The sequence below is a fragment of the Pseudonocardia xinjiangensis genome (assembly GCF_012911925.1).
GTDB lineage: Bacteria > Actinomycetota > Actinomycetes > Mycobacteriales > Pseudonocardiaceae > Pseudonocardia > Pseudonocardia xinjiangensis.
In genome coordinates this window covers 1-57671 of the sequence record NZ_JAAXKY010000006.1, presented here as the reverse complement: position 1 = coordinate 57671, position 57671 = coordinate 1, and the positions used below count along the sequence as shown (strand labels likewise).

Below are 57671 nucleotides of genomic sequence, written 5' to 3'. Positions count from 1 at the left end.
TCGAGCAACTGGCCCGGTCCTACGCCACCGAGATTCAGGAATGGGGACGGCGCCTCGCCGCCGGCGAGCACCCGCGGACGGCGCTCGTCCAGCTCGCCGCCGACTACCTGGCCGATCGCGCACGAGCGATCGTCGAGATCGAGCTCTACGTGGCGGCGGCCCGGGAGCCCGCGCTGCGCCCGCCCGCGGAGATGTGGATCGCTCAGCTCCAGGAGATCCTGGAACCGGTCACCGGCCCGGTCCGGGCACGGGCGGTCAGCATGCTCCTCGACGGCGCGATGCTCCGCGCCGTGGTGAGCGGTGCGGAGCTCGACGTCGAGGCGCTCGACCATGCGCTGCGGTCCGTGCTGGAGCCGGCGTAGCGCGGCACCGCACCAGAAAAGGAACTCCCGAATCGGCAGATGTCCACATCGTGTCGATGAATCCGTTATCGGTGTGAGCTGTCACCAGATCTTCGCGCGATCGGCCCCCGCGCGGCACGATGGGCCGGAATGAACCTGGGAGACGGGCCCACCGTCGTCGACGACGCCGTTCATCGCGACGTCGCGGTGCGACTGGACGGGGTATCGAAGGTATTCGCCGGCCGCCGGGAGGTGGTTCACGCCCTGAGCGATGTCGATCTGTCCGTTCCCACCGGACAGTTCCTGTCGGTCGTCGGCCCTTCCGGATGCGGCAAGTCGACGTTGCTGCGGATCATCGGGGGCCTGGAGGAAGCCACCTCGGGTTCGGTCCGCCTCGGCTCGTCGGCCGCTGAGCAGCACCAGGCGCGGGTGGCCTTCGTGTTCCAGGACAACGGGCTGTTCCCGTGGCTCACGGCGACACAGAATGTGCAGTTCGGGTTGCGAATGGCGGGAGTCGGCAAGAAGGAACGCGCCGAACGGGCCGCGCACTGGCTCAGTCGCGTCGGCCTGCACGCCTTCGCCGACTCGTACCCGGACCGGCTCTCCGGTGGCATGCGGCAGCGTCTTTCGCTCGCCCGCGCTTTCGTCACCGAGCCCGACATCCTGCTGATGGACGAGCCGATGGGCGCGCTCGATGCGCAGACCCGGTCGCTCATCCAGGAGGATCTGATCCAGTTGTGGGAGCAGAACCGCAGGACGGTTGTCATGGTCACCCACTCCATCGACGAGGCGCTCCTGCTCGGCGACCGGGTGCTGGTGATGAGCAGGCGACCGGCGGAAATCACGTCGGACATCACGGTCGATCTCGATCGCCCACGCGGCATGGCCACCACGGCGTCACCGCGGTTCGTCGAACTCAAGCTCTCCCTGTGGGAGTCCCTGCGCAACGAGGTTGCGGCGAGCATGCAGGACCCGGTGTGAGCGATACCCGCTCCCTACCCCCCGTGAGCGCGACATCCGGACCCGCGCAGCGCCGGCGTGCGACCGGCACGAACGAGACGGCGGAGATCGCCCGGATCGCCCGCCGCGACCGGCGCAAGCGTGGCCGGGACGTACTTCTCGGCATCGCGACGCCGGTGGTGCTCGTCCTGGCCTGGCAACTGACGACGTCTCTCGGCCTGGTTGATCCGGTGATCTTCACGCCGCCCACCCAGATCATGTCGGCCGCGGGCGACCTGCTCGCCGACGGCACTCTCGAACAGGACGTCATGGCCACCCTGGTCCGCCTCGGGGTCGGTTACCTGGTCGGCGCCGCCGGCGGCATCGTCGTCGGTCTCGCGCTGGGCCTGTCCCGTCCGCTGCGGGCGGCGTTCTCGCCGTTGTTCGCGGCCCTGTACGCCATTCCTCAGATCGCCCTGCTGCCGCTGCTCCTGGTGATCTTCGGAATCGGCGAGCTGCCGAAGATCCTGACGGTGGTCGCCGTCACCTTCTTCGTCATGGAGATCAACACGATCTCCGGGATCCGCGACCTGGACCCGCGGCTGCTCGAGGCCGGCCGGGCCTACGGCGCCACCGGCTGGCGCCAACTGGTCCACGTCCTGCTGCCCGGATGTCTCCCGTCGGTGTTCACCGGGCTGCGGGTGGCCATCGCATTGGCACTGGTGGCGATCACCGCCACCGAGATGGTGGCCTCGGACGACGGGCTCGGGTATCTGGTCTGGAACTCCTGGCAGTTGTTCCAGCCGCCCAACATGTATGTCGGGCTGGTGGCCATCGCGCTGCTCGGCGCCGTGTCCACCGGTGTCGTCCTCCTGGCCGAACGCGTGGCACTGCCGTGGTCGACCCGCCACTGAGGCGGCCCCCTCTCATCCGACACAAGGACACAAGGACACAAAACCGCAGGAGAAGGAGCTCATCCGTGCGTGTTCGTCATCCACTGCTCACCGGCGGGATCATCGCCATCGCTGCCGCGGCGCTGGTGGCCTGCGGCAGCAGCGCTCCGTCCGCCTCGGCCCCCGCGCAACCGAGCGACACGACGGTCGACGTGGCCTACGTGCCCGCGTCGCTGTTCGCGCCGCTGTACGTGGCGATGAGCAAGGGTTACTTCACGCAGCGCCACATCGACGTCCACCTGACGACGGTGGCGGCGGGGCAGGACGCCATCGCGCTCGCGGCGAGCAACAAGGTGCAGGCGGTGCTCGCGGGCTTCTCCGCGGGCATGTTCAACGGCATCAACTCGGGGCTGGACGTCAAGGTGGTCGGCTCGATGGCCGGCGAACCGAGCGGGCAGGCCGCCGACGGTCTCGTGGTCTCCTCGCAGATGGCGGGCACGGTGAAGACCCCCGCCGATCTCCGGGGCAAGAAGATCGGGGTCAGCGGCGGACCGGGTGCCGCAGGCGGCTATCTGCTGGCCGAGGCGCTGGCGCCCTACCACCTGACGCTCAAGGACGTCACGCCGGTGAACCTCCCGCTGCCGGAGCAGGCGGCCGCACTCAAGTCCGGAGGGGTCGCGGCGGCTCTGATGTCCAGCCCGTTCCTGTCCGACGCGGTCAGCTCCGGAACCGGCAAGCTGATCGCGAGCGCCCAGCCGGGCACCTCCGTGACCGGCGTCATCTACGGGGACGCCTTCGCCAAGTCCCCCGCCGCACAACCGTTCTTCGACGCTCTCGCCCAGGGCGCGCAGGACCTGCAGGGTGCCCAGGCCAAGGCGACCCCCAACCTGGAGATCGAGGCGAAGGCCATCGGACAGAAGCTGAGCGTGCTGCAGCAGCAGCCCGCTGACGTGTTCGATCCCCGCCTCGCCCCGCCCGTCGCCACGCTCGACTCGATGCAGCAGGTGTTCCAGCAGGCGGGCCTGCTGAACTACAGCACGCCGCTGCCGAGCTCCCGCTACGTCGACAACACCTACTCGGCCAACGTCCCCAAGACCTGACGACCGAAGCCCGCACCGCCGACGTCAGCGAGCCCGGAGCCGGCGGTGCAGGCGCAGTTCGGCCCGGCAGCCGCGACGTGGACACATGTCGCTGTCGGATGCGCTTCAAATCCGCGATATGTGTCCATGTCGCGGGGTAGCGTCCCCCGGGTGCGGCGTGCAGACGGTAGTGCCGGCGATGTCGACTATCACGTGATCGGCTCCGGCTACAGCGACTACCGCCGCCCGGATCCGGAGATCGCCGCAGTCCTGCACGACGCGCTCGGAGCGGCGACCACGGTGCTGAACGTGGGCGCCGGCGCCGGTTCCTACGAGCCCACCGATCGGCAGGTCACCGCCGTCGAGCCGGCGGCATCGATGCGTGCCCAGCGCCCGGCCGACCGTCCGCCGGCGCTGGATGCGACGGCCGAGGATCTGCCGTTCGCCGACGGCGCCTTCGACGCGGCGATGGCGGTCCAGACCGTGCACCAGTGGACCGACCTGGCCCGGGGCCTGGCCGAGCTCCGACGGGTCACCCGCGGCCCCGTTGCCGTGCTGACCTCGGATCCGGTCCTGCTGCCCCGGTTCTGGCTGAACCGTTACGCACCCGAGGCGATCGACGTCGAGGCCCGACGCGACCCGCCGCTCGACGCCATCACCGCCGGTCTCGGCGGGCGGTGCACCGTCACCCCGGTCCCGATTCCGCTGCACTGCGTCGACGGGTTCTGCGAGGCCTACTACGGCCGTCCGGAACGACTGCTCGACCCGGGAGCGCGGCGGGCCATGTCGACCTGGACCTTCGTACCGCCCGCGGTCCACGAGCGGTTCGAGCACGACCTGGGGCGGGACCTGGCCGAGGGTCGCTGGGACGCCGATCACGGGCACCTGCGCACCCAGGCCCACTTCCTCGGCTCACTCGTCATGGTCGTCTCCCACCGGCCCTGACTACGGGGCTGTGGCGTCGAGCGCGGCAGGGTCGGCGCCACCTTGCAGCCAGCGGCGGAGCAGTTCCTTGCGGACCTTCCCCATGGAGTTGCGCGGCAGTGCGGGCACGGCTTCGACCCGGCTGGGTTGGTACCACTCGGTCATGCCCAGCTCGTCGAGGTACTTCCGCAGATCGGCGATGGAGGGCGGCGCGGCGCGGGTGACGATGACGGCGCAGGCCAGCTCGCCGCCGCCGCCGTCCGGATAACCGACGAGCGCCACGTCGTCGATGTCCGGGTGTCCCAGCAGCGCCGTCTCGACATCGTTGACGGGGATCATGAACGCGCCCCCGATCCGGTCGGCGGCCCGCCCGAGCAGCTGGATTCCGCCACGACCGTCCGGGACGGCCAGGTCGCCCGTGTCGTACCAGCCGTCGTCGTGCTCGGCGATGACGGTCACCTCGCCGCTGTCCCGGCCCACGGTGGCCAGGCACACTGGGGCTCCCCGGATGAACAGCCGCGCGGCCTGCTCTGCGGTGGCGCTGCCCTCGTGCCGCAGGTCGAGCTCCACTCCGGGAATCGGTCGGCCGACGCTGTGGGCGATCCAGTCGGCGGGATCATCGCGCCGGATGAACGTACAAGATCCAGCCGTCTCGGTCATTCCCCACGCCGTTCGCAGGGGCAGCCCGAAAACCGACTGCACGTCCTCGATCAGAGGGCCCGGGGTCAGCGTCCCGAAGGACACGACCGTGCCGAGGGCCGGCAACGGCGTGGGCCGGCTGCGCAACTCCGCGATCAGCGCGGACAGCGTGACCGGCACTCCGCCCAGCAGGCTGACCGCGTTCTCCGTCATCAGATCCACTGCCGTTTCCGGCTCCCACGTGTCCAGTAGGACCGTGCGCCCGCCCACGAGCAGGGGCACCAGGATGGAGAGACCGGTGCCTGCGATATGGGTCAGTGCGCCCGAACTGAGGAACACATCCGCCGACCCGTATCCGTCCTCGGACGTCGGGGCGGAGTAGGCGGCGTACAGGGTGTTCAGGGTGTGCAGCGCCGCTTTCGGCTCCCCCGTGGTGCCGGAGGTGAACAGCACCAGGCCGACCCGGTCCGGATCCGCGGACAACCCGCCGAGAGCTGTGGCGTGAGTGCGTTCCCACGGAATGTTCTGAAAGTGCTCGACGAAATCAATCTCGTCGTCCGAGGCATCACCGAGCACCACCCGATGGCGCAGGTCAGGCAGCCGTGGCGCGAACTCGGCCAGCGCCGACGCGTGCTCGAAGCCGTCCCACCGGTCGATGCTGATGAAGACGCCGGCCTGCAGCCGGCGCAGTACCCGCTCCAGCTCGCGCGGGCGAATGCTCGTGATGATCGGCGCGAACACGGCCCCGATCCGGGCGCACGCCAACAGGAGCACGTTCACCTGCCAGCGGTTGGGCAGTTGGAGCGCGACCACCTGCCCCGGGCGGATCCCCAGTTCGTACAAGGCACCGGCGAACCGTTCGACGTGGTCGGCGTACTGCCGGTACGTCAGCCGCTCGACGCCGGTACCCATCTGTTGAGCAACGATGGCGATCGCCTCGGGGGACTCGTCCCGCCACCGCGTCAGGTCGTCGAGAACAGTGCCCTCCCGCCAGACCTGCGACTCGCGGAACCGGCGGACCGTCGAATCCGGCGGCCGCAACGTCAAGGCCTCCCGGAAACCGGCCTCGTTCACCACGCTCGGCACGTCATTCACCCGTGGTTCATTCATATCCGACTCACACCTCTCACCTCTTCGCAGGCGCCTCATTCAACCATGATCAGCATTGCTACCACAGTTTCACAATTCGGCGAAAAGCGAGAAAGTAGACAATCAATACTCAGCATCCGGGCCGTGCCGCCGGCGCTCCTCGGGGCACCGTCAAGTGTGTTGCCGCGTGGCGGTGCAGGTGCTGAGATGCACGGGTGATGTCGTCTGCGCAGCTCCGGTGGTGGTCGCCTACCGGGCGACCGTGAGCTTGCGCTGTTCTCGGCTGCCGTAGGGGCCGAGGACTGACGTATCCCTCCCGGATCTTCGGATCCCGGCCCGAGGCGGCTGGTGTCCCGAAACCGGAAGGACCACCTGATGTTCCGCTCTACGTCGCTCCCACCACTGGATTCGCCTGCCGCTCGGGCGGCCTCGGGTCTGTGGCCGACCGTGCTCGCCGCGCTGCTCCGCGGCGAGGATCTGCCGGCGCTGCGCGCGGAACAGGTGATGGACGAGATCATCGCGGGCACGGCCACCCCCGCCCAGATCGCCGCGTTCGCCGTGCTGCTGCGGGCGAAGGGAGAAACCGCCGACGAGATCGCCGGGTTGACGACCTCCCTGATGCGCAACGCCACCCCGGTTCGTCTCGAGGGGACGGCCGTGGACGTCGTGGGCACCGGGGGCGAGGAGCCGACACGGTGAACATCTCGACGATGGCAGCCCTGGTGGTGGCAGGCACGGGCCGGCGCGTGGTCAAACACGGCGGCCGCGGCGCGTCGTCGACATGCGGCACCGCCGATGTCCTCGAAGAGCTCGGGATACGCATCGGACTGCGAGCGGACGGCGTCGCGCGCACGGTCACGACCAGCGGGATCGGGTTCTGCTTCGCGCCCGTCTTCCAGCCCGGCCTCGCCCACACCTCCGCACCGCGCCGTCAGATCGGTGTGCCCACCGTGTTCAACCTGCTCGGGCCCCTCGTCAACCCGGCGCGACCGGTCGCCTCCCTGATCGGCTGCGCCGACAGCACCAAGGCTCCGTTGCTGGCCCGGGTGTTCGCCGACCGTGGCGTCACCGCACTGGTCGTCCGCGGCGACGACGGCCTCGACGAGCTCACCACGACGACGACCTCGACGATGTGGGTCGCCGGCGGTTCACAGGTCGCCCGCGTGCGGATCGACCCGTCGGCTCTCGGGATACCGGCCGCGCCCGCCGGTGCCCTGCGCGGGGGCGACCGCGTCCACAACGCCGGGGTCGTCCGCGACGTCCTGGCGGGCAAACCCGGCCCGGTCCGGGATGCGGTGCTGCTCAACGCCGCCGCCGCGATCGTGGCCCATGACGTCGCCGACGGTCGTCATCTCCCCGACGCCGTTCGCGGTGCGCTCCCAGCGGCACTCGACGCCGCAGCACGGTCCGTCGACTCCGGCGCCGCAACCCGCACCCTCGGGCACTGGGCGGCCACCAGCAACGCCGACGAGGCCGGCGATGATCAACGATCTACGCTCGGGACGTGATTCTGCGTGCGCCTGCGGACCGTGAGGGCGCCGTGGTCGAGACGCTGCTGCCGGGCGTCAGCCTCGACGGTGCCGCGGTCGTTCACAGCGGTTCCCACGACGTCGTTCTGCTCCCCGGCGTCGCGGCCGTGCGGATAGCCAGGAGCGCACCGGCTGTCGAGTACCTTCCCCGCCGAACAGCCCTGCTCGGAGAGCTCGCCAAGACCGGGCTCCCGTTCGACACCCCGGTTCCGCTCGGTCCGGTCGTCTCCACGCCGGACTGGACCGCCGTCGCCGTGTCGTGGGTCCCCGGCCGGCACGCACCGCCCGGCACCGGTGATCCCGCGACCCTTCGGGATGTTCTCGACGCACTTGCCGCGGTCGACCTCGAACCGCTGGTCGAGCTTCTCGACGTCCCCCACGCCTATGCCGGCCGGGAACGGTGGGAGGAACTGATACTCGCCGAAGCCGTCCCGCGGCTGCCACCGCGCTTGCGCGCCTCCGCAGTGCGGCGCGTCGAGGCGGTGCTGGCACTCGACCCCGTTCCGCCCCGGCTCGTCCACGGCGACCTCTGTGGCGAGAACATGCACTGGTCGCCCGACGGCCACGTCATCGGCGTCATCGACTGGGACCTCGCCCATGCCTTCGACCCCGCCATCGACGTCGCCTGCCTGGCCCACTCGCACGGCTGGCCAACCCTTGCGAAGACGGTCGATGACGCCACGTACGCCAGGGCCCGAACCTGGTACGGCACCTTTGCACTGGAGCAGATCGTCAAGTACCTCCTCGACGACGCCGACCCCGTAGCGATGACCGAGTGCACCGGGCGCGTCGTCCGCTGGATGGACTCCGACGGCCCGGGCTGAGGACGGTCCCGGACAGCCGGTCAATCCGGGTTGACCCGGACTTGTGGAGCGCGAACCGGGGAACGTCCGGATTCCGGGGGTGGGGATGCCCACCGACACTGGCCGCCGTGATCGAAGCGGGGGCGCGGGTCCGGGCGGGACCAGCGGTGCGGGCGGCAGTGGTGTTCGTCGGTGCGGTCGTCGTGGGCGGGGTGGCCGGGTACGCGCTCGTCGAACTGACCGGGGTGGGCAGCGTGCGCTGGGCCAGCACGCAGCTCGCCGACCTCGCCTCCGCCGCCGGGGCGCTGGGTGCAGGTCTGCTGGCCGGATGCCTGCTGCTCCCCCGCGACGGCTCGGCGTTCCTGGTCCGCGTGCCGGACGGTCCCGGCGCCGGGTGGCCTGGTCCGCGGTCCGGCGCGGCGACGCTCGTCGCGGCGCCACTGCTGCTGCTCGTCGCAGAGGCGGTCCGGTCGGGGCACTACTACTTCTTCCCGGCACAGCTGTCGGGCATGGTCACCGATCCAGGCATCCTGCTCACCTCGTACGCGCTGTACACGGCCGGACTGGTGCTGATGGTCCCGGCATCGCTCGCGCTGGCCGGGCTGATCGGCCGGGAGCAGCCGGGCTGGGCGTTCTGGGGCGCCACCACCGCGGTCGTGGGCTGCTGCGTCCGCATCTTCCAGGAGGGAATCAGCTTCCTCGCGCTGCAACTCGTCGGCGTGCAGGGGCTGGGGGCCGCGACCGCCGCTGTCGCTGACACCTACGGCGCCTGGTACGTGCTCGTCCCCCTCAACGGCACCGACAACGTCGCGTGGGGCGTGCTGGCGATCGGCGCCTACCGGGCCCGGGTGCTCGGCTGGGTGCCCGCGCTCGCCGTGGCGTTCATGCTGACCCACTACAGCGGGGTGCTGAAGGGCACCGACCTCAACTCGCTGACCGGCGCGGTCCTCCTGGCCGCCGCACTCGTCCCGGTGGGCGTGGCGCTGTGGCGCAACGCCCCGCCGGTCTCCCGGTGGGTGTGGTGGGGCGGTATCGCGTCGGTGGTGCTCCTCGCCGCGCAGTATCTCTTTGCCGTGCTCAGCGGGTTCCAGACTCTCGGCTGAGCGGGGGCGAGAATTCTTGCCCGGGTTGTGTTCGGCGAAACCGCCCACCCGAGAATATCCGACCAAAGAATGATTCCCGTCCTGGTCCGGGCCCGTACGGTCGCGTGCGAGCTCCGGGGGGAACATGCCGCAACAGCGAGTGAGCCGGACGGTGACGTGGGGACTGTTCGTCGCCTGGGCGATCCACGACGCGGAGGAGCTCATAGCGATCCCCCGCTGGGTCGCGGGCGCGCATCCCCGGCTGAAGCAGAGGCTTCCCGCTGTGCCGGACCACGTGTGGCGACGCCTGTCCGGGAGCCAGGCCCACACGGCGCTGGCCATCGGCCTCATGGGCGGTCTCATCGCGGCGGCATCGGTGGCGGGCGACCGCAGCAACGGTCGCAGCCCCTTCTTCCAGGCCGTACTGACCGGCTTCGGCGCCCACGCCGTCCCGCACCTCACCTCAGCGGTGGTGACCGGCGGATACACCCCAGGACTCCTCACCACGCCGACCGTCGTCGTGCCCTTCTCCTGGTGGGCGTGGCGCGAGCTGCGCAAGGCCGGCGTGGAGAAGGCCGAGATCCCGACGGCCGCTCTCGCGTTCGTCCCGCTGTCGATCGGGGCTGCGCACGCCGTCGCGTCCGGTGCCCTCGCTCTCGGCCGGAGACTGCGCCCCCTCCGGCTCAGCTGACGCCCGTCGTTCCGCGCGCTGGCCAGGGGCCTCGCAGGGCCCGTGGGCACTGCGAGGCCCACAACGGGCGCGCGTCGCGATCGGCCCCGCTGGTCTGCCGATGAGTTGAGCTCGGGGCCGTGGTCTATCTCAGCGACCGCGACGGGTATCGCCGTCGCACCCTCCGGCCCCAAGGGAGACGATCCAGTGATCGCGAACCAGACCCCCGCCGACGAGTACCGCGAGATCGCCGGCCGCTTCACGCAGCTCGTCGAGGCCGTGCCCGACGATGCCACGTGGAGCCGCCGGTCCCCTGTCCCCGAATGGACCGCCCGCGACGTCGTGGGGCACCTCATCGAGTGGTTTCCCGGCTTCCTGGCCGGCGGCGCTGGCGTGACCCTGCCGCAGGGGCCCAGCGTCGACGAGGACCCGGTGTCCGCCTGGCGCACCATGAGCGACGGCGTCCAGGCCGTCCTCGACGACCCCGCCTCGGCCGACAAGAAGCTGGTCGACCGGCACATCGGCGAGGTGGCGCTGCCCATGGCGATCGCGCAGTTCTTCACCAACGACGTCTTCATGCACACGTGGGACCTCGCCCGCGCCACCGGCCAGGACGAGACCCTCGACTCTCAGCGCTGCGCCGCCCTGCTGGAGCAGATGCAGCCCCTCGACGACGTGCTGCGCTCCAGCGGGCAGTACGGGCCGAAGGTCGACGTCCCCGACGACGCCGACGCGCAGATGAGGATGCTCGCCTTCATCGGGCGCAACCCCCTGTGAAGGGCTGCCGCCCGACCCGCGCGCTGGTTCCGGTCCTCGCAGGGCCCGTAGGTGCTGCGAGGACCACAACGGGCGCGCGTCGCGTTCGGCAATGCCGGCCTGCCGATGAGTTCCGGCCGGGCCGCGGGTCTGTTCTGGCGTCGTAACGCGCGGCACGAGACACCACGGAGGACGCCATGACGACCACGCCGAGCAGCCCGACCACGCTGCCCGGCGCCCCGCCCGTCGTCGACCTGGCCACCTGGCAGGCCGCCCGTGACGAGCTCCTGGTCCGCGAGAAGGCCCACACGCGCGAGGGCGACGCCCTCGCCGCGGCCCGCCGCCGGCTGCCGATGGTGGAGCTCGACGGGACGGTCGAGGTCGTGGGACCGGACGGCCCGGTCCCGTTCCTGGACCTGTTCCAGGGTCGCGACGAACTCGTGGTCTACAAGCACATGTGGTTCGACGGAGCGCCGCACCAGGGGCAGTGCGAGGGGTGCACGACCACGGCCTGGCACCTGAAGGACGCCGTCTACCTCAACGCCCGCGGCGTCTCGTTCGCCGTCCTGACCACGGGCCCGTGGGACGAGGTGGCCTCCTACGTCGAGTTCATGGGTTACACCCAGCCCTGGTACTCGGTGCGCGGTGTGGAGGAGCCGGTCGGCGGCAACATGGGTTTCATCACCTGCTTCCTGCACGACGGGGTCCGTGTGTTCCTCACCTACTCCACGACGGGCCGTGGCAACGAGCCGGTCAACGGGTCCATGAGCCTGCTCGACATGACGCCTTACGGCCGCGGCGAGACGTGGGAGGACAAGCCCGAGGACCGGCCCGAGGGGCGTCCGGCGTGCTGGTCGTGGCGCTCGGACGCGGAGGGGAACGCCACCTGGGGCCCGACCAGCCGCCCGGTGCCGCAGTGGACCCGCCCCGGCGCGACCCCCGTGGAGTCCCTGGGCCGGAACGGCCACCACCACTGACGGTGCCGTCTCTTGAGCGACCGTGGCCGACTGTCGTTCGGCGCGCTGGTTGCGGCCCTCGCAGAGCCCATGGGGACTGCGACGGGCATAACGGGCGCGCGTTTGTGGGCGGGAGATTTCCCACGCTCTCTGGCAGCCTGAGGCCATGGCTTTGATCCGAAAGGTCCATGCCGCGTAGGCGACCGGCCCAAGTACGGGCTCGCAACCGTCGTCAGCGACACCCCACGCCGATTCACGGCGTTCCGCTGTCCACCAGCCGCGCTCTCGATCGGCTCGACCGGCCCCACCTTTCGTCCGGCTGGGTCCGCAGCCATCTCCTCACGTGGCGCGACGTAGCTCGAAAACCGTCGGCCCCGCGCCGCCGGAGGCGGCGCACTCGATCGGTCCGGGCACGGTCCGTCGACAGAGAAGCTGGGACGCAACCGGACACGGCCGGACAACAGCGAAACGGCCCCTGTCCTGCGTTTCCGCAGTTCAGGGGCCGTTCGGCCTGGGTGTGGCAGGTGAAGGATTCGAACCTTCGTAGGCTAAGCCGACGGATTTACAGTGCGCTGTCATATCGGCTCTGACCTGCGGTGGAAGGCTGCTCCACCTGTTTGCGTCCGTGCATAGTCCGCGCGGGTTGTTCTTGCCCCTCGCACGCCGGGTCCTTGTGGTGATCTCCTCGCGGCGCGGGCTCGTCCCTGCCAGGCTGAGGGGTGGGGTGCAAGGTACTCAGTCCAGCCTTGCGGCCCACCCCTCAGCCTGGTTGCCGTCTCGGCGCGCCGTGAGGAGATCACCACCCTGCCGCACTCCCCCGATCTCCGAAGCGGTGCCGGGTGTGGGCGGAGCCCGCTTGATCCTCGGTCCCTCGGGGGGCACGATGCAGGGTATGGCGACATCACGAAAGGTCAGTGGGTCGTAAGCATCCACCCCGACAGCAGGGGCGCCACGACATCCGTCCCGCACGGATTCGCGGTCTGCCACGCACGACGTCTTGGGCTCTCGATCGGTTGCAGCGTCCGGAAATCGATTCCCATGGCGTGGCGGGTGCGCTGTATGCCTGGCAGGCATACACCCGCATCCCCCGCGGGCCGCGACGCTGGGATAAGGACCCCTATGACGAGGCCATGGGCGTAAGTGCGCGCACGACCCTGGACGCGGCCATCCATGCTCTTGGACCGCGTCGCGCGGAGCCGCTGCGGAAGGCCGTGGACCGGCTGGACCGCTCGTTCGTCGCCGTGACCGTGCCGGATCCATCTGTGGACTCACGTCACTATTGGTGGCAGCGGCGGGACTGGTTCTGAGTGCTTGACCTGTCATCTGGGGATCTGCGCTAGCTCCAGGGTGGGGCCGGGTAGGCGGGCCGGCGGCCGCCCCGGGCCGGAGGTAGAGGGGTGGACGCCGGGCCGGCGTGGCCGGCCCGCGCCGCCGGAGGCGGCGCGCTTGATCCTGAAGAGAGGGATTCGGCAAGGGCCCGCGCGGGCTACGACGACTACTGATGTCTTTGTACTACGTCAGCCGGCGGGCGCGCTCCATCCCAGGCGGCGTCGCCCACATGTCTGCCTGTCACAACCGCGGCGTCGCCAGCCGGTCCCCCGTGTGGCAGTGCTAACCCGTCGACCCATGTTGCGGCCACACCTGCTACTTCGGCGGGAACACAATCGTAACTCTCAGATCGGTGTGTTTCTCGATCAGGCCAAGCAACTCATCGCCCTCTATAAGCTGCATCGGCTTACCTTCAACGAACTTCTTGCCCGCAGGAGCAACTCGCGAAGTCGTTATCAAGATCCCCTTACTGGCCCTTTCATGATCCATGGCACCTGCCAGGTCTCGTACTGCGTCAACGCCTACGGGCATGGTCCATTTTTTGGCTTGCACGACACATTTAATCACACCAACGGGGTCACGAAAGTAGGCAATACAGTCCACACCCCCATCCTTCGACCGAATAGTGGGATAGGCTTCGTAGCCCATTCGGTTGAACAGGTTAGTTATCACAGCCTCGAACTGCGGAGGAGTGAGATCTATCAGATTATCGCGATCATCAAGCCTCGACAGAACATCCTCCTCTTCAATCAAACGTGGATCGCTCACGTCGAACTCGACAACGAGGGGAATTGGCTTCAATTCAGTTGGCTCATTCGAGACATTTGCCCGAAGGCTCTGCAGTAGCTTGACTGCATCCACCCGCGCGAAGTCGCGGTCAAGAAACGAAACTCTATCTACTCTTAGAGAGATTACAGGTGCCCTAACAAGGCGTCCCGTGATCGGACTAACGCCCTCTACAATACCTTTAAAAGAGATGCGGTCGATGTGTCCAAACTTGTCGACATGGAAGCATTCATACAACGACCGGAGGGTGATCTGAGCGATTAGCTGCTTGTATCGCCTATTGCGGTCCTCCTTTGTCCTACCCTTCGACTCCACCGACTTGCGAACCTTGACATGCACCCATTTCAACGTGTCGGGAATTACGGCCTCCACGCTGGGGAACTGCACCTCGAGCAGGAGTTCCTTCCTGCTCGGAAGGTACCTCAGCGAGAATTCGACATCGAAGCCGTAACGACTTGCACCCAAGGCCCATTTTGCATAGTCCTCCACACTCCTTTGAGTCCCGTTCGAGGCTTCAGCCTGATACTTGCGGATCAATTCATTTTCCGCGCGCGCCGCCGCAAAACGCGCTTCCGCGTCGGCGAGACGCTCGACATACTTCGAATTCTCTTTCTGTGTCCAGTTTGCCCAAACCTTATGCGCAGCGTCGTATTCAGCGCGACCCTTTTCGCACTTCAATTTGTGGCGATTCTCCCACCCGGGAACTGCCCTTGTTAGCACGCTCGGCGTACGAGGAAGATAGTCCTCCAGTACCGGTTCGCGCTCTTTTCTGGGCCCAGGGACGGATGCTGTGTCGGGCACCGGCAGAACTCGCTTATTGTAATCTAGGCTCACTGCTTCTCGCACTCCAACTGCGAGCGTAGACTCAAGCCGCGTAAGATGCGAATCTATCTTCGCATTGCGTTCATGAACGGCTTCTTCTCGCTTTGCGAATTCAGCTTCTTCTTGCAGCTTACGCTGTTCGCGCTCCCACTGCGTCGCCACCTGACGCTCCCCCGTGTCAACTGCCGATCGGCGAGTACGGCTGCTTAGCTCTAGCTATCAAAGCCGGAGACGCACGCCAGAGCGAGCACCTAAATGGATCAGTCAGGATAGATCACCTAAATGGAGTAGTCTGCGACATATCAACGCGCACCGCGGCAACTTCACTCTGCTGGGCGCTTGCACCGAACTACTGAAAGGAATAGGCGATGGGTTGGCGGTCGCAGATCTGGGCACACGCAGCTGATCGCTGGCCAGTGCCGGCGAGCGCCACCCGGGAGCTGGCACGACCCAACCCCACTGCCGAGGTCAACAGCCCTCGATGCAGCGGGACTCGACGTTGCCACGCTCCCGCGGGCGGCCATGTGGTACCACTACGGGATGTCGACGCGATGGCACGGCGCCCCGGTGATCCGCTCGCCCGACGGGGCGGAAACTACGCAACCGAGTTGTCGGGCATCCCGACCCCGGCGGTAACCAGTTCAGTTTCGTCGATCCATCGTGCCAGGACGCTCAGCGCTGCCAAGTATTCCAGCGCAACTTGCGACGGCAGATCCAAGTCCAGCTCATGTGCTACAACGTTCCGAATTCCTGCGGCACAAGCCTGCCCCATCATGTGCAGGCCCCGTTGACGGCTGACCCACGTCGGAGAGGATCTATCGCCCGGCAGGTGCAGCCGAGCGTTACCAGCCTTCGGCTCAGTCATCGGCAAGGCCGCATTTACGAGCGCGTCATCCGACACGTCACGTCGTCCTACCTTGTTTTGCAGATGAGCGTTGATAGATTTCCATGCTTGCTCAACAGCTTGGGCGTAATGCCGGGACTCCCAGAACGTACGGGCCGCATCCCAGACCCAGGGATGGAACGTATCTGCCGGAAGCGTCGGCGAGTCAGGCGCAAGACGGTTCCTCAGATCGTCCAATTCTTTTAGGATCCCGACCGCCGTTTGCGCGGCTGTTCTTGCGCCAGACCAGCCGGAAGTAGCCGTCTTCCTGTAGTCCCCGAGGCCGGGGCGTACAGCATTTAAAATCTCGCGGATGACGGGATCAGACTCTTGTAGCTTCCGTTGAAGCGCCTTGCGCTCAGCCTTATAGGGGTTCGCCAGGGTCAAGCTCTCTTCGGCGAGATCAATAAAGGCGTTGAGCCGCTCAATCATCCACGGCCGGTCCATGTTGTGAATCTACCGGAGACCCCAACGCCCTCCGCTCCGGGGTTCACCGAGGCGCTCGCGACGGCCAGGGCGGAGTCAGAACCCCACTCAGCCGCGCGCGAGAACGACCAGATGCCACACGCCCCACACGAGCGCTTGGTGCTGGACAGGCATAGCCTCGCGCGGCCGGCCCGGGATAGGAAATTCGAACATGCGTTTAGAGACGTATCGTGAGGCCGAAGCATCACTCCCAAAGCGAGGCGATAGCTCCTATGGTCTTGTCGTCGTGGCGCTTCGCCCGCGGCAGACGCCGGCCGTCAGGGTCGGACTTGCGCTCCCAATCGTGAATAGAATACAGGAGCGCCTCAAGCTGGTTCGTGCCAAACTGCGCAATGCTGCGCCAGTCGCGGCCGTCGTGGTCAATGAAGTCGGCGGCCCCGTCGGTTGCGAGTACCGCTCAATTAATCGAATCTCGGTGCAGGGTCGCGGTGAGCGCCCGGTTGGCTGCTGCTGGGTCGGCTTCGGCGATCCAATAACCGCCCTCGACATTACGGGCTTGCCGTTGTGCGCGCTGGAGCCGGACGAGGGCGCCGCGATGCGCGTCGTTGTAGCCATGGCCAGCCCGGAGCTGCGCGAGGTAGTGCGCATGCTCTCTCGTCGCGGCTGTCGAGAGTCGGTTGTCGACCAGCCGTTGCGTTCGGCGGCCAGTGCCGTAGTAGATCGCGCTGTCACCGAGCACATACAGGTCGGCAGCCCTGGGGCGGACCCGTAGGACAGCGACAGTGCTGGATGGGGATGCGCCGGAGCGCAGGTTAAGTTTCGCGGTAGTGCGACCGATCGCGTCCGCCACAGCCTCGGCGATTGGCACTCCCGGCGCCTTAAAGAGTTCGTCAGCGAGATTACGGCCTAGGGTTTCGGCGTATGTGCCGGGCTCGACGTCGACCGGTTCGAATGCGCTCGCGCCATCGAGCATAATAACGGCGTTATCGGTGACAAATACGCGGTCGGCGTTGGTTCCGTCGCCGGCGAGTTGGGCAGTGTGGACCTTCACGGGTTACCAGAGGTGGGGACCGGTGAGGATTTCGCTGCCGGTGACGGTGAGGCCGTCGAGGTGGCAGCGAATGGCGAGACTGAACGACCCGTCACGGGTCTGCTGGTACAGCTCGGGGAGGTGGTGGGCGAGGTAGTGCACGACCCCGCGCGAGCCGGGGCTGTGGATGCCGGCAACGTGGATGATCACGCGGTCTCCGTCTCGGCGGCGGGAAAGGTAGCCGATGTCTCCATATCTGCGGGGTTGCTCGCCAAGCGGTGATCCAAACCGCTCCCCCGTGGTCTTGTCGACGATCCACCAGCGCCCGTCGTCGCGGACCATTCCGAGCCTCGCGTCGCTGTCCATGAGCTGCCGGAAAGAACTCGGTCTCCTGGTCGCCGATCGTCTCCATCGCCCCGGCCATCCGCGACGGGCTGGTGCGGGTGTCGGGGATCGACCCGAAGGGGATGGAGTTGGCCTACGGCCGGCGGATCTTCCACCGCTACGCCGTCACCTCCAAGGACGCACTCGCCTTGCTCGACGACCTGGTCGAGGGCATGGAAGCCCGCAAGGCCGAACACGCCGGACGCGTCCGCACCGTGCCGATCTCGCGGGAGCACCCGTTGGAGCTGCTGGAGTTCGACGAGATCGGCGCCCTGATCCGCTACGTCGGCGACCGCAAAACCCGCGAAGCCATCACCGAACGCGTCGCCCTCCTAACGACGCAGGGTCGGGCGCTCGGCTACACCGTGCGCGGCTACGTGCAGGAACCCACCAAAGACACCGTCCCCGTCCGCGAGCTGTTCCCGCGCCGCATCTGCCTGCGCGTCGCCTCCAAGAGCCACGTGGCGATGGTGCTCGGCGAACACGCCTATGACCGCGGCGCCTGGGCCAACCGCATCGGCGAATCCGAGGCCGGCGTGGGCTTCCTGTTCGGCGAAGGCATCCGCGAACCTCTCCGCGTCCGTGCGGGCTGGGTGCCGGACGAGACGATCAAAGCCCTCGAAACGTTCGTCGCCGAGCCGACTTCGACCGGGACGGGCGAGCTGCTGACCCTGCCCGCCCGCGTCCCGGCCGCCGCTGGCGGTGTTGCATGAGCACACCCACCGACGCAACACCGGCTGTGGTCGATCACGACCAGCTCACCCGCGCGCAGAAGGCCCTGCTCGCCCTGACCGGGGACGTCGCCCGCCAGCTCGCCGAGGACCACGGCGTGTGCGTGCGCCCACTCGCAATGCGCCGGATCGATCTCACCACGGGTCGCGTGGATGTCGTGCCGGTGCCGTGTGGGGCACGTCGGGAGGATCTGTGTCGGCCCTGCGCGGAGAAGAACCGGCGACTGCGCATGGCCCAGTGCCGCCAGGGTTGGCACCTCGAGGAAGAACCCGTCCCCGCCCGGCCGGACCCCACCGCGGAGCAGAAGCAGCTGCTCGCCGCGCGGGCAGACCTGCACGCCGCCTACCAGGCCGCCCGCGCCGACGGGGACGACGAGGAATGTGAGGAGATCCGAGAGACCGTCGCTGAACTGGACGACGCCCTCCGCGCTGCGGGAGTCACCGGCCGGCTCGAACCACTCGACCCGCCGGACAAGCCCGCGCGCAAACGCTCAACCCGCCGACGTCAGGACGCACCCAACCTGCCGCGCCGTCCGGTGGAGAACAGGACAGTGGGCCGGGTGTTCGGAGGCCGCTACCGGCCCTCCACCTTCCTCACCCTCACCCTCGACTCCTACGGCCGCGTCGACAACAACGGGGCTGCGCTCGACCCCGACAGCTACGACTACCGGCGCGCCGCCCGGGACGCGATCCACTTCCCGAAGATCGTCAACCGGTTCTGGCAGAACACGCGCCGCTGCGTCGGCTGGGACGTGCAGTACTTCGGCACCGTCGAACCCCAACGCCGCGGCGCCCCGCACTTCCACGCCGCCATCCGCGGCACCATCCCCCGGGCTGAACTCCGCGCCATCGCCGCCGCCACCTACCACCAAGTCTGGTGGCCGGCGCACGACGTGCAGATCTACTCAGGGAACCACCTGCCGCGCTGGGACGACCGCGCCAAGGGCTTCGTCGACCCCGACACCCGCGAACCCCTGCCCACCTTCGACGAAGCCTGCGAAGACCTGACCCGCCCCGCCCACGTCGTGCAGTTCGGGACGCAGGTACACGTGAAAGGCATCCTCGGCGGCACCGAAGAAGCCGGCCGCCACATCGGCTACCTCACCAAATACCTGACCAAAGACGTCGCCCGCGCCGCCGGCATCGACGACAACGCCACCGAACGGATGCGCGCACACCACCGCCGACTCGTCGCCGAACTCCGCATCACACCCTGCTCGCCCCGCTGCCCGGTGTGGCTGCTCTACGGCATCCAACCCAAGGGCGCCCGCCTCTCCACCACGCCGGGACAGTGCAAGGGCAAGGCACACAAAGCCGAACACCTCGGCATCGCCGGACGCCGCGTTCTCGTCTCCCGCAAATGGTCGGGCAAGACCCTCGCCGACCACGCCACCGAACGCGCCCAGTTCGTTCGGCAACTCCTCGACAAGGCCGGCGTCCGCCCCGGCTACGCCGTCGACGACGGACCGTTCGAGTGGGAACGCACCAAGCCCGGTGATCCCGACGTCCCCACTCGACCTGCGCTTCTGCTGTCGGCGATCTCCGAACGCCAACGCTGGAAAGCCGACTATGAGGCCGCGCAGCTCGTCGCTAGTAGTCAGCTACCGGAGGGGGCGGCAGCGTGAAGCGATCGGCAACCGGGGTGCGGGGAGCGACGGAGCATCTGACGGTGGATCAGGTGTGTGCGGAGCTGCAGATAGCCCGATCGACCTTCTACCAGTGGCGGCAGGTCCGGAAGGGCCCGCGCTGCATCCGGCTCCCGAACGGGGCAATCCGCATCCGCCGAGCCGATTTCGACGCCTGGCTTGCTGCGCTCGGAGACGTGGCATGAGCGGCCGTGACGGCGCTACCTACGACGTGCGGGTGTGGGGAGTGACGAAGCGCGCCTGGCGGAGCGGCACGACATACCGGGTTCGGTGGGTCGTCGGGCGGAAGGAGTGGCACGACAGCTTCACCACGCGCGCGCTCGCCGAGAGCTTCCGCGCTGATCTGCTGAGTCTGGCCAGGCAGGGCGAACCGTTCGATGTGGCTACCGGCCGGCCAGTCTCCTGGCAACCGGAAGATCTGGCGCTGACAAGCTGGTACGAGCACGCGTGCACCTATGTCGACATGAAGTGGCCGCACGCGGCCGGCAAGAGCCGCCAAGGCATCGCCGAGTCACTTGCCACGGTGACACCGGCGTTGCTCTCCTCGACCAAGAGCAGGCCGGCGGATACGACCATGCGGGCCGTGCTCTATGGATGGTCGTTCAACGCTCGACGTCGTGCGGCGGGTCCGCCTCCGGGGGAACTGATCCGCGCACAACGATGGATCGCGGCGCACACACGACCCGTCGCTGATCTCGCCGACCTGGCGGTGCTGAGACCCGCCCTCGACGCCCTCGCGCTGCGGATGGATGGAAAGCCGGCGGCCGCGGCCACGGTGAGCCGCAAGCGGGCGATCTTCTACAACGCGGTCGAGTACGCCGTGGAGCTCGGGCACCTCACAGCCAACCCGATTGCGGCGATCAAATGGCGGGCACCGAAGGTCACGGAGGCCGTCAACCCGCGCGTCGTCATCAACCACGGCCAGGCGCGTGCGCTCCTCGCAGCTGTCCGGCGACTGCCCTCCGGTGACCGCCTGGTCGCGTTCTTCGCAGTCATGTACTACGCCGCGCTACGACCCGGTGAAGCAGTCGACTTGAGGAAGGAAGCGCTGTCGCTGCCGGCGAAGGGCTGGGGCGAGCTGTACCTGACCACCTCCGCGCCGTCCGCCGGCCGCTCATGGAGCCAGTCGGGCACTCGTCGTGAGCCCCGCCAGCTCAAGCACCGCGGCACAGAGGAAGTGCGGATCGTGCCGTCTCCGCCGGAGCTGACCGCGCTCCTACGCGAACACCTCGAGGAGCACGGCACAGCCCCCGACGGCCGGCTGTTCCGCGGTGTGCGAGGCGGCCCGCTCTCGGAAAGCCTCTACGGCCGGCTGTGGGCCTCCGCCCGAACCACGGCCTTCATTCCGGAGGAAGCCGCCTCACCGCTCGCTCGCCGCCCCTACGACCTCCGGCACGCGGCCGTGTCGACGTGGCTTAACGGAGGTGTGCCCGCTCCTCAGATAGCTGCCTGGGCCGGCCACAGCGTCGACGTCTTGCTTCGGGTCTACGCCAAGTGCATCGCTGGCCAGGACGACGCGCTCCGCCGACGGGTCGAGCAGGCTCTCCGGGACGGCGGTTCATGATCGCGTCCGTGATGCGTCCGTGGATACCCGTAACTGGTGGGATGCAGCCGGACACAGCCGGCCCACAGCAGAACGGCCCCTGTCCTGCGTTTCCGCAGTTCAGGGGCCGTTCCGCCTGGGTGTGGCAGGTGAAGGATTCGAACCTTCGTAGGCTAAGCCGACGGATTTACAGTCCGCTCCCTTTGGCCACTCGGGCAACCTGCCAGTGCGCCGTGGCGCGGGTATGAGGATACGACAGCGATGAACCGGGTCCAGCAGCGGCCCGGTCACCAAGGAGGCACGTGATGGCTGACCCGTCGTTCGACGTGGTGAGCAAGGTCGACCGGCAGGAGGTCGACAACGCCCTCAACCAGGCGGCGAAGGAGCTCTCGCAGCGCTTCGACTTCCGCGGGACGGGGACCTCGATCGCCTGGGCCGGTGAGGGGGCTCTGACGATCGAGTCGGAGACCGAGGAGCGGGCCATGGCGGCCGTCGAGGTCTTCAAGGAGAAGCTGATCAAGCGGAACATCTCGCTGAAGGCGTTCGAGGCCGGCGAGCCCGCGGTGTCCGGGAAGATCTACAAGGTCAACGGCAAGATCCTGCAGGGCATCGAGTCGGACAAGGCCAAGGAGATCAGCAAGGCCATCCGGGACGAGAAGCTGAAGGGCGTGCAGGCCCAGATCCAGGGCGACCAGCTGCGCGTGTCAGGCAAGAAGAAGGACGACCTGCAGGCCGTCATCGCGCTGCTCAAGGGCAAGGACTTCGGGATCGCCCTGCAGTTCACCAACTACCGGTAGGGCGACGATGAGCGTGACCGTCGGTGTGGCTGCCCCTGGCGAGCCGCACCGACGTCACGTCACCTTCAGAGAGTGATCAATACGATGCCCACGGTGACGATGATCGCCGCCGCGATGCGTGAGAGCCCGAAGCGCTCCTTCAGCACCACGGTCCCGATGATCGCTCCGAAGACGATGCTGCTCTCCCGGAGTGCGGCGACGGCGGCGGTCGCGCCGCTGGTCTGGGCGTAGAGCACGAGCCCGTAGGCGAGGAGGGAGACGAGCCCGCCGGCGAGGCCGCGCGTCATCGTCGAGCGGCTGGTCCCGGTCAGTAGGCCGCGGCCCCGGGCCATGAGCGCGATGACGGGCACCACCGGGCCCTGGAGCAGGAACATCCAGGCTGCGTAGACCGGCACGGCCGCCGTCGCCACCGCCTGGGCGTCGACGACGGTGTAGGCCGCGATGCATGCCCCCGTCGCCACCGCCGCGCCCAACGCGGGAAGCTGCGCCCGGGAGAAGCGACCGCCCTCGAGCGCCAGACTGATGAGCCCGGCCGACATGACGAGGACACCGACCAGCTGCCAGAGCGGCAGGGTCCGGCCGAGCACCGCGACCTCGATCACCACGACGAGCCACGGGGCCGTTCCGCGCGCCACCGGGTAGACCTGGCTGAACTCGCCGAGCTGGAAGCTGGTGAGCAGCAGCAGGTTGTAGGCGACGTGCAAGGCCGCCGAGGCCAGGATGAGCGGCCACACCGACGCAGGTGGCAGGCCGAGCCCGACGGCGACGGCCCCGCCGACAAGCGTGTAGGCGACCCCGATGAGGCCGAAGCCGACCAGCCGGTCCGGCACTGCGTGAGCCATCGCGTTCCACGTCGCGTGGAGCAGCGCGGCGAACAAGGTGATCGCGACGAACGCGCCACCGACTCCGGCGGACGGGTCGGTCGACGAGGCGAGGTCAGCGGTCAGAGGGGCAGTCACCACGGTGGCTCCTGGAGTCGATCCCACAAGAAAGTGGGCAGGTCGAACACGGAGCCCTCGGGGCTTTTATCCCGTCAGGTGTCGACCAGACGTCCAGGCGGACAGCCTCGCCGTGGCGCCGCTCGGTCCAGGCCTGGGCCGCCCTGATTGTCGGATGGGAGGCGGACGGTCAGCGGAACCCTAGGCGCAACCACATGCTGTTTCGGACCGTAACACGGCGGCTAGGCCGGGATCAGCGCCGCGACCGCAGCCGGGGACTCCACGTGGGCGTTGTGGCCGAGCCCGGGCAGGTCGACGGAGTTCGGGGCGAGCGCCAGCAGGTCGGCGGAGCTGACCATCGGGTCGTGCTCCCCCCGGGCCAGCACCACCGGGACGGGGGCCGCGGCGAGCAGGGCAGCGACACCCGGTTCGCCGACGCCGAAGGCGCGGGGGTCGAGGGTGGGGCGCCAGCGGCCGCCCTCCTCGACGACGCCCGCGGCCGCCGCCGGCTGGTCCGGCCCGACCAGGCCGTCGAGTCCGGCGACGCGCAGGTGGCGGGCTACGGCCTCGGCGCGGGTGTCGAAGCGCACGGGCTCCCGGGCGGCGACCTTCGCGGCGCGGGCGAGCTCGTCGTCGGTCCAGGCGACCTTGATCCCGAGTCCGACCACCGCACGGACGCCGGGGCGGCTCGCGAGGTGGAGCGCGACGACCCCGCCGAACGAGTGCCCGACGGCCACCGTGCCTGCGGGGTCGACCAGGTCGGCCACCGCTGCGGCCACCGCGGGGAACGTGTAGTGCGGCAGCGGATCCGACCCGCCGTGCCCGGGCAGGTCGGGCGCCACCCAGGCACGGTCGCCGAGAGCGTCCACGACCCCGTCCCACACCTCCGAGGTGGCGCCGAGCCCGTGCAGCAACAACACGACGGGGGCGCTGCCGCCGCCCCGGCGCACGCGGAGACCGGTCACGGCGCCAGCATCCCGCATCCGATCACTGCGCGGTGCACATCCAGTGGCCACCGTGCACACCGCAGGACGTGTGTGCGATGGCCATCAGGTGTGCGCGGTGGGGTCAGGCGCTGACCGGGGCCCGCGACTGCAGGCAGGCCTGGGCGTAGGCCGCCGGCGTCAGACCGACCGCCGTGGTGAAGTCGCGGATGAAGTGGGACTGGTCGAAGTAGCCCAGCTCGGCGGCGACCTCCGCCCACGGCCGGTGCTGCTCCCTGGCGAGCGCCGCCGCGGCCTCGTGCAGCCGGTAGCGGCGCAGCACCCACTTCGGGCTGACCCCGACGTAGCGTTGGAACAGCCGCTGCAGCGTGCGCGGGCTGATGCCGAACCGCTGGGTGACGTCGTCGACGCGGCTGATCGTGCGGTCGTGCAGCAGAGCCACGACGATCCGGCCGACCAGCTCCACCTGCGGGTCGTGCGGGGGCCTGCGCTCCCGAAGGAAGGCCTCGACCAGCCGGACGAGGTCGTCGACGCCGGGCGCCGCCGTCATCCGCGTGGCCAGCCGGTCTGCGGCGGGGCCCCACAGCTGCTCGGCCGGCAGCACCGCGTCGGTGATGTGGGAGACGGGCGCACGCAGGAACGGCAGGAAGGCTCCCGGCCGGAACTTCACGCCGAACACCCGGCCCGACTCGCGGTAGCCGTAGGTGAACCGGTCGCGGCCCACCCCCGAGACCGCCAGCCGCCCCCCGTCGAGCACGAGGTTGACGCACGGGTGCGGCAGCAGCGTGACCGACGCATCTTGCCCCGGCGGCAGATCCCAGGACACCAGCCAGTGGCGCTCGACGAGCCCGGCCAGATCGGGTGCGGGCGGAAATCGCTCCAGGGAGAAGCCGACATCGCGCACCCCGAGCAGGCCGGACTCACTCGTGGTGGGCGCAGCAGGCTCCGGCACAGGTCCAGCATGCCCGCCACCCCCGACAACTCCGAGAGCCGCGGCCCGGCCGGGGGTTCTGGAAGGGCCTGCTGAGGGGGCATGCTCACCCGGGTGGACGTCCGCCAGATCTACGCCCGGTGCAGCGCGGAGTTCGGCGCGCAGGTGCACGCCGTCGACGGTCGCTGGGACGCACCGACACCCCTTCCCGGCTGGACGGTGCGCGATCTGGTCCGCCATCTCGTCGAGGAGGAGCTGTGGGCGCCCCCGCTCTTCGCCGGAGCGACGATCGGGGAGGTCGGCTCCCGGTTCGAGGGCGACCTGCTCGGCGGCGACCCGGTGAGCGCATTCGACGACGCGGCCGCGCGGGCGCTGTCCGCCGTCTTCGCCGAGGGGGCGATGGACCGCGTCGTGCACCTGTCCTTCGGCGACCACCCCGGCCGCGAGTACGCCATGCAGCTCGCCGCCGACCACCTCGTCCACGCCGTCGACCTGGCTCGGGCGCTGGGGGCCGACGAGACGATGGACGCCGAGGCCGTCGCGGCCGTGCGGGCCTGGTTCGGCTCGATGGAGTCGACGTACCGGGAGATCGGGGTGATCGGCGCGCGGGTCGAGGTCGCGGCCGGAGCCGGGGCGCAGGCTGAGCTGCTCGCGATGATGGGACGGACGCCGTGAACGCGCTCGCGGGAGCGTCCCCGCCGGTTCAGGAAAGCCACTTTCCCGCCCTCTGAGGACAGGAAAGTGGCTTTCCTGAACTCCGGGGCGGCCCCTTCCGTCCCTTGACAAGATTTCTTGTCGGTGAGACCGTTCGCCCGTGCTGGAGATCGCGGTCATCGACGACCCTGCGGCGGCGGGGATCTCGCTCGACCCCGTCCGCGCCCGGCTGTTGGCCGAGCTGGTCGAGCCCGGGTCGGCCAGCAGTCTCGCGGCGAAGGTCGGCCTGCCCCGACAGAAGATCAACTATCACCTTCGCGCGCTGGAGCAGCACGGGCTCGTCGAGCTCGTGGAGGAACGACGCAAGGGCAACATGACCGAGCGGGTCATGCAGGCCACCGCGGCCAGCTACGTGATCTCGCCCGCCGCCCTCGGGGCCGTCGCCCCCGACCCCGGACGCACCCCCGATCGTCTCTCGGCACGCTGGCTGATCGCCGTCGCCGCCCGGACCGTGCGGGAGGTCGGTGACCTGCTCACCGGGGCCACGAAGGCGGGCAAGCGGCTGGCCACGTTTGCGATCGACGGCGAGGTCCGGTTCGGGTCCGCGGGTGACCGGGCCGCCTTCGCCGACGAGCTCGCGTCCGCGGTCACCGCGCTCGTGTCCAAGTACCACGACGACAGCGCTCCGGGAGGCCGCCCGTACCGGGTGGTCGTCGCGGTGCACCCGAGGACGCCCAGGGAGAAGCCATGACGGAACGGCGGCTGGAGCTCGACCTCGAGCTGGAGGCGGACCCGGAGGAGGTGTGGGAGGCGATCGCGACCGGGCCCGGGATCTCCGCCTGGTTCGTCCCCCAGCGGGTGGAGCCGCGCGAGGGTGGCGCGGTCGAACAGGACTACGGCAGCGGGTACGAGGCCTCCGGCCGCGTGACGGCGTGGGAGCCGGTGTCCGGCGAGGGACGCGGGCGGTTCGCCTACGGCTCCTTCGACCACCCCGAGGACGGGCGCCCCGACTACGCCTACGAGTTCATCGTGGAGGGCCGCGACGGCGGTGGCACGGTCCTGCGGTTCGTGCAGAGCGGGTTCCTCGACGGCACGGACTGGGACGGCGAGTACGACAGCTTCGACGCCGGGTGGCGCCTGTTCTTCACCAACCTGCGCAGCTACCTCGAGCACTTCGCGGGGCAGCGGGTGCAGAACGTCGTGACGATGGGCTACACGGCCGGGTCGGCGTCCGAGGTGTGGCCGGTGCTGCATCGCGCGCTCGGACTGGGCGGCCATCCCGCCGTCGGCACCGAGGTCACCCTCGCCCCTGACGGGCCGGCCCCGATCGCCGGCGTGGTGGACGTCGCGAACGAGGAGTTCCTCGGCGTGCGCTCTGCTGGCGGCCTGCACCGCATCGGGGCCGAGGGAGCCGACGGGTGCGGGGTGAGCGCCTACCACTACTTCTACGGAGAGCCGGTGGACGCCCCAGCGCTCACCGCCGACTGGCAGGAGTGGCTGACGCGTCTCTTCCCGGTGCCCGCCGGAAGCCCCGAGCACCGCTGAGCGAGCGCTCAGGGGCGCCCGAGGCGCATCTGCTCCAGCCTGCGGATCCGCTCCTGCAGAGGCGGGTGGGTGGAGAACAGCCTGGTCATCTGCTCGCCCGTCCGGAACGGGCTGGCGATCATGAGGTGGGACTGGGACATCAGCTGTGGCTCAGGGGGCAGCGGCGCAAGCTGGGTGCCACGCTCGAGCTTGCGCAGGGCGGAGGCCAGCGCCAGCGGGTCGCCAGTGAGAGCGGCGCCGCTCGCGTCGGCCTGGAACTCCCGCGAACGGCTCACGGCCATCTGGACGAGCCCGGCCGCGACGGGCCCGAGCAGCGCGATCAGCAGCAGCGCCAGCGGGTTGGGCCGCTCCTCGTCGCCACCGCCGAACAGGCCGGCGAACATGGCGATGTTGGCCAGCAGGCTCACCATCGACGCGAGCGCCCCGGCCACCGAGGAGATGAGGATGTCGCGGTTGTAGACGTGGCTCAGCTCGTGGCCCAGCACCGCGCGCAGCTCCCGCTCGTCGAGCAGGGCCAGCAGTCCGGTGGTGGCGCACACGGCGGCGTGCCGCGGGCTACGACCGGTGGCGAACGCGTTGGGGGCCGCGGTGGGCGAGATGTAGAGGCGGGGCATCGGCTGGCGGGCGGTGCGCGAGAGCTCGCGCACGATCCGGTACATGGCCGGGTGCTCCGCCTCGGTGATGGGCCGCGCGTGCATGGCGCGCAGCGCGAGCTTGTCGGAGTTGAAGAACGCATAGCCGTTCATCGCCAGTGCGACCACGAACGCGATGAGCAGCCCGCCGCGGCCGAACAGCGACCCGACGAGCAGCACCAGCGCGCTCAGACCGCCCAGCAGCAGCGCTGTCTTCAACCCGTTCATCGACCTGTGCACTTCGGGTCCTTCCTGTCCCGATCCGTGAACGAACAACGACCGGGTCGTGTTCCGGAGGCGTGGCCGAGCCCGACGTGACGGGCGTGACGGCGCGCTCGGGCCGTCCCCGGAGCAAGATGCGCCCATGGCCACCGCAGTCCACAGCGAGATCACCAACCGGGTCGCCGTCCTCACCCTGTCGAACCCGGAACGGCGCAACGCGATGAACATCGAGCTGTCCGAGAAGCTCGCCGACGCGGTGCGGTCCGCCACCGCGGACGACGGTGTCGGCGCGATCGTGATCACAGGCGAGGACCCGGCGTTCTGTGCCGGCGGCGACCTGGGCGAGCTCGCCAAGGCCGACCCGGCGACGCTGCATACCGTCTACGCCGGGTTCCTCGCCGTCGCCGAGTGCCCGCTGCCGACCCTCGCCGCCGTGAACGGCGCGGCCGTCGGTGCGGGGCTGAACCTCGCGCTGGCCTGCGACCTGCGCCTCGCCGGCCCCCGCGCGAAGTTCGACGCGCGGTTCCTGCCGCTGGGGCTGCACCCCGGCGGCGGCTACACCTGGATGGTGCAGCGCGTGCTCGGCCCGCAGGGAGCGGCGGCGCTCACCCTGTTCGGTGATGTATTCGACGCCGAGGAGGCCGCCCGGATCGGGCTCGTGCACCGGGCGGTGGACGACGTGGTGGCGGCTGCCGTCGAGCTGGCGGGCCGGGCCGCGGCGGCGCCCGCCGACCTGGTGCGCACCACGAAGGCCACGCTGCGCCTGACCGCGGGCATGGCGACGCAGGCAGAGGCCGTCGAGGTGGAGGTGCGCGCCCAGGCCGCCTCGGTGCACTCCGACGAGTTCCAGCAGCGGCTCGCCGCCCTGCAGACGAAGATCAGCAGGTCCAGCCGCGATCAAAACGGGTAACAAGGACATACACGCCCGCGAACCGTGAGGTGTGACGTCGAACGGGGTGCAAGGACACCCATACGTACCGGGAGTTAACCTCGCAAGGCACCCCGAGCAAGCCCCCTCGACCCGAGGACCGACCTCGAATGACTTCTGACACCGCCGTCGACCAGTCCTCAACACACTCCGGCGGCGGCAGGCCGGTGATTCAGCGCGACCGCGTCGTCATCCGCTTCGCAGGTGACTCCGGCGACGGCATGCAGCTCACCGGCGACCGATTCACCTCGGAGACCGCCGCATTCGGCAACGACCTGTCGACCCTGCCGAACTTCCCGGCGGAGATCCGGGCCCCTGCCGGCACGCTGCCGGGCGTCTCGTCGTTCCAGCTGCACTTCGCGAACTACGACATCCTGACCCCCGGCGACCGGCCCGACGTCCTCGTCGCGATGAACCCCGCGGCGTTGAAGTCCAACGTCATCGACCTGCCCGCCGGTGGGGTGTTGATCGTCAACACCGACGAGTTCACCAAGCGGAACCTCACGAAGGTCGGCTACGAGACCAACCCCCTCGAGGACGGTTCCCTCGAGCGCTTCTCGGTGTTCCCCGTCGCGATGGCCACGCTCACCCGCGGCGCCCTCGAGGAGACCGGGCTGTCGAAGAAGGACGCGGAGCGCGCGAAGAACATGTTCGCGCTCGGCCTGCTGTCCTGGATGTACCACCGTCCGCACGAGGGCACCGAGCGGTTCCTGCGCGAGAAGTTCGCCCGGCGTCCCGATCTGGCCGAGGCCAACATCCTCGCGTTCCGGGCGGGCCACGCCTACGGCGAGACCACCGAGTCGTTCGCGGTGACCTACGAGGTGGCCCCGGCGAAGCTAGACGTGGGCACCTACCGGCAGATCACCGGCAACACCGCGCTCGCCTACGGGATCGTCGCGGCCGGCCGGCTCAGCGGGCTGTCCGTGTTCCTCGGCTCGTACCCGATCACGCCGGCGTCGGACATCCTCCACGAGCTGTCCAAGCACAAGTCGTTCAACGTCACCACCTTCCAGGCGGAGGACGAGATCTCGGGCGTCGGTTCGGCGCTCGGCGCGGCGTTCGGCGGCGCGCTGGGGGTCACCACCACGTCGGGTCCCGGGCTCGCACTCAAGTCCGAGACCATCGGGCTGGCGGTGGCCCTGGAGCTCCCGATGCTGGTCGTCGACGTGCAGCGCGGCGGCCCGTCCACCGGTCTGCCCACCAAGACCGAGCAGGCCGACCTGCTGCAGGCCATGTTCGGACGCAACGGCGAGGCCCCGGTGCCGATCGTCGCGCCGCGCTCGCCGGCCGACTGCTTCGACGCCACGCTGGAGGCGGTGCGCATCGCCGTCACCTATCGCACACCGGTGCTGCTGATGTCCGACGGTTCGCTGGCCAACGGCTCCGAACCGTGGAAGGTGCCCGACGCCACCACGCTCGAGTCCATCGACCCCCAGTTCGCCACCGAGCCGAACGCGCCCAACGGGTCCGACGAGTTCTGGCCCTACCTGCGCGACGACGACACGCTCGCCCGGCCGTGGGCCATCCCGGGCACACCGGGGCTGGAACACCGCATCGGTGGCCTGGAGAAGGCCGACGGCCGCGGCTCGATCTCCTACGACCCGGACAACCACGACCGGATGGTCCGGCTGCGCGCCGCGAAGATCAGCGGCATCTCGGTGCCCGACCTCGAGGTGGACGACCCCACCGGCGACGCGGAGCTGCTGGTGCTGGGCTGGGGCTCCACCTACGGTCCGATCGGGGCAGGCGCCCGCCGGGTCCGCGGCATGGGCAAGAAGGTCGCCCAGGCCCACCTGCGCAACCTGAACCCGCTGCCCGCCAACCTGGGCGAGGTGCTCTCCCGGTACCGCACCGTGCTGGTGCCCGAGATGAACCTCGGACAGCTGTCGGTGCTGCTGCGGGCGCGCTACCTGGTGGACGTCAAGAGCTACACGAAGGTCTCCGGCCTGCCCTTCAAGGCCGAAGAGCTGCAGGACCTGTTCCTCGACTACCTCAACCCGCACAGCATCGAGCCGATTCGCATCAATGGGGTGCACGCATGACCGCGATCGACCTCGGGCTCCCGCAGCTCGGCGGCCTCGACGGAGTTCCGACCACCGACGAGAAGCAGACGGCCAAGGACTTCACCTCCGACCAGGAGGTGCGCTGGTGCCCCGGCTGCGGTGACTACGCCGTGCTGGCCGCGGTCCGCCAGTTCCTCCCCACGCTGGGCATCAAGCGTGAGAACACGGTGTTCGTATCGGGGATCGGATGCTCCTCGCGGTTCCCGTACTACCTCAACACCTACGGGATGCACTCGATCCACGGGCGCGCCCCCGCCATCGCGACCGGTCTCGCCGTCACCCGCCCCGACCTGTCGGTGTGGGTCGTGACCGGCGACGGCGACGCGCTGTCGATCGGCGGCAACCACCTGATCCACGCGCTGCGCCGCAACGTCAACCTCAAGATCCTGCTGTTCAACAACCGGATCTACGGCCTGACGAAGGGCCAGTACTCGCCCACCAGCGAAGAGGGCAAGGTCACCAAGTCCACCCCCATGGGGTCGGTCGACCACCCGTTCAACCCGATCTCGCTGGCCCTCGGCGCCGAGGCCACGTTCGTCGGCCGGGCGCTCGACTCCGACCGCAAGGGCCTCACCGAGGTGCTCGGCGCGGCCGCCGCGCACCGGGGCACCGCGCTGGTCGAGATCTTCCAGGACTGCCCGATCTTCAACGACGGCAGCTTCGACGTGCTCCGCAAGGGCGACGAGGCCACCGAGCGGCTCATCCCGGTGCGTCACGGCGAGCCGATCCGGTTCGGCCCGGAGGCCGAGGACGGACTGGGCAGCTACGCCGTCGTCCAGGACGGGTTCGGCCTGGGAGTCGCGAAGGTCGCCGAGGTCGGCGCCGACCGTGTGGTCGTCCACGACGCCACCGACCACAACCTGGCGTTCGCGCTGTCGCGGCTGTCCGACCAGAACCTCACCCACACCGTCACCGGCATCTTCCGCAACGCCGACCGCACCACCTACGACGACGCCGCCCGCGCGCAGGTGGACGAGGCCCGCCGCACCAGGACGGCCGACCTGCAGGCGCTGCTCAACGGCCGCGACACCTGGACCGTCGACGGCTGACACTCCTCCCGTCCTGCCAGCAGCCACCGCCCGAGCCGGGCGGTGGCTGTTCGCTTTCGCCCGAAGCCGTTGGGCGCGATCAGGTACGCCTCCCATCGGGTGACTTCATGTCAACTCTGCGTAGATCACGGCGTGCCGCGAAGGCATTTTCTTCCACACAATTGCCACGATCGGACGCGTAACTTAACTAAAAGTACTGCACTAATCCGATGGTGTTACCCGATTTGGTGGCGCTTGGATTACCCGATACATTCACCTCAGTCAGCGATGGCTCCCCGCCGAAGGCCGCTGACTCGGAGCGTCGGCATTGCATGTCGACACATCAATGAGGAGACGTCTGTGCTGAAGAAGCTTGGAATGGTGGCTGCTGTCGCCACCGCCGGCATGCTCGCCCTGAGTCCGTTGGCGTTCGCGGGTGACAAGGATGACCACGGCGACCGCTCGCACGACCGCAGCACCAGCAGGAGCAGCAGCGACACCTCGGTGGCCGTGGAGGACAACAGCGTCCAGCGCAACCAGGTCAACGTCTGTGAGTTCGACCAGGACTCGTCCGCCGTGGGTGGCCTGGCCGGCCCGATCCTGCCGCTGCCGACCCAGATCCAGATGCTGAACTGCGTCAACATCGGTGACGGTAGCTCCCTTGTCGCCCCGCTCGCACCGGGCGCGCCGCTGCCGCTGCTGGGCGGCTGAGCGATCAGCAACACATAGCAGCACGAATACCAGAAAGGGCCCGGACCATTGGTCCGGGCCCTTTCTCGTGCGCCCGCGTCCTCGATTGCATGGGCCACTCCGACCCCAGCAGGCGGAGACCTTTGCGCAACACCCGGCGGGCCGGCAATAGTCCCCGAATCGCTCTGGCTGGACGCTTCGCCAACTCCCACTGGAGCCGGGCCTCGTCGGCCCTGTACGCGCTTGCCAGGACCCCACCCGGACCGATCCTGTTCAGCCTGTGTGCGACGCCGACCGGCCTGATCCGCGCGCCTCCAGGAACGTCAGCCGGGCAAGCCGCGGCATCGGACACGAAGACCCCGGGTGCAACCCGGGGTCTTCGTCATCGGCGGGGCACATCGATCAGGCAGATGCACACCGCGGAACCGCGGCCAGGACAGCTCGGGAACGCTCGAGCCATGACCGGAACGCAAAGGGGGAGGGCCCGGACCATGTGGTCCGGGCCCTCCCGTGGATCACCCTGCTACAGAGATATCAGGGGGCCACAGCGGCAGGCGGAACGGGAGCCGGCGTGGGCAGGGCGTCGTCGTCGTCCTCCGCCTCGGCACCGTCACCGAGGTTGACACAGTTGCCGTTCTGGTCCTGCGAGATCAGCGGCAGGATCGCGCCGACGAGACCGGGCGTCACAGTGGAGTCCTGGTCGAAGGAGCAGAGGTTGACCTGGTTCCGCTCGACGCTGTCATCCTCGAATGCGAACAGGGTCGACTGGCTACCCCGGTCGTCACGGTCACGGTCACGGTCGCCGCGGTCGTAGTCGTGCGCGAACGCCAGCGGGCTCAGCGCGAGCATGCCGGCGGTGGCGGCGGCCGCCATGATTCCAACCTTCTTCAGCACAGACGTCTCCTCATTGATGTGTCGACATGCAATGCCGACGCTCCGAGTCAGCAGCGTTGGCGGGGAGCCTCCGCTGACCGAGATGAATCTATCGCTCATTACAGGCGAATTCAAATCCCGTAACACCATCGGATTAAGACAGTACTATCGGTTAAGTTACGCATCTGATGGTGCGTAATTGTCCGGGAGTTCTCGCACCCCCGAACACCGTTGTTCTACACAGCGTGAGTATCTTCCTCGGCGATCCCACCCGAACGAAGGACGTAACCAATCGGCTCGGCAAGGCGTGAACCGGCCGAACGACAAGATGACCCCGAGCCGCCGGGCTCGGGGCCTTCGAATGCCGGACGGAGTGCGCTGTCGCGCAGACGAGGAGGGCCCGGGCCTATGGCCCGGGCCCTCCTCTTGCTCTTGCTATGTGCTGTCCGACCCCAGGATCAGGGGATCACGGGCGGCACGACCGGCGGCACCACCGGCGGCACGACCGGCGCCGGGATCACCTCGGCCTCGGGCGAGTACTCGGAGGCATCTCCGACATTGACGCAGTTGTTGTTCTGGTCCTGGGAGACCCCCGGCAGGATCGCCCCGACGACCGTGGACGGCAGGATGGTCGAATCCTGGTCGAACTCGCAGAGGTTGACCTGGTTCCGCTCGATACTGTCGTTCTCGAACGCGAACGCGGTCACCTCGTTGCGGTCGCGGTCGCGGTCACCAGGGCCGTCTCCGAAACCCTGCGCGAACGCCAGCGGGCTCAGGGCAAGCATCCCGGCGGTGGCAGCAGCTGCCACCATTCCAACCTTCTTCAGCACAGACGTCTCCTCATTGATGGTCGACATGCAATGCCGACGCTCCATGTCAGCAGCTTGGGCGGGGAGCCTCCACTGACCGCGGTGAACGTATCCTGCATTCCGCCCAAATTCAATTGCGCCACACCATCGGATTAACAAAGTACTGTCAGTGAAGATACGTATCTGATCGGGCTGAATCTTTTCGGGCAGTTTCTGCCGACCCGACGTCTCCGTTCCACGGAGAGTGGTGACGGCCCACCCGAAGGTGGCGTGACCATCGGAGGACGGCCATCCCAGGAAGCTCGTGGGACCTGCCCCCGCTGCCGCGGCAGCCTGCGGGGCGGGAGGTCCAGGCACGAAGAAGGGTCCGGACCCGTGGTCCGGACCCTTCCCCGCACCGACAGCGGGAGGTCTGTCAGATCTCGGGCGGGAGGATCGGCGGGATGATCGGCGGAATGATCGGCGGGATGACCGGCGGAACCACCGGCGGAACGACCGGCACGGCAGGAACGTCGTCGTCCGGCGGCGTGTACTCCGAGTCGTCGCCGACATTCACGCAGTTGCCGTTCTGGTCCTGGGTGATCAGCGGCAGGACCGCGCCGACAGGACCGGGCGTCACCGTGGAGTCCTGGTCGAAGGAGCAGCGGTTGATCTGGTTCCGCTCGACACTGTTGTCCTCGAACCAGAACCTGGTCGACTGGTTGCCGCCACGGTCGCGATCGCGGTCGCCACGGCCGCCGTCATAGCCCTGCGCGAATGCCAACGGACCCAGCGCGAGCATGCCGGCGGTGGCGGCAGCCGTGACGATTCCAACCTTCTTCAGCACAGACGTCTCCTCATCGTGTGTCGACAGCCCTAGCTCGGTCGAGGATCTTTCGCTGACCGATGGGAAAGCTACCCGCACAGCGTGCGCATTCAATTCGCACCACACCATCGGATTACCAGGATCCGACCGATGCCCGCAGGTGACGTGGCCGTCGGGGCGAGTCGGGGCGACGAGCTCGCGCCGGCCCCACACAACACGAAGGCCCCGGGTGCTGAGCCGGGGCCTTCGTCGTTTACACCAGGAGACGCAGTGTATATGTAACTCGACCTGCGGCCGGATGTACAGTGGAGTTCGGGCAACCATCCGATCGGGTGCATTCGTCGCTCTCCGCGCTCGACCAATCGGGGATACTACTTTTCGCACAAACGCAGAAGAAGGGCCCGGACAATGGTCCGGGCCCTTCCCCTTGCTTACTGGCTATGAATCAGCCGGCGAGCAGGACGGGCACCACGGGCACGACGGGCACGGCCGGCGGGATGACCTCGGCCGGAGCCTCGTACTCGGAGCCGTCGCCGACATTGACACAGTTGTTGTTCTGGTCCTGCGAGATCAGCGGCAGGATCGGGCCGGCGAGGGCCGGCGTCACGACGGAGTCCTGGTCGAAGGAGCAGAGGTTGACCTGGTTCCGCTCTTCGCTGCTGTCCTGGAACCCGAACGCGGTGGACTCGTTACCGCGGTCACGGTCCCGGTCGCCACGGCCTCCCTCGTAACCCTGCGCGAACGCCAGCGGGCTCAGCGCAAGCACGCCGGCAGTAGCGGCGGCCGCTACGATTCCAACCTTCTTCAGCACAGACGTCTCCTCATTGATGTGTCGACTTAGAACGTCGACGCTCCGAGTCAGCGCTTCAGGGGGAGCCCTCGCCGACTGGGGTGAATCTAGCGCGCATTCAGCAGGTAACCAAATCGCGCCACACTATCGGATTAACAAAGTACTTACAGTTAAGATATGCATCTGATGGTGGATACTTTTCCGAGGACTCTCGACGCTGCAGGCCCCATTGTTCGACGGAGGGTGACACATTCCGCCGCGATCCCACCCGAACGATGGCGTATCCATTCGCCGGCCGCGACGTTCCGCTGCCGGGTGCATGCCCCGACGGACGCCGGACTCGGGCCGTTGTGACGACACCGCAGCAGCGAAGCGGGCTCTGCCGGCCGTGGGTCGCCTGATCCCATCAGGAACGCCCGCTGCCGTCAGGCCGGGTGGAGTTGTCCCGGGGACCTGCCTGCACGGGGATCTGCAGCGGTCGCTCGACGGGCCCGCCACCGTGCGCCTGCATGTCGTCGGCCGGGCGCCGGGGTTCGGGAACCGTCTCGGCCAGGCCGTTGTCCCCTGCGTCGTTCTCCGCAACCAGGTGTTCGTGGACATGGCCGCCCTCCGCGGGGCTCTCCTCCGACGAACTCTCCCCCGCCGGGCCGTTCTCCGGTCGGTCTGCAGCCACCGGCACGGCCGCTGTCGGGGTGTCCAGGGCCTCCACGCCGGCCGCCGGGGCGACCCACCCGGTAGCGGCAGGGGCGGCCGGATCGGTCACCGGGGCGACGCCGAGCACGTCGAGCGCACCGACCGCCTCTGCCGCGGCGTCGGGCCGGGGCAGGGGCCGGACGGCGGTCCGGTCGCAGTCGAGCACCGCCAGCGCCGGGTCGGTGGCCAGGGAGGGTGATGACTGAGGCGCATCAGCCGATGCCGGGTCCTCGGTGTCCGCGGTCTGCGGTCCGGGCGCCCATTTCGCCATCCCGGTCGGCGCGGCCGTCCCGGCCCAGGCCGTGGGTGAGAGCCGCTGCTCCGGACGCACGAACAGGGACTCCGGACGCCTGAGCACCAGCCACGTCACGCCGCTCGCGATGACGAGGCCCCCGACCACGTACAGGACCCAGACCTGACCGACTTGCCAGCCCACGACGTTCCCCCCGGAGACGACGATCTCGACGCGGTACGCCCTCCGAGCGCCGTACGCGCGACCTCCCACCCGAATGGTCGCCCGCAGTCCTCGCCAATGGCGCATTCCACTCCAACGATCGGACCACATGGACCCGTTCACGTGTGGGTGAAAGCTTCCTTTGCGTCCGTCACGAACGGTTGATGCCACCGGCCCGGAGGCGTGCAGCCACCGGATGTTGTGATGACGGGATGGCAATCCCCCTCCCTGAGCTCGATCGTCGCGGTGTGGCTCTCGGCGTCGGGGCGTACGCGACGTGGGGGCTGTTCCCGGCCTTCTGGCCGCTGCTCGACCCGGCCGCACCGATCGAGGTGCTCGCCCACCGGATCCTGTGGACGCTGGTCCTGATGGCCGTCGTGCTGTCGCTGCTGCACCGCTGGAGCGACCTGCGCTCGCTCGCGACCCGCCACTGGTGGACGGTGGCGGCCGCGGCCGTCTGCATCGCCGTGAACTGGGGGGTCTTCATCTACGGCGTGGCGATCGGCCACGTCGTGGAGATCGCGCTCGGCTACTACATGAGCCCTCTGGTCAGCGTGCTGCTGGGCGTTCTGGTGCTGCGTGAACGGCCCCACATGCTGCAGTGGGTGGCGCTGGCCGTCGCCACCTCGGCCGTGGTGATCATCAGCGTCAGCAACGGCAGGCCGCCGTGGCTGGGGCTGGCGCTGGCCGTCTCCTTCGGTGTCTACGGGCTGCTGAAGAAGACGGTGCCGCTGAGCTCCACCGCCGGGCTCACCGCCGAGGGCCTGGTGCTGGGCACCGCCGCCGCCGCGCTGATCGTGGTGTTGCAGCTCGGCGGCTCGGGCACGCTGGTCGACCACGGCGGGTGGCACATCGTGCTGCTGGTGGCCGCCGGCCCGGTGACCGCGGTGCCGCTGCTGCTCTACGGCGCCGCCGCGCGCCGGATCCCGCTCACCACGCTCGGCACGCTGATGTACCTGACACCGACGCTGCAGTTCCTCTGGGGAGTGCTCGTGGTCGGCGAGTCGATGCCCGCCGTGCGCTGGCTGGGCTTCGGCCTGGTATGGGTGGCGCTGGCGATCCTCACCGTCGACCTGGTGCGTGCCACCCGCGCTGCTGCGCCCGAACCCCGCGTCCAGATCGCCGGGCGCACCTGAGGTCAGCCGGTGCGGTCCACCACGTACTCGGTGAGTGACGCGAGCGCCTGCGTGGCGGCGCTGTCCGGCAGCTTCCCGAGCTCGGCACGGGCACCTGCGGCTTCGCCCGCGAGCATCGTGCGGGCGCGGTCGAGCCCGGGACCGGCACGCAGCAGCCCGAGCGCCTCGGCCACCTCCGCGTCGTCGGTGAGCGGTTCGGCCAGCAGCACCCGGAGCCGGTCGGCGTCGCGGCCGGTGTCCTGCAGCGCGTAGAGCATCGGCAACGTGAGCACGCCCTCGCGGAGGTCGGTGCCGGGCGTCTTGCCGGAGCTGTCCGATGCCGAGGCGATGTCGATGATGTCGTCGGAGATCTGGAAGGCCATGCCGATCGTGGCGCCGAACCGGTGCAGCGCCTCCACGTGCTCCGGCGGGCAGCCGGAGAACATGGCGCCGTAGCGGCCTGCGGTGGCGATCAGCGACCCCGTCTTCTCCGCGATCACCTGGAGGTAGTGCTGCACGGGATCCTCGCCGGGGCGCGGGCCACGGGTCTCCCGCATCTGGCCGGTCACCAGCTCGGCGAACGTCTCGGCGATGATGCGCACCGCGTCCGGCCCCAGGTCGGCCACGAGCCGGGAGGCGTGGGCGAACAGGAAGTCACCGGTCAGGATCGCCACGCTGTTGTCCCAGCGCGAGTTGGCGCTCTCCGCGCCCCGGCGCATCGTGGCGGAGTCCATGACGTCGTCGTGGTAGAGCGTCGCCAGATGGATCAGCTCGACGACCACCGCGGCGGTGATCACCTCGTCGGCGTCGGGACTCGGCCCGATCTGCGCGCCGAGCAGCGTGAACAGCGGGCGGAACCGCTTGCCACCCGCCTCGATGAGGTGCAGCGACGTCTCGGTGACGAACCCGTACTCGCTGCGCACCTCCCGGTGCAGCAGATCCTCGACCCTGTCCAGGCCCGCGGCGGTGGCCGCGGCGAGCTCGGTGTCCCCGAGCTCGACGCCCGCTATCGCGTTGGTACTCACGCACGCTCCTCGGTGACGCTGTTCGGCCGCAATCGCGTCACTGCTTGCCGTTCCGGTGTGAGCCCGCGAGCTCGTTGACGTCCCTACCCTACGAAGCCGCCGCCGCCTGCCCAGCCCAAGGCCAGGGTCGGAACGATTCCGAGCAGGAGAGTGACGATCACCCCGAGCGTGATGGCCGCGGTGGTGAACGCTCCCGGGACCGTGACGGTGGGGCCGTCGGCGGCGGGCTCGCTGAAGTACATCAGCACGATCACGCGGACGTAGAAGAACGCCGCCACGGCGCTCGCCACCAGAGCGATGACCACGAGCGGGGCCATCCCGTCGCCGAGCCCGGCCGAGAAGACCGCGAACTTCGCCGTGAAACCGCTGGTGAGCGGGATCCCGGCGAGAGCGAGCAGGAGGAACGTCATGACCCCGGCGACGATCGGGGACCGTTTGGCGAGCCCGGCCCACTGGGACAGGTGGGTGGCCTCGCCGTCGGCGTTGCGGACCAGGCTGATCACGCCGAACACGGCGAGCGTGGTGAACCCGTAGGCCAGCAGGTAGAACAGCGTGCCCGAGACGCCCTGCTCGGTGATCGAGATGGCCCCGATCAGGAGGAAGCCGGCGTGGGCCACCGAGGAGTAGGCGATCATCCGCTTGATGTCGGTCTGCGTGAGACCGATCACGGCGCCGATCACCATCGACAGGATGGCGATCGCCCAGAGCACTCCCCGCCACTCCCAGCGGGTGTCCCCGAAGGCCACGTGCAGCACCCGCAGGATGGCGCCGAAGGCGGCGACCTTCGTGCAGGCCGCCATGAACGCCGTGACCGGCGTCGGCGCGCCCTGGTAGACGTCGGGCGTCCAGGTGTGGAACGGCCCGACCGAGCCCTTGAACATCAGGCCGACGACGAGCAGGGCGAGACCGCCGAGCAGCAGCGCGTCGGACCGCGCCGTGCCCACGGCGGCTGTGGCGATGTCGGTGAGGCGCACCGAGCCGGCGTAGCCGTAGATCAGCGCGAGGCCGTACAGGAAGAAGGCGGAGGCGAACGCGCCCAGCAGGAAGTACTTGACGGCCGCCTCCTGCGACATCAGCCGCCTGCGCCGGGCGAGGCCGCACATGATGTAGAGCGGGAGCGAGAGCACCTCGAGCGCGACGAACATCGTCAGCAGGTCGTTGGCGGCGCAGAACGCCATCATCCCGGCGAGGGCGAACAGCGTGAACGGGAAGACCTCGGTCTGCATGGTGGGCGCCAGACCGGGCGTGCCGTAGGAACGGTCCTCCGGAGGAGGCGCGATCCCCTCGGCGCCGGCCCCGCCGCCGACCACGGCACGCGACGCGGCGGAGGCGATGAGCGCCCCGCCGGGCTCCACCGACCGGTCGGCGATGAGCAGGATGCTGCCCAGGCCGAGCGCGAGCAGCGTGCCCCACAGGAACAGCGTGGGACCGTCCACCGCCAGCGAGTCGGCCAGCGTGGTGATGCCGGCGGGACCGTTGCCTGCGTAGAGGCCGAGCGCGAGTCCGGCCGCGCCGATCGCGACGACCGACAGCGTCACCTGGGCGGGCCACCGCTGGTGGCGGGGCAGGAACGCCTCCACCAGCACGGCGATGCACGCCGCCGCGAGCACGATGAGCAACGGCGCGAGCGCGGCGTAGTCGATGGGCGGCGCCATCAGGGGCGCCACCTGGGCCTGGCTGGTCACCGGGACAGTCCTCCCACCGGGTCGGAGAGACCCACTTCGTTCATGGTGGCCACCACGGACGGGTTGATGACGTCGAGCACCGGGCCCGGGAAGAACCCGAGCACGATGATCAGCACGATCAGCGGCGTCAGCACCGCGATCTCGCGCTTCGACAGGTCCGGGAACCCGGATCCGTCACGCTTCGCGGCGACGCCGGGGTCGAGCATGGTGCCGGGTCCGCCCCGCTCCAGCGCACCGAGCACCGCGGCGCCACGCACCGGGCCCTGCATGGTGCGCTGGTACATCCACAGCACGTAGAGCGCCGCGAGGACGATGCCGACGGTGGCCAGGATCGTGTACACCGGCTCGCGCGGGTAGGAGCCGACGAGCACCAGGAACTCGCTGACGAACGAGTTGGTGCCGGGCATGGCCAGCGACGAGAGCCCGGCGACGAGGAACGCGCCGGCCAGCAGCGGGGCCGGCTTGCTGACGCCCCCGTAGTCGGTGACCAGCCGCGACCCGCCGCGCGCGATGAGCAGGCCGACCACGATGAAGAGCATCCCGGTGGACAGGCCGTGGTTGACCATGTACAGCGCGGACCCCGCGAAGGCCTGCGTGGAGAAGGCGAAGATCCCGAGCGCGATGAACCCGAAGTGCGCGATCGAGGTGTAGGCCACGAACCGCTTCATGTCCGTCTGCCCGACGGCGAGCAGCGCGCCGTACAGGATCCCGATGACGGCGAGGATGAGCACCAGCGGCGCGAGCCGCTGGGACGCGAGGGGGAACAGCGGGAGGCAGTACCGCAGGAAGCCGAACGTGCCGACCTTGTCCAGCACGCCGACCAGCAGCACACCCGCACCGACCGGGGCCTCGGCACCGGCGTCGGGCAGCCAGGTGTGGAACGGCACCAGCGGGGCCTTGATCGCGAACGCGACGAAGAAGCCCAGGAACAGCCAGATCTGCGTGGACTCCGGCAGGCTCGCCGCCATCCGCTGCAGGTCGGTCCAGGTGAAGGTGCCCTGGCCGAACTGCTCGCCGCTCGCGACGAAGAGGCCGATCACCGAGGCGAGCATGATCAGCCCACCGAGCAGCGAGTACAGGAAGAACTTGACCGCCGCGTACTGCCTGCGCGGCCCGCCGAAGCGCCCGATCATGAAGTACATCGGGATCAGCATGGCCTCGAAGAACACGTAGAACAGGAACACGTCGGTGGCGGCGAACACCCCGACCAGCAGGCCCTGGGTGGCCAGCAGCAGTCCGAAGTAGCCCGACCTCGTGCGGCCCTCCGGCAGCTTCTCCTCCCAGGAGAACGCCATCACGATCGGCACCAGCACGGCGATCAGCGCGAGCATCACCAGCGCGATCCCGTCGATGCCGAGCGCGAACCGCGTGCCGAAGGCGGGGATCCACGGCACCGAGAGCTCGAGCTGGAACCGGGTGCCGCTCGCGGCGTCGGCCACCGAGTAGGAGAGCCAGGTGACCGCGGTGAGCACGAGTTCCACCAGCGCGAACCCGAGCGCGACGAGCCTGGCCAGTCGCTGGTTCTCCTTCATCGGAGCCACCACGAGGGCACCGATGAGCGGGAGGAGCAGCAGGACGAGGAGCAACACGCTTCCCCCTGAGGTCACGGAACCGTCATTCATGCGAACCGCACCGCCAGGAGCGCCGCCACGACGAGCACCGAACCGGCGAGCATCGAGAGCGCGTAGGAGCGAACGAACCCGGTCTGGAGCCGCCGCAGGCGGCCCGAACTGCCGCCCAACAGCGCGGCCGTGCCGTTGACCAGGCCGTCGACCCCGCGGTTGTCGACGTAGACCAGCGCGCGGGAGAGCCAGGTGCCGGGCCGCGCGATGAGAGTCTCGTTGATGGCGTTGGCGTACAGGTCGCGGCGTGCCGCCTGCACGGGGAGCGACACCGGCTCGGGGCGCTCGACGGGCGTGGGCCGCCTGCCGACCAGCAGGTAGGCGGCCAGCACGCCCAGCGCGGCGAGCACGAGGGTGAGGATGGTGACCTCGGTGTGCGACAGCGCGGCGTGCGCAGGCTCCGCCTGCTCACCGACCGACGGGGCCAGCCAGGTGGCCAGCACGTGGTTGTTGGTGAGCAGGAAGCCCGCGAAGACCGAGCCGATCGCGAGCACGATCATCGGCCCCGTCATCACCGCAGGCGACTCGTGCGGGTGGTACTCCTCGCCCTCGGCCGTGCGGAGATCCTTCCAGCGCTTCTCGCCGAAGAAGGTCATGAGCATCAGGCGGGTCATGTAGAAGGCGGTGAGACCGGCAGCGAGCGCGGCGGCGAGCCCGAAGACCCACCCCTGCCAGCCGGGTGCCGTGAAGGCGGCAACGATGATCTCGTCCTTCGTGAAGTACCCGGACAGGCCGGGGAAGCCGATCAGCGCGAGGTAGCCGAGGCCGAACGTCACGAACGTGATCGGCATGTACCGGGCCAGGCCACCGAACCTGCGCATGTCGACCTCGTCGTGCATCGCGTGCATAACCGACCCGGCGCCGAGGAAGAGCCCTGCCTTGAAGAAGCCGTGCGCGAGCAGGTGGGCGATGCCGAGCGCGTAGCCCACCGGTCCCAGACCGACCGCGAGGATCATGTAGCCGATCTGGCTGACCGTGGAGTACGCGAGCACCTTCTTGATGTCATCGTACGCGCACCCGATGATCGCCCCGATCAGGAGGGTGATCACCCCGACCAGCATGACGATCAGCCTGCCGGTCTCCGTGAGGTTGTAGATCGGGCTCGTCCGCGCGATCAGGAAGACCCCCGCGGTGACCATCGTCGCCGCGTGGATCAGCGCCGACACCGGGGTGGGGCCCTCCATCGCGTCCGGAAGCCAGGACTGCAGCGGGAACTGGCCGGACTTGCCGCAGGCGCCGAGCAGCAGCAACAGCGTGATCGCGACGAGCGCCGGCGTCGAGACCTGGCCGATCCGTTCGAACACGGCGTCGTACTGGAGAGTGCCCAGCTGCGACCACAGCACGAAGATCGCGATCGCCAGCCCGACGTCACCGACGCGGTTCATCAGGAAGGCCTTCTTGGCGGCGGTAGCCGCGGACGGGCGGTCCTGGTAGAAGCCGATCAGCAGGTACGACGCCAGACCGACGCCCTCCCAGCCGAGGTAGAGCATCACGAAGTTGTTGCCGAGGACGAGCAGCAACATCGCCGCGATGAACAGGTTGAGCTGTGCGAAGAACCGCCGACGACCTGGGTCGTGGCTCATGTAGCCGACCGAGTAGATGTGGATCAGCGCACCGACACCCGTGATGAGCAGCACGAACGTCAGCGACAGCGGGTCGATCCGCAGGCCGTAGTGGACGTTGAGACCTGCGACCGCGACCCAGTCGTAGAGCGACAGTTCCCGCGTCCGCTGGGCGGGGTCGAGCTGGAGGGTCTCGAGGAAGATCAGCAGACCCACCACGAACGACGCGACCACGGTGAGCACGCCGAGCCAGTGGCCCCACGCGTTCGCCCGCCTGCCTGCGACGAAGAGCACGAGTGCCCCGAGCGCCGGGAGTGCGAACAGCAGCCAGGCCAGGGAGGCCATGCCGGTGGCTGCCTCGACCGAGGGCAGCTCGGTGGCCTGGGCGAACACCGCGTTCATCGCGGGCTCCGACCGGTGGCCGCGCCGGTCACGGCACGGACATCACTGGTGGGCCTCGACCGACGTTCGCGCCGGGCCCGCGACAGACGGGGCGTGGTGTGCACGGGGAGCACTCCTAGGTCTCAGTACTTCAGCAGGTTCGCGTCGTCGACCGACGCGGTCCGGCGGGTGCGGAAGATCGACATGATGATCGCGAGACCGACCACGACCTCGGCGGCGGCCACGACCATCACGAAGAACGCCATGACCTGGCCGTCGAGCTGGCCGTTGATCCTCGAGAACGTGACGAGGCTCAGGTTCACGGCGTTGAGCATCAGCTCGATGCACATGAACACGACGATCGCGTTGCGCCGCACCAGCACGCCCACCGCGCCGATGGAGAACAGCAGCGCCGAGAGCAGCAGGTAGTAGGTGGGGCTCACCGGGTCTCCTCGGAGGTGTCGTCGGCGGACCGAGAACCGGTGAGGGCGTGCGCGTCCGGGTGCCGTTCGTCGGTGGGGGCCACCGGGGTGGCGTCGATGATCGCCGAGATCGACTCCGGCGCGATCGAGCCGTCGGGCAGCACGGCCGGGACGGCCACCGAGTTGGCGGTGGCGTAGACACCGGGGCCGGGCAGCGGCGAGATCCGGTCGTGCTCACCGCGCAGGCGCGCCTCGACCGTGGCCCGCTGGCCACGCTTGAGGTGGCCCTTGCTCTGCGCGAAGGCCAGCACCATGGCGCCCAGCGCCGCGGTGATGAGCAGCGCGGAGGTGAGCTCGAAGGCGAACAGGTACTTCGTGAAGATCAGCGCCCCGAGCCCGGTGACGTTGCCGCCCGCGCCCGCGCCACCCGCGGCCAGGCCGACCGAGGTGACGGAGGTGAGGGAGCTCCCGAGGGCGCCGACCAGCAGCACCGCGAGCCCGATGCCCAGGAGCAGCGCGGCCATCCGCTGGCCACGCAGCACCTCGACCACCGAGTCGGAGCTGTCCCTGCCGACGAGCATCAGCACGAACAGGAACAGCATCATGATCGCGCCCGTGTAGACGATGATCTGCACGAAGCCGAGGAACGGCGCCTGCTGCACGATGTAGAACACCGCGAGGCAGAACATCGTGCCGACCAGTGCGAGCGCGGAGTGCACGGCGTTGCGGGCGAACACCATGCCCAGCGCGCCGGCGAGCGCGATCGGGCCGAGGATCCAGAAGACGACGGCCTCGCCGACGCCGACGGCGTCAGGTGCCGCTTGCGCGAGAACGAGAACGTTCACTTGACCTGCTCCCCCACCGGGTCGGTCTCCGGGTTCTTCCGGGCCAGGGTCGGGCCCTGCACGTAGTAGTCCTGCTCGTCGTTCCCGAGGCGCATCGGGTGCGGCGGCTGCTCCATGCCCGGCAGCAGCGGCGCGAGCAGCTGCTCCTTCGTGTAGATCAGGTCCTGCCGGTTGTCGTCGGCCATCTCGTAGAAGTTGGTCATCGTCAACGAGCGGGTGGGGCAGGCCTCGATGCACAGCCCGCAGCCGATGCAGCGCAGGTAGTTGATCTGGTAGATCGCGCCGAACCGCTCACCCGGGGAGTAGCGCGCCTCCTCGGTGTTGTCGCCGCCCTCGACGTAGATCGCGTCCGCCGGGCAGGCCCAGGCGCACAGCTCGCACCCCACGCACTTCTCCAGCCCGTCCGGATGGCGGTTGAGCTGGTGGCGGCCGTGGTAGCGCGGCGCGGCTGGCGGGAAGTTCTCCGGGTACTCCTCGGTGACGACCTTCTTGAACATCGTCGAGAAGGTGACACCGAAGCCCTTGAAGAACTCAAACATCGTCGGTCTCCTTGGCAGCGGAACCACCGGTCAGGGCCGGCTCCCGCACCTGCCCGGCGTCCACCGGGCGGGCGCGGAGCTTGTGTCGTGACGGTGTGGGCACGGCGAGGTCGATCGGCGGCACCGGGTAGTCGGAGGCCAGCTCGATCACCGGCTCCTCGACCTGCCGGTCGGGCACCAGGAACGCCACCACCAGCACCACGGCGAGCCCGATCCCCACCGCCACCAGCAACGTGGTGACGTTGCCGGCGCCGCTGGTGCGGTAGGTGCGGATCGCGAAGATCGTCAGGATCCACAGCAGGCTGCCCGGGACCAGCACCTTCCAGCCCAGCCGCATGAACTGGTCGTAGCGCAGGCGGGGCAGCGTGCCGCGCAGCCAGATGAAGACGAACAGGAAGATGAACGTCTTGATCAGGAACGCGACGAACTGCAGCCAGCCGTTGGCGTTGAGGAACGACAGCGGCCACGGCCACTGCCCACCGCCCAGGAACAGCGTGGTGGCCATCGCCGAGACGGTGACCATGTTGACGTACTCGGCCAGGAAGAACAGCGCGAACTTCAGCGACGAGTACTCGGTGTGGAACCCGCCCACCAGCTCCGACTCCGCCTCCGGCAGGTCGAACGGCGCCCGGTTGGTCTCCCCGACCATCGCGATCACGAACACCACGAAGCTGGGCGCCAGCAGCAGCAGATACCACCCGCTGCTCTGGGACGCCACGATGTCGGCCGTGGACAGCGACCCGGCGTAGAGGATCACGCCGACGATCGAGAGGCCGAGCGCGATCTCGTAGGAGATCACCTGCGCCGCGCTGCGCAGCGCGGCGAGCAGGGGGTACGGGGAACCCGAGGCCCAGCCGCCGAGCACGATCCCGTAGACACCGATGGAGCTGCAGGCGAGCACGACCAGCACCCCGACGGGGAGGTCCACCAGCTGCAGGACGGTCGGCTCGCCGAAGATCGAGACCTCGCCGCCGAACGGGATCACCGAGAACGCCACGAACGCCGGGATCGTCGAGATGACCGGGGCGATGAAGTACACCCGCTTGTCGGCCATCACCGGCATGATGTCTTCCTTGAACGCCAGCTTGAGCCCGTCGGCGAGGCTCTGCAGCCAGCCACCCGGGCCCGTCCGGTTCGGGCCGGGACGCTGCTGCATCCGGCCCACCACCTTGCGCTCGAGGTTGATCATGAACAGGGTGAGCACCACGCCGATGGCGAACAGCGCCACCACCTTGAGCAGCACCAGCCAGATCGGGTCGTCGGCCAGCAGCTGCTGGGTGCGGGTCATCCCACCCGGCGCCTGCGCGAGCAGCTGGATGGTGGTCATGCCGTCACCCCCACGAGGTCACCGTGACCTGCTCCGAGAACGCTGCGGACGCGGCTGCCGTCGGAGTTGCCCGGCAGCCACACCACACCGTCGGGTAGATCGGCCAGCGCCACCGGCAGGGTGACCGCACCGCGGTCGGTGCGCACCGTGGCCGGCTGCCCCTCGACGAGGCCGAGCCGCTCGGCCGTGGCCGCGTTGACCCGCGCGAACGCCGGTCGTGCCGTGCCCGCCAGTGCGGGCTCGTCGACGGCCAGGGCCGCGTCGTCCACCAGCTGGCGCCAGGTCGCGAGCACCGCCTGCCCGAAGGCCGGGCGCAGCGGCTCCACCGGCGGCACCGACGGCGCCGCCGCAGCCGTCCGGGCGCCGAGCCCGAGCCGGCCCAGCTCACCGGCCGCGGCGGCGGGCGTCTGCGTGAACAGGTCGGCGTCCATCTCCACGGCCAGCGTGTCGAGCACGCGGCAGTCCGGGAGCACGCCGCTCGCGTCGAGGGCTGGCGTGAACTCGCGGCGCCTGCCCTCCCAGTTCAGGTAGCTGCCGGACCGCTGGGCGTCCGGAGCCACCGGCAGCACGACGTCGGCCAGCTCCGTGACCGCCGAGGTGTGCATCTCCAGGCTCACCAGGAACCCGACCTCCCGCAGCCCGGCGAGGGCGGCGGCCGGGTCGGCGAGGTCGTGCGGGTCGAGCCCGCCGACCACCAGCGCGGCCAGCTCGCCGATCGCGGCGGCCGCCAGGATCTCGTCGGTGTCGCGGCCCGGGGCGGTGGGCAGCGTTCCGGCCGCCAGGCCCCAGGCCGCCTCGATCTCGGCACGCGCGGCAGCGTCGGTGACCGGGCGGCCGCCGGGCAGCAGCGTGGGGACGGCACCGGCGTCGAGCGCACCGCGCTCACCGGCCCGGCGCGGCACCCAGCCGACGACGGCACCGGTGCGGGCGGCCAGCGCCGACACCGCGGAGTACAGGCCCGGCACCTCGGCTGCGCGCTCCCCCACGAGGATCACGCCGCCACCGGTGAGCGCGGCGACGACGTGCTCCGGGAGCTCGGCGAGCACGGCAGCCTCGGCGCCCGGGACCGAGCGGACGAGGTTGTCCTTGGCCGCCGGGGACGCGGCCCCGGTGTCGCGCGAGGTGCGCGCGACGGCCGGAGTGGTCCACTGGCCGAGGTGGAACACCTGCTGGCCGTGCTTGCGGGCCGCCTTGCGCAGGCGGAGGAAGACGATCGGCGACTCCTCCTCCGGCTCGAACGCCACGCACAGGACCGCGGGCGCGGCCTCCAGCCGGGCGTAGTCGAGCACCTCGGGGCCCTGGCCGACGACGTGCGCCGCCAGGAACTCCAGCTCCTCGGCCGAGTGCGGCCGGGCCCGGAAGTCGACGTCGTTGGTGTGCGCCGCCACGCGGGCGAACTTGCCGTACGCGTAGGCGTCCTCGACGGTCAGCCGGCCGCCCGCGAGCACCCCGATGCCACCCTCACGGGCGGCGGTGAGGCCCTCTGCCGCGGCCGTGAGCGCCTCGGTCCACGAGGTCTCGACGAGCACCCCGTCAGCGCCCCGGACCATCGGACGGGTGATCCGCTCCGGCGAACCGAGGTAGCGGAACGCGAACCGCCCCTTGTCGCAGTTCCACTCCTCGTTGACCGCCGGGTCGTTGCCGGCCAGCCTGCGCAGCACCGTGCCGCGCCGGGTGTCGACGCGCTGGGCGCAGCCCGACGCACAGTGCTCGCAGACGCCGTCGGTGGAGACGAGGTCGAACGGGCGGGAGCGGAACCGGTACGCGGCACTCGTCAGCGCGCCGACCGGGCAGATCTGGATGGTGTTGCCGGAGAAGTAGCTCTGGAACGGCTTGTCCTCGGCCACCCCGATCTGCTGGTGCGCACCGCGCTCGAGCAGATCGATGAACGGGTCGCCCCCGATCTCCTCGGAGAACCGGGTGCAGCGCTGGCAGAGCACGCAGCGCTCGCGGTCGAGCAGCACCTGCGTGGAGATCGGCAGCGGCTTGGGGAACGTCCGCTTGGTGTCGACGAACCGCGAGTCGGTGCGGCCGGTGCTCATCGCCTGGTTCTGCAGGGGGCACTCGCCGCCCTTGTCGCAGATCGGGCAGTCCAGCGGGTGGTTGATGAGCAGCAGCTCCATCACCCCCTCCTGGGCCTTCGCGGCCACGGGAGAGGAGTGCTGGGTCTTGACGACCATGCCGTCGGCCACGGTCATCGTGCAGCTGGCCTGCGGCTTCGGCATCGGGCGCCCGCCCATCTCCACCTCGACCAGGCACTGGCGGCAGGCGCCTGCCGGGTCGAGCAGGGGGTGGTCGCAGAAGCGCGGGACGATGATCCCCAGGCGCTCGCAGGTGCGGATCAGCAACTCGCCCTTGGGCGCGTCGACCTCGAGGCCGTCGATCGTGAGGCGGACGTGGCCCTCGGGTACGGGCCGCGCCTCCTTCTTCTCCTCGGGAGCGATTGTCATGCCGTGGCTCCGGTCAGCTCGGCCAGCTGCTCCGGACGTGCCACCGCGGGTTGGGCGGCGATCAGGTCCAGGAACTCCTGGCGGAAGTACTTGATGCCGCTGGTGATCGGGCTGGTCGCACCGTCACCCAGTGCGCAGAACGAGCGGCCCAGGATGTTGTCGCAGATGTCGAGCATCGTCTCGACGTCGGCCTCGGTGCCCTCGCCGTGCACCATGCGCTCGAGGATCTGGACGAGCCAGTAGGTGCCCTCGCGGCACGGCGTGCACTTGCCGCAGGACTCGTGCTTGTAGAACTCGGTCCACTTCATCACCGCCCACGGCACGGACACGGTCTCGTTGAAGACCTGCACCGCGGTGGTGCCCAGCATCGACCCGGCCGCTGCCGCGCCCTCGAAGTCCAGCGGGACGTCGAGGTGCTCGGCGGTGAACAGTGGGGTGGACGAGCCGCCCGGCGTCCAGAACTTGAGTGGGATCCCGTCCTTCATCCCGCCCGCGAGATCCAGCAGCTGCCGCAGCGTGATGCCCAGCGGCGCCTCGTACTGGCCGGGCCGCTCGACGTGCCCGGACACCGAGTAGATCTTCGGGCCGGGGCTCTTCTCCGAGCCCATGCTGCGGAACCAGTCGCTGCCGCCCTGCACGATCGCGGGAACCGAGGCGATGGTCTCCACGTTGTTGACCACAGTGGGCGATGCGTACAGACCGGACGTGGCCGGGAACGGAGGCTTGAGGCGCGGTTGACCGCGACGACCTTCGAGCGAGTCGAGCAGCGCCGTCTCCTCGCCGCAGATGTACGCACCGGCGCCGGCGTGCACCACGATGTCCAGGTCGAAGCCGGAGCCGAGGATGTCCTTGCCCAGGTAGCCCTTGGCGTAGGCCTCCTCCACCGCACGGCGCACCCGGCGGATGCAGTGCAGCGCCTCGCCACGCACGTAGATCGCGCAGAAGTTCGAGCGGATCGCGTAGCAGGTGATGATGCAACCCTCCACCAGGGAGTGGGGGTCCGCCATCATCGTCGGGATGTCCTTGCAGGTGCCCGGCTCGCCCTCGTCGGCGTTGACCACGAGGTACTTGGGCTTGGCGCCCGGCCCGGTGGGCCCCTGCGGGATGAAGCTCCACTTCATCCCCGTGGGGAAGCCCGCACCGCCACGCCCGCGCAGACCGGAGTCCTTCACCAGCTGGATCAGCTGGTCGGGGTGCGCGGCGAGCGCGGACCGGAGGGCCTGGTAGCCCTCCAGCTGTTCGTAGGTGTCGATCGACCACGAGCGGGGCGACAGCCAGCGCCGGGTGAGCACCGGGGTGAGCGGGTCGGGCGCCGGCGGGTTGGTCTGTGCAGCGGTCATGACTTCTTCTCCGGGAGGTCCGGCAAGGCCGGTGGGGCGTCGGGCATCGGCGGGGCGACCCAGCCGCGGTCGGCCGCCAGCTGCGCGCCGCGCACCGTCTCCGGTGCGGTCGAGGGGCCTTCGACGCTGCGCTCCAGGTCGGGGAAGATCCCGGCCAGCTCGAGCTCCACGGTCTTGAGGTCGGTGAGTGGTGCCCCGCGGGTGGGCGCCGGCCGCTCGCCGCGCTGCAGCGCGTCCACCAGCGCCTCCGCCGACTCAAGCGTGAGGTTGTCGAAGTACTCGTAGTTGACCTGCAGCACCGGGCCCAGGTCGCAGGCCGCCAGGCACTCCGCGTGCTCGAGCGTGATCGAACCCGGGGTGCCCGGCTCGCCCGCCGTCTCCTCGTGGCCGACGCCGAGCTTCTCGCTGAGCCGCTTGTAGATCGCGTCGCCACCCAGCACGGCGCAGAGTGTGTTCGTACACACGCTGACCAGGTGTTCTCCGCACGGGCTGCGCTTGTACATTGTGTAGAAGGTGGCTACCGCGGAGACCTCGGCGGTCGTCAGTTCCAACGCTTCAGCGCAGTAGCGGATCCCGTCCTGGCTGACGAAACCCTCCACCGACTGCACGAGGTGCAGCAACGGGAGGAGTGCCGATCGTGACTGTGGGTAGCGAGCGATGATCTCCTTCGTCCGCTGGCGGGTCACCTCGTCGAAGACCGGTGAGACGGGTGACGGCTCCTGCGCCACCGCCTCCCACACGACCTCCTCCGGCGCGGCCGGCCGGCCGTTCGCCTCGGGCGTGCCTTCCGGCGTTGTCATCGGTCCACGCCTCCCATGACCGGGTCGATCGACGCGACGGCCGCGATGACGTCCGCCACCATGCCGCCCTCGCTCATCGCCGGCATCGTCTGCAGGTTCACGAAGCTGGGGTCGCGGACGTGGACACGCACCGGGCGCGTACCCCCGTCGGACACCAGGTGGTAGCCCAGCTCACCGCGGGGCGACTCGATCGGTACGTACACCTGGCCGGCCGGCACCGAGAAGCCCTCGGTGACCAGCTTGAAGTGATGGATCAGCGACTCCATCGACTGACCCATGATCTTGCGGACGTGCTCGAGGCTGTTGCCCATCCCGTCCGAGCCGATCGAGAGCTGCGCAGGCCAGGCGACCTTGCGGTCCTCGACCATGACCGGGCCGGGCTCCATCTTCTGGGCGGCCTGCTCGATGATCTTCAGCGACTCGTGGATCTCCGCGACCCGCAGCCGGTAGCGGGCGTAGCAGTCCGCCTCGGTGGCCGTGGGGACCTCGAAGTCGTACTCCTCGTAGCCGCAGTAGGGCTCCACCTTGCGCAGGTCCCACGGCAGCCCCGCCGCGCGCAGGATCGGCCCGGTGGCGCCGAGCGCGAGACACCCGTCCAGCGGCAGGTAACCGACCTTCTCGAGGCGCTGGCGCCAGATCGGCTGCCCGGTGAGCAGCTTGTCGTAGTCGGGCAGCCGCGTGCGCATCAGCGCGACGAACTCGGCGACCTTCTGCTCCCAGCCGTCGGGGAGGTCCTGTGCGAGACCACCGGGCCGGACGAACGCGTGGTTCATCCGCAGGCCGGTGAGGAACTCGAGCAGGTGCAGCACCTCCTCGCGCTCCCGGAAGCCCGCCGTCATACCGGTGAGCGCGCCCAGCTCCATCCCGCCGGTGGCCAGGCACACCAGGTGCGAGCCGATGCGCGTGAGCTCCATGAGCAGCACCCGGGCCACGGTCGCGCGGCGCGGCGCCTCGATGCCCAGCAGCTTCTCCACCGCCAGGCAGTACGCGGTCTCGTTGAAGATCGGCGCGAGGTAGTCCATGCGCGTCACGAAGGTGACGCCCTGGGTCCAGGTGCGGTACTCGCAGTTCTTCTCGATACCGGTGTGCAGGTAGCCGATCACCGACCTGGCCTGCTGCACCGTCTCGCCCTCGAGCTCCAGCACCAGCCGCAGCACGCCGTGCGTGGACGGGTGCTGCGGGCCCATGTTGATGACGATGCGGTCGTCGTGCTCCTCGTCGAGGAACGTGTCCCAGTCGCCACCGGTGACGGTGTAGACCGTGCCCTCGGTGGTCTCACGCTCCGACGCGTACGCATCGGGCGTGGGAGCGTCGTCACGGATGTCCGTCATGTCGCCGCCTCCGCGGAGATGAGGTCGTCGGGGGTCACGTGTAGGACCGCCGCTGGTCCGGAGGCGGGATCTCCGCCCCCTTGTACTCCACCGGGATCCCGCCGAGCGGGTAGTCCTTGCGCTGGGGGTGGCCTTCCCAGTCGTCCGGCATCAGGATCCGGGTGAGCGCCGGATGGCCGTCGAAGATCACGCCGAACATGTCCCAGGTCTCCCGCTCGTGCCAGTCGGCCGTCGGGTAGACCTCGACGACGCTCGGCAGGTGCGGGTCGTCCACGTCGAGCGCGACCTCCAGCCGGATACGGCGCCGGTAGGTCATCGACGTCAGGTGGTAGACGACGTGCAGCCGCTGAGCGACGCCCTCGCCGTAGTCCACCCCGGACACCGAGGAGCACAGCTCGAAGCGCAGGCCCTCGTCGTCGCGCAGCGTGCGGCAGAGGTCGAGGATGCGCTCGCGCCGCACGTAGAACGTGATCTCGCCGCGGTCGATGGTGATCTGCTGCACCGCGCCGCGCGGCACCCCGCGCTCGGCCAGCGCCTCGGCGAAGTCGTCGGCGAACTCGTCGAACCAGCCGCCGAAGGGCCGCTCGGCCGGGGCCGGGGCGTGCCCGGGCAACCGCAGCCCGCCGAAGCCGGAGGTGTCGCCGGAGCCGGTGACCCCGAACATCCCCTGGCGCTCGCGGGTGGCCGGGGCCGCGACCCGCGTGCCCCCCTCCGGGGTGGACCGGTCACCGCCATCGGCGGCGGACCGCGCGTCGATCGGCGCGTCCGTCTGCTCCGGTTCGCCGCCCGCGGGCCGCTCGCCTCCCGCGGCGCGCTGCGCGGCGGTGTCGGCTCCGCTCGCCTCCGCGGAGGACTGGGCGCCGCCGGTCGGCTCGCCGCTCTCCTTGGACGTGCCGGACGTGCCGGTGTTCTCGTCAGCCATGGCCGGTCACTTCTTCTTCGCGTACTTGATCGAGGACGGCACCAGCTCGGTCTTGTAGCCGCTCTCCGCGAGCGCAGCGGCCCGCTTGGCACCGAGGGGCTCGTCCATGATCTTGGCGTGGATCTTGAGGATCGCGTCCATCAGCATCTCCGGCCGCGGCGGGCAGCCGGGCAGGTACATGTCGACGGGGACGACGTGGTCGACGCCCTGCACGATCGCGTAGTTGTTGAACATGCCCCCCGACGAGGCGCAGACGCCCATCGCCAGCACCCAGCGGGGCTCGGGCATCTGGTCGTAGATCTGGCGCAGGACGGGAGCCATCTTGTTGCTCACCCGGCCCGCGACGATCATCAGGTCGGCCTGGCGCGGCGAGGCGCGGAAGACCTCCATCCCGAAGCGGGCCAGGTCGTACCGTGGCGCCCCGGTGGTCATCATCTCGATCGCGCAGCAGGCCAACCCGAAGGTGGCGGGCCACAGCGAGGACTTGCGGGTCCAGTTGACCAGCTTCTCGACACTGGTCAGCAGTACGCCGCTGGGCAGGTGCTCTTCCAGACCCATCTCAGTTCCAATCCAGTCCGCCGCGCCGCCACACGTATACGTAGGCGAAGCCGACCGTGACGATGAACAGCACGATCTCCACCAGCCCGAACAGTCCGAGCGCATCGGCGCTGACCGCGAACGGATAGAGGAAGACCATCTCGATGTCGAACAGGATGAACAGCATCGCCGTCAGGTAGTAGGCGACCGGCATGCGGCCACCACCCACGACGGGCTGGGGTGAAGGCTCGATGCCGCACTCGTAGGCGTCGAGCTTCGCCCGGTTGTAGCGCCGCGGCCCGATGTAGGGCGCGGCCGTCACCGAGAACAGCGCGAACGCACCGGCCAGGGCGAACATCAGCACCAGCGGGAGGTAAGGATCGAGCATCCGTTCAGCCCTGTCGTCTACTAGTAGCGGACTCTTCCTGGTCAGACACCGCTCGCGACACTAAGTCGGGGCGCGGCCCTGGCCGGAGCCAGGCATGCCTTAGTACTACAAACTCGGTGCGAGCCTGGTCATCGTGGTGATGACCCGGTCGCTCACGCCCCCGTCCTTCGGGTCGTAGAGGTTGGCGAGCAGCTTGAGGATGAAGCGCATCAAGGTCACGCGCGGCAGACCGTACTTCGTGGCCAGGCCCATCACCGACGGGTTCCCGATGAGCTTCGAGAAGACGTTGCCGATTCGGTAGTAACCGCCCAGCGCCTGGCTCATCGCGACCGGATAGCCGGCCAGTGCCGCCTCCGCCGACGCGCCCGAGCGGGCCAGCGCCTGCACCGCGCACCGGGACGCGATCGCCGCCGACTCCATCGCGTAGGCGATGCCCTCCCCGTTGAACGGGTTGACCATGCCGCCCGCGTCGCCGACGAGCAGCAGGCCGGGGCGGTAGTGCGGGGTGCGGTTGAAGCCCATCGGCAGGGCCGCCCCGCCGACGCTGCCCACCGCGTTCCCGTCGCGGAAGCCCCACTCCTCCGGGGTCCCGTCGAGCCAGGACTTCAGTAGCGCCCGGTAGTCGGTCGACCCGTAGGCCTTGCTCGTGGACAGGATCCCGAGCCCGACGTTCGACGTGCCGTCGCCCATCCCGAAGATCCAGCCGTAGCCCGGCAGCAGCTTGGGGTCGGCCGGGTTCGAGCGGTCCCACAGCTCGAGGTGGCTCTCGAGGAAGTCGTCGTGCGTGCGGGGACTGTTGTAGTACCGGCGGACGGCCACCCCCATCGGCCGGTCGTCGCGCTTGGCCATCCCGAGGCTCAACGCGAGCCGGGCGCTCACGCCGTCGCACGCGAGGGTGAGCGGCGCCCGGTAAGAGACCGGGCGGCGGTCCTTGCCCTTGCCGACCATGCCGGCCACGCCGGTGACCCGGCCCGTCCGCGGGTCGGTGAGGGCCTCGGTGACCGTGGTGTCCTCGTGCAGCCGCGCGCCGGACTTCTCGGCGTGGCGCACGAGCAGCTCGTCGAAGTCCTGCCGGGGCCGGACGGCACCGAAGTTCGGGAAGCTCGCGAGGGTGGGCCACTCCAGCTCGAGGGTGACGCCGCCACCCACCACCCGCAGGCCCTTGTTGTGCAGCCAGCCGTTGCTCTCCGAGCAGTCGATGCCCAGGTCGATCAGCTGCTTCATGCCGCGGGGCGTGAAGCCGTCGCCGCAGACCTTCGGCCGCGGGAACGTCGATTTCTCCAGGAGGAGCACGTCGAGACCGGCACGTGAGAGGTATGCAGCGGCGGTGGACCCGGCGGGACCGGCACCGACGACGATGACGTCGGCGTCGGCATCCGGTCGCCCGCCGACGGTGGTGGGTTCGGGCGCGACCAAAACGGCTCCTTGTGAACAGATTCACGAAGTCTTACGGAGTCTATGCACCCGGGCGAGTGAGCGCGCGTCCGCCACCCGGGCGGCGCCTCCCCGACGCCGCAGATCGACTGCGCCGGGCGTTCAACATCGGCAGCGTCAGCCCGCCGGACGGTCCACGACACGGTACGGACGGCGGGCCCGGTGCAGGGCGACCGCCCCCAGAGCCAGGTCCCGCCAGGCCACCTGCGTCCAGCCGGCAGCCGCGATGCGCCGGGCCAGCTCGGGCTGGGCGGGCCAGGCGCGGATCGACTCACCGAGGTAGCGGTAGGCCTCCGGATTGCTCGAGACGCGCTCCGCGACCGCGGGGAGCACCCGCTCCAGCCCCAGGTGGTAGGCGACCCGGAACGGCGCGAACGTCGGACGGCCGAACTCGCACACCACCAGCCGGCCGCCCGGCCGCGTGACCCGCGCCAGCTCGGCGAGGGCGGCATCGGGATCGGCGACGTTGCGCAGCCCGAACGAGATCGTCACCGCGTCGAAGGCGGCGTCCCGGAACGGCAGGTGCAACGCGTCGGCCGCCACCTTCGGCACCGCACGGTGGGCACCCGCCTGGAGCATCCCCAGCGAGAAGTCGGCCGCCACGCACCAGGCACCGGAACGGGTCAGCTCCACCGTCGACACGGCGGTGCCCGCGGCGAGATCGAGCACCCGGTCCCCCGGCCGCAGCTGCAGCGCCTCCCGCGTGCGGGCCCGCCACCGCCGGTCCTGCCCGGCGGTGAGCACGGTGTTGGTGAGGTCGTAGCGGCGCGCGACGCCGTCGAACATCGCGGCGACGTCGTGCGGATCCTTGTCGAGGTCGGCGCGGCTCACGCGGGGAACGCTACGCGGACCGCCCCAACCCCCCACACC

The 57671-nt window shown here is 69.4% G+C and carries 53 protein-coding genes, 1 tRNA gene and 2 pseudogenes (1 of these 56 running past the window's edge); 24 read left to right on the top strand and 32 right to left on the bottom strand.

Annotation, left to right across the window (positions count from 1 at the left end; all coding sequences use genetic code 11):
• From HF577_RS03845 to HF577_RS03825, 5 genes are all read left to right on the top strand, one after another.
• A protein-coding gene (locus tag HF577_RS03845) for a TetR/AcrR family transcriptional regulator (RefSeq protein WP_281359649.1) crosses the window boundary here: on the top strand, positions 1-362 show its 3' portion. 196 nt of this gene lie to the left of the window's left edge; the window shows 362 of its 558 coding nt (coding positions 197-558); its start codon lies beyond the left edge, outside the window; the stop codon is at positions 360-362.
• 129 nt (positions 363-491) lie between these two features.
• Positions 492-1322 (top strand): ABC transporter ATP-binding protein, encoded by an 831-nt coding sequence (locus tag HF577_RS03840; RefSeq protein WP_169394314.1) that lies wholly within the window; start codon positions 492-494, stop codon positions 1320-1322.
• A 23-nt stretch (positions 1323-1345) separates the two neighbouring features.
• Positions 1346-2194: an ABC transporter permease gene (locus HF577_RS03835; protein WP_169394313.1), complete on the top strand. Its 849-nt coding sequence runs from the start codon at positions 1346-1348 to the stop codon at positions 2192-2194.
• Positions 2195-2259: 65 nt separating this feature from the next.
• Entirely contained in the window at positions 2260-3273 is a 1014-nt protein-coding gene (locus HF577_RS03830; RefSeq protein WP_169394312.1) for an ABC transporter substrate-binding protein, read from the top strand.
• Positions 3274-3423: 150 nt separating this feature from the next.
• Positions 3424-4197 (top strand): class I SAM-dependent methyltransferase, encoded by a 774-nt coding sequence (locus tag HF577_RS03825; protein WP_312858926.1) that lies wholly within the window; start codon positions 3424-3426, stop codon positions 4195-4197.
• Here the strand turns inward: HF577_RS03825 and HF577_RS03820 are convergent, their stop codons facing one another.
• On the bottom strand, positions 4198-5910 hold the full coding sequence (locus tag HF577_RS03820) for an AMP-binding protein (protein ID WP_169394310.1): 1713 nt from the start codon (positions 5908-5910) through the stop codon (positions 4198-4200).
• A gap of 369 nt (positions 5911-6279) precedes the next feature.
• On the opposite strand from HF577_RS03820, the pseudogene trpD reads away from it, so the two are divergent.
• From trpD to HF577_RS03790, 6 genes and pseudogenes are all read left to right on the top strand, one after another.
• A pseudogene (gene trpD / locus HF577_RS03815) lies at positions 6280-7412 on the top strand (anthranilate phosphoribosyltransferase).
• Complete coding sequence (locus tag HF577_RS03810; RefSeq protein ID WP_169394309.1) at positions 7409-8257, top strand: aminoglycoside phosphotransferase family protein; 849 nt, start codon at positions 7409-7411, stop codon at positions 8255-8257. Before trpD ends, HF577_RS03810 begins: the two are co-directional and overlap by 4 nt.
• 107 nt (positions 8258-8364) lie before the next feature.
• Entirely contained in the window at positions 8365-9339 is a 975-nt protein-coding gene (locus tag HF577_RS03805) for a hypothetical protein (RefSeq protein ID WP_169394308.1), read from the top strand.
• Between the two features lie 151 nt (positions 9340-9490).
• Positions 9491-10009, top strand: coding sequence for an HXXEE domain-containing protein (locus HF577_RS03800; RefSeq protein ID WP_169394307.1), 519 nt, complete (start codon positions 9491-9493; stop codon positions 10007-10009).
• 186 nt (positions 10010-10195) lie between these two features.
• Positions 10196-10765 carry a TIGR03086 family metal-binding protein gene (locus tag HF577_RS03795; protein ID WP_169394306.1) on the top strand — a complete coding sequence of 190 codons (570 nt, stop codon included), beginning with the start codon at positions 10196-10198 and terminating at the stop codon, positions 10763-10765.
• A 176-nt stretch (positions 10766-10941) separates the two neighbouring features.
• Entirely contained in the window at positions 10942-11721 is a 780-nt protein-coding gene (locus tag HF577_RS03790; protein WP_169394305.1) for a DUF899 domain-containing protein, read from the top strand.
• Between the two features lie 1623 nt (positions 11722-13344).
• Here the strand turns inward: HF577_RS03790 and HF577_RS39585 are convergent.
• The 4 genes from HF577_RS39585 to HF577_RS37315 all read right to left on the bottom strand — a co-directional run bounded on the left by HF577_RS39585 (position 13345) and on the right by HF577_RS37315 (position 17186).
• Positions 13345-14799: a restriction endonuclease gene (locus HF577_RS39585; protein WP_169394304.1), complete on the bottom strand. Its 1455-nt coding sequence runs from the start codon at positions 14797-14799 to the stop codon at positions 13345-13347.
• 433 nt (positions 14800-15232) lie between these two features.
• On the bottom strand, positions 15233-15967 hold the full coding sequence (locus HF577_RS03780) for a TIGR02391 family protein (RefSeq protein ID WP_169394303.1): 735 nt from the start codon (positions 15965-15967) through the stop codon (positions 15233-15235).
• A 436-nt stretch (positions 15968-16403) separates the two neighbouring features.
• Positions 16404-16997 (bottom strand): hypothetical protein, encoded by a 594-nt coding sequence (locus HF577_RS03775; RefSeq protein ID WP_169394302.1) that lies wholly within the window; start codon positions 16995-16997, stop codon positions 16404-16406.
• Between the two features lie 3 nt (positions 16998-17000).
• On the bottom strand, positions 17001-17186 hold the full coding sequence (locus tag HF577_RS37315) for a hypothetical protein (protein ID WP_211173749.1): 186 nt from the start codon (positions 17184-17186) through the stop codon (positions 17001-17003).
• A gap of 161 nt (positions 17187-17347) precedes the next feature.
• On the opposite strand from HF577_RS37315, the pseudogene HF577_RS03765 reads away from it, so the two are divergent.
• The 4 genes and pseudogenes from HF577_RS03765 to HF577_RS03750 form a co-directional block, all read left to right on the top strand.
• Positions 17348-18073, top strand: a pseudogene (locus HF577_RS03765) (cell division protein FtsK); the annotation flags it as partial.
• Positions 18070-19716, top strand: a complete 1647-nt coding sequence (locus tag HF577_RS03760; RefSeq protein WP_169394301.1) for a replication initiator — start codon at positions 18070-18072, stop codon at positions 19714-19716. The pseudogene HF577_RS03765 and the gene HF577_RS03760, both read left to right, overlap by 4 nt.
• Entirely contained in the window at positions 19713-19922 is a 210-nt protein-coding gene (locus HF577_RS03755; protein ID WP_169394300.1) for a helix-turn-helix transcriptional regulator, read from the top strand. The genes HF577_RS03760 and HF577_RS03755 overlap by 4 nt, the downstream gene beginning before the upstream one ends.
• Positions 19919-21301 carry a tyrosine-type recombinase/integrase gene (locus HF577_RS03750; RefSeq protein ID WP_169394299.1) on the top strand — a complete coding sequence of 461 codons (1383 nt, stop codon included), beginning with the start codon at positions 19919-19921 and terminating at the stop codon, positions 21299-21301. Before HF577_RS03755 ends, HF577_RS03750 begins: the two co-directional genes overlap by 4 nt.
• Positions 21302-21423: 122 nt before the next feature.
• Here the strand turns inward: HF577_RS03750 and HF577_RS03745 are convergent.
• A tRNA-Tyr gene (locus HF577_RS03745) sits at positions 21424-21505 on the bottom strand.
• Between the two features lie 80 nt (positions 21506-21585).
• Here HF577_RS03745 and HF577_RS03740 point away from each other — a divergent pair.
• A complete protein-coding gene (locus tag HF577_RS03740) occupies positions 21586-22077 on the top strand; it encodes a YajQ family cyclic di-GMP-binding protein (RefSeq protein WP_169394298.1) in 492 nt (163 codons plus the stop codon).
• A 65-nt stretch (positions 22078-22142) separates the two neighbouring features.
• On the opposite strand, the gene HF577_RS03735 is transcribed toward HF577_RS03740, so the two are convergent.
• The 3 genes from HF577_RS03735 to HF577_RS39580 all read right to left on the bottom strand — a co-directional run bounded on the left by HF577_RS03735 (position 22143) and on the right by HF577_RS39580 (position 24911).
• Complete coding sequence (locus HF577_RS03735) at positions 22143-23039, bottom strand: EamA family transporter (protein WP_312858923.1); 897 nt, start codon at positions 23037-23039, stop codon at positions 22143-22145.
• Positions 23040-23257: 218 nt separating this feature from the next.
• On the bottom strand, positions 23258-23980 hold the full coding sequence (locus HF577_RS03730; protein WP_169394297.1) for an alpha/beta fold hydrolase: 723 nt from the start codon (positions 23978-23980) through the stop codon (positions 23258-23260).
• Positions 23981-24083: 103 nt separating this feature from the next.
• On the bottom strand, positions 24084-24911 hold the full coding sequence (locus HF577_RS39580) for an AraC family transcriptional regulator (RefSeq protein WP_169394296.1): 828 nt from the start codon (positions 24909-24911) through the stop codon (positions 24084-24086).
• 81 nt (positions 24912-24992) lie between these two features.
• Here HF577_RS39580 and HF577_RS03720 point away from each other — a divergent pair, with 81 nt between their 5' ends.
• The 3 genes from HF577_RS03720 to HF577_RS03710 all read left to right on the top strand — a co-directional run bounded on the left by HF577_RS03720 (position 24993) and on the right by HF577_RS03710 (position 27089).
• Positions 24993-25565: a TIGR03086 family metal-binding protein gene (locus HF577_RS03720; RefSeq protein WP_211173747.1), complete on the top strand. Its 573-nt coding sequence runs from the start codon at positions 24993-24995 to the stop codon at positions 25563-25565.
• A 139-nt stretch (positions 25566-25704) separates the two neighbouring features.
• Complete coding sequence (locus HF577_RS03715) at positions 25705-26295, top strand: ArsR/SmtB family transcription factor (protein WP_312858922.1); 591 nt, start codon at positions 25705-25707, stop codon at positions 26293-26295.
• Complete coding sequence (locus HF577_RS03710; RefSeq protein ID WP_169394295.1) at positions 26292-27089, top strand: SRPBCC family protein; 798 nt, start codon at positions 26292-26294, stop codon at positions 27087-27089. Before HF577_RS03715 ends, HF577_RS03710 begins: the two co-directional genes overlap by 4 nt.
• Before the next feature lie 8 nt (positions 27090-27097).
• Here HF577_RS03710 and htpX read toward each other — a convergent pair whose 3' ends face one another.
• On the bottom strand, positions 27098-27961 hold the full coding sequence (gene htpX / locus HF577_RS03705) for a zinc metalloprotease HtpX (RefSeq protein WP_169394294.1): 864 nt from the start codon (positions 27959-27961) through the stop codon (positions 27098-27100).
• A gap of 124 nt (positions 27962-28085) precedes the next feature.
• Between htpX and HF577_RS03700 the strand changes: the two genes are divergently transcribed.
• From HF577_RS03700 to HF577_RS03685, 4 genes are all read left to right on the top strand, one after another.
• On the top strand, positions 28086-28853 hold the full coding sequence (locus HF577_RS03700) for an enoyl-CoA hydratase (protein ID WP_169394293.1): 768 nt from the start codon (positions 28086-28088) through the stop codon (positions 28851-28853).
• Between the two features lie 128 nt (positions 28854-28981).
• Positions 28982-30913 carry a 2-oxoacid:acceptor oxidoreductase subunit alpha gene (locus HF577_RS03695; RefSeq protein WP_169394292.1) on the top strand — a complete coding sequence of 644 codons (1932 nt, stop codon included), beginning with the start codon at positions 28982-28984 and terminating at the stop codon, positions 30911-30913.
• Positions 30910-31983, top strand: a complete 1074-nt coding sequence (locus HF577_RS03690) for a 2-oxoacid:ferredoxin oxidoreductase subunit beta (protein WP_169394291.1) — start codon at positions 30910-30912, stop codon at positions 31981-31983. The genes HF577_RS03695 and HF577_RS03690 overlap by 4 nt, the downstream gene beginning before the upstream one ends.
• Positions 31984-32322: 339 nt before the next feature.
• On the top strand, positions 32323-32673 hold the full coding sequence (locus HF577_RS03685; protein ID WP_169394274.1) for a hypothetical protein: 351 nt from the start codon (positions 32323-32325) through the stop codon (positions 32671-32673).
• 513 nt (positions 32674-33186) lie between these two features.
• Here the strand turns inward: HF577_RS03685 and HF577_RS03680 are convergent.
• The 5 genes from HF577_RS03680 to HF577_RS03660 form a co-directional block, all read right to left on the bottom strand.
• Positions 33187-33546, bottom strand: coding sequence for a hypothetical protein (locus tag HF577_RS03680; RefSeq protein WP_169394273.1), 360 nt, complete (start codon positions 33544-33546; stop codon positions 33187-33189).
• Positions 33547-33983: 437 nt separating this feature from the next.
• Entirely contained in the window at positions 33984-34355 is a 372-nt protein-coding gene (locus HF577_RS03675; RefSeq protein ID WP_169394272.1) for a hypothetical protein, read from the bottom strand.
• Between the two features lie 394 nt (positions 34356-34749).
• Complete coding sequence (locus tag HF577_RS03670) at positions 34750-35268, bottom strand: hypothetical protein (RefSeq protein ID WP_169394290.1); 519 nt, start codon at positions 35266-35268, stop codon at positions 34750-34752.
• 316 nt (positions 35269-35584) lie between these two features.
• The gene (locus HF577_RS03665) at positions 35585-35950 is read right to left on the bottom strand and encodes a hypothetical protein (RefSeq protein ID WP_169394271.1); all 366 of its coding nucleotides are present in this window, start codon (positions 35948-35950) and stop codon (positions 35585-35587) included.
• Positions 35951-36335: 385 nt separating this feature from the next.
• Entirely contained in the window at positions 36336-37058 is a 723-nt protein-coding gene (locus tag HF577_RS03660; protein WP_211173746.1) for a hypothetical protein, read from the bottom strand.
• A gap of 230 nt (positions 37059-37288) precedes the next feature.
• On the opposite strand from HF577_RS03660, the gene rarD reads away from it, so the two are divergent.
• Positions 37289-38212 (top strand): EamA family transporter RarD, encoded by a 924-nt coding sequence (rarD, locus tag HF577_RS03655; protein WP_169394288.1) that lies wholly within the window; start codon positions 37289-37291, stop codon positions 38210-38212.
• Between the two features lie 2 nt (positions 38213-38214).
• On the opposite strand, the gene HF577_RS03650 is transcribed toward rarD, so the two are convergent.
• From HF577_RS03650 to HF577_RS03570, 17 genes are all read right to left on the bottom strand, one after another.
• Positions 38215-39216 (bottom strand): polyprenyl synthetase family protein, encoded by a 1002-nt coding sequence (locus HF577_RS03650; RefSeq protein ID WP_169394287.1) that lies wholly within the window; start codon positions 39214-39216, stop codon positions 38215-38217.
• A gap of 83 nt (positions 39217-39299) precedes the next feature.
• Positions 39300-40871 carry an NADH-quinone oxidoreductase subunit NuoN gene (gene nuoN / locus HF577_RS03645; protein ID WP_211173757.1) on the bottom strand — a complete coding sequence of 524 codons (1572 nt, stop codon included), beginning with the start codon at positions 40869-40871 and terminating at the stop codon, positions 39300-39302.
• Between the two features lie 26 nt (positions 40872-40897).
• Entirely contained in the window at positions 40898-42523 is a 1626-nt protein-coding gene (locus HF577_RS03640) for an NADH-quinone oxidoreductase subunit M (protein WP_169394286.1), read from the bottom strand.
• Positions 42520-44430, bottom strand: a complete 1911-nt coding sequence (nuoL, locus tag HF577_RS03635; RefSeq protein WP_169394359.1) for an NADH-quinone oxidoreductase subunit L — start codon at positions 44428-44430, stop codon at positions 42520-42522. The genes HF577_RS03640 and nuoL overlap by 4 nt, the downstream gene beginning before the upstream one ends.
• 179 nt (positions 44431-44609) lie before the next feature.
• Positions 44610-44909 (bottom strand): NADH-quinone oxidoreductase subunit NuoK, encoded by a 300-nt coding sequence (gene nuoK / locus HF577_RS03630; RefSeq protein ID WP_169394285.1) that lies wholly within the window; start codon positions 44907-44909, stop codon positions 44610-44612.
• Positions 44906-45733 carry an NADH-quinone oxidoreductase subunit J gene (locus tag HF577_RS03625; protein ID WP_169394284.1) on the bottom strand — a complete coding sequence of 276 codons (828 nt, stop codon included), beginning with the start codon at positions 45731-45733 and terminating at the stop codon, positions 44906-44908. The genes nuoK and HF577_RS03625 overlap by 4 nt, the downstream gene beginning before the upstream one ends.
• The gene (nuoI, locus tag HF577_RS03620) at positions 45730-46272 is read right to left on the bottom strand and encodes an NADH-quinone oxidoreductase subunit NuoI (RefSeq protein ID WP_169394283.1); all 543 of its coding nucleotides are present in this window, start codon (positions 46270-46272) and stop codon (positions 45730-45732) included. Before nuoI ends, HF577_RS03625 begins: the two co-directional genes overlap by 4 nt.
• Positions 46265-47560: an NADH-quinone oxidoreductase subunit NuoH gene (gene nuoH, locus HF577_RS03615; RefSeq protein ID WP_169394358.1), complete on the bottom strand. Its 1296-nt coding sequence runs from the start codon at positions 47558-47560 to the stop codon at positions 46265-46267. Before nuoH ends, nuoI begins: the two co-directional genes overlap by 8 nt.
• A 35-nt stretch (positions 47561-47595) precedes the next feature.
• Positions 47596-50049: an NADH-quinone oxidoreductase subunit G gene (locus HF577_RS03610; RefSeq protein WP_169394282.1), complete on the bottom strand. Its 2454-nt coding sequence runs from the start codon at positions 50047-50049 to the stop codon at positions 47596-47598.
• Complete coding sequence (nuoF, locus tag HF577_RS03605) at positions 50046-51389, bottom strand: NADH-quinone oxidoreductase subunit NuoF (protein WP_169394281.1); 1344 nt, start codon at positions 51387-51389, stop codon at positions 50046-50048. Before nuoF ends, HF577_RS03610 begins: the two co-directional genes overlap by 4 nt.
• Positions 51386-52189: an NADH-quinone oxidoreductase subunit NuoE gene (nuoE, locus tag HF577_RS03600; protein WP_169394280.1), complete on the bottom strand. Its 804-nt coding sequence runs from the start codon at positions 52187-52189 to the stop codon at positions 51386-51388. The genes nuoF and nuoE overlap by 4 nt, the downstream gene beginning before the upstream one ends.
• Positions 52186-53520 (bottom strand): NADH-quinone oxidoreductase subunit D, encoded by a 1335-nt coding sequence (locus tag HF577_RS03595; RefSeq protein WP_169394279.1) that lies wholly within the window; start codon positions 53518-53520, stop codon positions 52186-52188. The genes nuoE and HF577_RS03595 overlap by 4 nt, the downstream gene beginning before the upstream one ends.
• Positions 53521-53554: 34 nt before the next feature.
• Complete coding sequence (locus tag HF577_RS03590) at positions 53555-54442, bottom strand: NADH-quinone oxidoreductase subunit C (protein ID WP_169394278.1); 888 nt, start codon at positions 54440-54442, stop codon at positions 53555-53557.
• Between the two features lie 6 nt (positions 54443-54448).
• The gene (locus tag HF577_RS03585) at positions 54449-55000 is read right to left on the bottom strand and encodes a NuoB/complex I 20 kDa subunit family protein (protein WP_169394277.1); all 552 of its coding nucleotides are present in this window, start codon (positions 54998-55000) and stop codon (positions 54449-54451) included.
• A 1-nt stretch (position 55001) separates the two neighbouring features.
• Positions 55002-55367, bottom strand: a complete 366-nt coding sequence (locus tag HF577_RS03580) for an NADH-quinone oxidoreductase subunit A (RefSeq protein WP_169394276.1) — start codon at positions 55365-55367, stop codon at positions 55002-55004.
• A gap of 105 nt (positions 55368-55472) precedes the next feature.
• Entirely contained in the window at positions 55473-56783 is a 1311-nt protein-coding gene (locus tag HF577_RS03575; RefSeq protein ID WP_169394275.1) for a geranylgeranyl reductase family protein, read from the bottom strand.
• Positions 56784-56918: 135 nt separating this feature from the next.
• The gene (locus tag HF577_RS03570) at positions 56919-57632 is read right to left on the bottom strand and encodes a demethylmenaquinone methyltransferase (protein WP_312858921.1); all 714 of its coding nucleotides are present in this window, start codon (positions 57630-57632) and stop codon (positions 56919-56921) included.
• Positions 57633-57671 lie beyond the last annotated feature (39 nt).

Excerpts from the sequence above, each read along its gene's own strand:
- HF577_RS03840 (WP_169394314.1), top strand. The coding sequence starts at position 492 with ATGAACCTGGGAGACGGGCCCACCGTCGTCGACGACGCCGTTCATCGC.
- HF577_RS03790 (WP_169394305.1), top strand. The coding sequence starts at position 10,942 with ATGACGACCACGCCGAGCAGCCCGACCACGCTGCCCGGCGCCCCGCCC.
- HF577_RS03780 (WP_169394303.1), bottom strand. The coding sequence starts at position 15,967 with ATGGACCGGCCGTGGATGATTGAGCGGCTCAACGCCTTTATTGATCTC.
- HF577_RS03760 (WP_169394301.1), top strand. The coding sequence starts at position 18,070 with ATGAGCACACCCACCGACGCAACACCGGCTGTGGTCGATCACGACCAG.
- HF577_RS03750 (WP_169394299.1), top strand. The coding sequence starts at position 19,919 with ATGAGCGGCCGTGACGGCGCTACCTACGACGTGCGGGTGTGGGGAGTG.
- HF577_RS03740 (WP_169394298.1), top strand. The coding sequence starts at position 21,586 with ATGGCTGACCCGTCGTTCGACGTGGTGAGCAAGGTCGACCGGCAGGAG.
- HF577_RS03720 (WP_211173747.1), top strand. The coding sequence starts at position 24,993 with ATGCTCACCCGGGTGGACGTCCGCCAGATCTACGCCCGGTGCAGCGCG.
- HF577_RS03710 (WP_169394295.1), top strand. The coding sequence starts at position 26,292 with ATGACGGAACGGCGGCTGGAGCTCGACCTCGAGCTGGAGGCGGACCCG.
- HF577_RS03700 (WP_169394293.1), top strand. The coding sequence starts at position 28,086 with ATGGCCACCGCAGTCCACAGCGAGATCACCAACCGGGTCGCCGTCCTC.
- HF577_RS03695 (WP_169394292.1), top strand. The coding sequence starts at position 28,982 with ATGACTTCTGACACCGCCGTCGACCAGTCCTCAACACACTCCGGCGGC.
- HF577_RS03690 (WP_169394291.1), top strand. The coding sequence starts at position 30,910 with ATGACCGCGATCGACCTCGGGCTCCCGCAGCTCGGCGGCCTCGACGGA.
- HF577_RS03670 (WP_169394290.1), bottom strand. The coding sequence starts at position 35,268 with ATGGTGTGGTGCGAATTGAATGCGCACGCTGTGCGGGTAGCTTTCCCA.
- rarD (WP_169394288.1), top strand. The coding sequence starts at position 37,289 with ATGGCAATCCCCCTCCCTGAGCTCGATCGTCGCGGTGTGGCTCTCGGC.
- nuoN (WP_211173757.1), bottom strand. The coding sequence starts at position 40,871 with ATGGCGCCGCCCATCGACTACGCCGCGCTCGCGCCGTTGCTCATCGTG.
- HF577_RS03640 (WP_169394286.1), bottom strand. The coding sequence starts at position 42,523 with ATGAATGACGGTTCCGTGACCTCAGGGGGAAGCGTGTTGCTCCTCGTC.
- nuoL (WP_169394359.1), bottom strand. The coding sequence starts at position 44,430 with ATGGCCTCCCTGGCCTGGCTGCTGTTCGCACTCCCGGCGCTCGGGGCA.
- nuoI (WP_169394283.1), bottom strand. The coding sequence starts at position 46,272 with ATGTTTGAGTTCTTCAAGGGCTTCGGTGTCACCTTCTCGACGATGTTC.
- nuoH (WP_169394358.1), bottom strand. The coding sequence starts at position 47,560 with ATGACCCGCACCCAGCAGCTGCTGGCCGACGACCCGATCTGGCTGGTG.
- HF577_RS03610 (WP_169394282.1), bottom strand. The coding sequence starts at position 50,049 with ATGACAATCGCTCCCGAGGAGAAGAAGGAGGCGCGGCCCGTACCCGAG.
- nuoF (WP_169394281.1), bottom strand. The coding sequence starts at position 51,389 with ATGACCGCTGCACAGACCAACCCGCCGGCGCCCGACCCGCTCACCCCG.
- nuoE (WP_169394280.1), bottom strand. The coding sequence starts at position 52,189 with ATGACAACGCCGGAAGGCACGCCCGAGGCGAACGGCCGGCCGGCCGCG.
- HF577_RS03595 (WP_169394279.1), bottom strand. The coding sequence starts at position 53,520 with ATGACGGACATCCGTGACGACGCTCCCACGCCCGATGCGTACGCGTCG.
- HF577_RS03590 (WP_169394278.1), bottom strand. The coding sequence starts at position 54,442 with ATGGCTGACGAGAACACCGGCACGTCCGGCACGTCCAAGGAGAGCGGC.
- HF577_RS03585 (WP_169394277.1), bottom strand. The coding sequence starts at position 55,000 with ATGGGTCTGGAAGAGCACCTGCCCAGCGGCGTACTGCTGACCAGTGTC.
- HF577_RS03580 (WP_169394276.1), bottom strand. The coding sequence starts at position 55,367 with ATGCTCGATCCTTACCTCCCGCTGGTGCTGATGTTCGCCCTGGCCGGT.